At 41.1% G+C, this 57671-nt stretch carries 51 protein-coding genes (2 of these 51 running past the window's edge); 21 read left to right on the forward strand and 30 right to left on the reverse strand.

Features of this window, described 5'->3' with window-relative positions:
* The 3 genes from ileS to murJ form a co-directional block, all read right to left on the reverse strand.
* Positions 1–1424, reverse strand: partial view of an isoleucine--tRNA ligase gene (gene ileS, locus AACW90_RS06210; RefSeq protein WP_390232314.1) — the 5' portion only. 1408 nt of this gene lie to the left of the window's left edge; the window shows 1424 of its 2832 coding nt (coding positions 1–1424); the start codon lies at positions 1422–1424; the stop codon falls past the left edge of the window.
* A 58-nt stretch (positions 1425–1482) separates the two neighbouring features.
* Entirely contained in the window at positions 1483–2418 is a 936-nt protein-coding gene (gene ribF, locus AACW90_RS06215; protein ID WP_390232317.1) for a bifunctional riboflavin kinase/FAD synthetase, read from the reverse strand.
* A 166-nt stretch (positions 2419–2584) separates the two neighbouring features.
* Positions 2585–4144 carry a murein biosynthesis integral membrane protein MurJ gene (murJ, locus tag AACW90_RS06220; RefSeq protein WP_390232320.1) on the reverse strand — a complete coding sequence of 520 codons (1560 nt, stop codon included), beginning with the start codon at positions 4142–4144 and terminating at the stop codon, positions 2585–2587.
* Positions 4145–4401: 257 nt separating this feature from the next.
* Between murJ and rpsT the strand changes: the two genes are divergently transcribed.
* Positions 4402–4662, forward strand: coding sequence for a 30S ribosomal protein S20 (gene rpsT, locus AACW90_RS06225; protein ID WP_195704231.1), 261 nt, complete (start codon positions 4402–4404; stop codon positions 4660–4662).
* 90 nt (positions 4663–4752) lie between these two features.
* Here the strand turns inward: rpsT and AACW90_RS06230 are convergent, their stop codons facing one another.
* Positions 4753–5049 carry an ArsR/SmtB family transcription factor gene (locus AACW90_RS06230; protein WP_195704232.1) on the reverse strand — a complete coding sequence of 99 codons (297 nt, stop codon included), beginning with the start codon at positions 5047–5049 and terminating at the stop codon, positions 4753–4755.
* Positions 5050–5199: 150 nt separating this feature from the next.
* Entirely contained in the window at positions 5200–6090 is an 891-nt protein-coding gene (gene nhaR / locus AACW90_RS06235; protein ID WP_275134722.1) for a transcriptional activator NhaR, read from the reverse strand.
* 374 nt (positions 6091–6464) lie between these two features.
* On the opposite strand from nhaR, the gene AACW90_RS06240 reads away from it, so the two are divergent.
* Positions 6465–7613, forward strand: a complete 1149-nt coding sequence (locus tag AACW90_RS06240) for a Na/Pi symporter (protein WP_390232326.1) — start codon at positions 6465–6467, stop codon at positions 7611–7613.
* A 174-nt stretch (positions 7614–7787) separates the two neighbouring features.
* Here the strand turns inward: AACW90_RS06240 and AACW90_RS06245 are convergent, their stop codons facing one another.
* The 4 genes from AACW90_RS06245 to rppH all read right to left on the reverse strand — a co-directional run bounded on the left by AACW90_RS06245 (position 7788) and on the right by rppH (position 12332).
* Positions 7788–8639, reverse strand: a complete 852-nt coding sequence (locus AACW90_RS06245; protein ID WP_390232329.1) for a thymidylate synthase — start codon at positions 8637–8639, stop codon at positions 7788–7790.
* Complete coding sequence (gene lgt, locus AACW90_RS06250) at positions 8640–9455, reverse strand: prolipoprotein diacylglyceryl transferase (protein ID WP_390232332.1); 816 nt, start codon at positions 9453–9455, stop codon at positions 8640–8642.
* Between the two features lie 106 nt (positions 9456–9561).
* Positions 9562–11811: a phosphoenolpyruvate--protein phosphotransferase gene (gene ptsP, locus AACW90_RS06255; protein ID WP_390232335.1), complete on the reverse strand. Its 2250-nt coding sequence runs from the start codon at positions 11809–11811 to the stop codon at positions 9562–9564.
* Positions 11812–11813: 2 nt separating this feature from the next.
* Entirely contained in the window at positions 11814–12332 is a 519-nt protein-coding gene (rppH, locus tag AACW90_RS06260) for an RNA pyrophosphohydrolase (RefSeq protein WP_195705121.1), read from the reverse strand.
* 609 nt (positions 12333–12941) lie between these two features.
* Between rppH and mutH the strand changes: the two genes are divergently transcribed.
* Positions 12942–13607, forward strand: coding sequence for a DNA mismatch repair endonuclease MutH (gene mutH / locus AACW90_RS06265; protein ID WP_390232338.1), 666 nt, complete (start codon positions 12942–12944; stop codon positions 13605–13607).
* Between the two features lie 23 nt (positions 13608–13630).
* Here mutH and AACW90_RS06270 read toward each other — a convergent pair whose 3' ends face one another.
* The 8 genes from AACW90_RS06270 to hrpB form a co-directional block, all read right to left on the reverse strand.
* Positions 13631–14074 (reverse strand): dCMP deaminase family protein, encoded by a 444-nt coding sequence (locus AACW90_RS06270; protein ID WP_390232341.1) that lies wholly within the window; start codon positions 14072–14074, stop codon positions 13631–13633.
* Between the two features lie 232 nt (positions 14075–14306).
* Positions 14307–14621: a DUF6482 family protein gene (locus AACW90_RS06275; protein WP_390232345.1), complete on the reverse strand. Its 315-nt coding sequence runs from the start codon at positions 14619–14621 to the stop codon at positions 14307–14309.
* 496 nt (positions 14622–15117) lie between these two features.
* A complete protein-coding gene (locus tag AACW90_RS06280) occupies positions 15118–15369 on the reverse strand; it encodes a hypothetical protein (RefSeq protein WP_390232348.1) in 252 nt (83 codons plus the stop codon).
* Positions 15370–16080: 711 nt separating this feature from the next.
* Positions 16081–17409 (reverse strand): sigma-54-dependent transcriptional regulator, encoded by a 1329-nt coding sequence (locus tag AACW90_RS06285; protein ID WP_390232351.1) that lies wholly within the window; start codon positions 17407–17409, stop codon positions 16081–16083.
* Positions 17410–17639: 230 nt separating this feature from the next.
* Positions 17640–20237, reverse strand: a complete 2598-nt coding sequence (gene acnB, locus AACW90_RS06290) for a bifunctional aconitate hydratase 2/2-methylisocitrate dehydratase (protein ID WP_390232354.1) — start codon at positions 20235–20237, stop codon at positions 17640–17642.
* 242 nt (positions 20238–20479) lie between these two features.
* Positions 20480–22783, reverse strand: coding sequence for a patatin-like phospholipase family protein (locus AACW90_RS06295; protein WP_390232879.1), 2304 nt, complete (start codon positions 22781–22783; stop codon positions 20480–20482).
* Between the two features lie 110 nt (positions 22784–22893).
* Positions 22894–25287 (reverse strand): penicillin-binding protein 1B, encoded by a 2394-nt coding sequence (gene mrcB, locus AACW90_RS06300; protein WP_390232357.1) that lies wholly within the window; start codon positions 25285–25287, stop codon positions 22894–22896.
* Positions 25284–27749, reverse strand: a complete 2466-nt coding sequence (hrpB, locus tag AACW90_RS06305; protein WP_390232360.1) for an ATP-dependent helicase HrpB — start codon at positions 27747–27749, stop codon at positions 25284–25286. Before hrpB ends, mrcB begins: the two co-directional genes overlap by 4 nt.
* Before the next feature lie 55 nt (positions 27750–27804).
* Here hrpB and sfsA point away from each other — a divergent pair, with 55 nt between their 5' ends.
* The 7 genes from sfsA (at position 27805) to panC (ending at position 33682) form a co-directional block, all read left to right on the forward strand.
* Positions 27805–28512 carry a DNA/RNA nuclease SfsA gene (sfsA, locus tag AACW90_RS06310; protein WP_390232882.1) on the forward strand — a complete coding sequence of 236 codons (708 nt, stop codon included), beginning with the start codon at positions 27805–27807 and terminating at the stop codon, positions 28510–28512.
* A gap of 136 nt (positions 28513–28648) precedes the next feature.
* Positions 28649–29092, forward strand: coding sequence for an RNA polymerase-binding protein DksA (gene dksA / locus AACW90_RS06315; protein WP_195704247.1), 444 nt, complete (start codon positions 28649–28651; stop codon positions 29090–29092).
* Between the two features lie 62 nt (positions 29093–29154).
* Positions 29155–30045, forward strand: a complete 891-nt coding sequence (gene gluQRS / locus AACW90_RS06320; protein ID WP_390232364.1) for a tRNA glutamyl-Q(34) synthetase GluQRS — start codon at positions 29155–29157, stop codon at positions 30043–30045.
* 136 nt (positions 30046–30181) lie between these two features.
* Complete coding sequence (gene pcnB / locus AACW90_RS06325; RefSeq protein WP_390232884.1) at positions 30182–31492, forward strand: polynucleotide adenylyltransferase PcnB; 1311 nt, start codon at positions 30182–30184, stop codon at positions 31490–31492.
* Positions 31492–31974, forward strand: a complete 483-nt coding sequence (gene folK, locus AACW90_RS06330; RefSeq protein WP_390232367.1) for a 2-amino-4-hydroxy-6-hydroxymethyldihydropteridine diphosphokinase — start codon at positions 31492–31494, stop codon at positions 31972–31974. Before pcnB ends, folK begins: the two co-directional genes overlap by 1 nt.
* 29 nt (positions 31975–32003) lie before the next feature.
* Positions 32004–32798: a 3-methyl-2-oxobutanoate hydroxymethyltransferase gene (panB, locus tag AACW90_RS06335; RefSeq protein WP_390232370.1), complete on the forward strand. Its 795-nt coding sequence runs from the start codon at positions 32004–32006 to the stop codon at positions 32796–32798.
* Between the two features lie 11 nt (positions 32799–32809).
* The gene (gene panC, locus AACW90_RS06340; protein WP_390232373.1) at positions 32810–33682 is read left to right on the forward strand and encodes a pantoate--beta-alanine ligase; all 873 of its coding nucleotides are present in this window, start codon (positions 32810–32812) and stop codon (positions 33680–33682) included.
* Positions 33683–33802: 120 nt separating this feature from the next.
* Here the strand turns inward: panC and AACW90_RS06345 are convergent, their stop codons facing one another.
* Positions 33803–34573: an ABC transporter permease gene (locus tag AACW90_RS06345; protein ID WP_195704252.1), complete on the reverse strand. Its 771-nt coding sequence runs from the start codon at positions 34571–34573 to the stop codon at positions 33803–33805.
* 6 nt (positions 34574–34579) lie between these two features.
* Complete coding sequence (locus tag AACW90_RS06350) at positions 34580–35497, reverse strand: ABC transporter ATP-binding protein (RefSeq protein ID WP_390232376.1); 918 nt, start codon at positions 35495–35497, stop codon at positions 34580–34582.
* 261 nt (positions 35498–35758) lie between these two features.
* Here AACW90_RS06350 and can point away from each other — a divergent pair, with 261 nt between their 5' ends.
* Positions 35759–36415: a carbonate dehydratase gene (gene can / locus AACW90_RS06355; protein WP_195704254.1), complete on the forward strand. Its 657-nt coding sequence runs from the start codon at positions 35759–35761 to the stop codon at positions 36413–36415.
* Positions 36416–36507: 92 nt separating this feature from the next.
* Here can and hpt read toward each other — a convergent pair whose 3' ends face one another.
* Positions 36508–37038, reverse strand: a complete 531-nt coding sequence (gene hpt, locus AACW90_RS06360) for a hypoxanthine phosphoribosyltransferase (protein ID WP_195704255.1) — start codon at positions 37036–37038, stop codon at positions 36508–36510.
* Between the two features lie 343 nt (positions 37039–37381).
* Here hpt and AACW90_RS06365 point away from each other — a divergent pair, with 343 nt between their 5' ends.
* A complete protein-coding gene (locus tag AACW90_RS06365) occupies positions 37382–37993 on the forward strand; it encodes a TetR family transcriptional regulator (protein ID WP_390232381.1) in 612 nt (203 codons plus the stop codon).
* Positions 37994–38098: 105 nt separating this feature from the next.
* Here the strand turns inward: AACW90_RS06365 and lpdA are convergent, their stop codons facing one another.
* The 5 genes from lpdA to ampD all read right to left on the reverse strand — a co-directional run bounded on the left by lpdA (position 38099) and on the right by ampD (position 46005).
* Positions 38099–39523, reverse strand: coding sequence for a dihydrolipoyl dehydrogenase (gene lpdA / locus AACW90_RS06370; RefSeq protein WP_390232384.1), 1425 nt, complete (start codon positions 39521–39523; stop codon positions 38099–38101).
* Positions 39524–39792: 269 nt separating this feature from the next.
* Positions 39793–41670, reverse strand: a complete 1878-nt coding sequence (gene aceF, locus AACW90_RS06375; RefSeq protein ID WP_390232387.1) for a pyruvate dehydrogenase complex dihydrolipoyllysine-residue acetyltransferase — start codon at positions 41668–41670, stop codon at positions 39793–39795.
* Positions 41671–41686: 16 nt separating this feature from the next.
* Positions 41687–44350 carry a pyruvate dehydrogenase (acetyl-transferring), homodimeric type gene (aceE, locus tag AACW90_RS06380; protein WP_390232390.1) on the reverse strand — a complete coding sequence of 888 codons (2664 nt, stop codon included), beginning with the start codon at positions 44348–44350 and terminating at the stop codon, positions 41687–41689.
* A 51-nt stretch (positions 44351–44401) separates the two neighbouring features.
* On the reverse strand, positions 44402–45169 hold the full coding sequence (gene pdhR / locus AACW90_RS06385; protein ID WP_390232393.1) for a pyruvate dehydrogenase complex transcriptional repressor PdhR: 768 nt from the start codon (positions 45167–45169) through the stop codon (positions 44402–44404).
* A gap of 284 nt (positions 45170–45453) precedes the next feature.
* Positions 45454–46005: a 1,6-anhydro-N-acetylmuramyl-L-alanine amidase AmpD gene (ampD, locus tag AACW90_RS06390; RefSeq protein ID WP_390232397.1), complete on the reverse strand. Its 552-nt coding sequence runs from the start codon at positions 46003–46005 to the stop codon at positions 45454–45456.
* Positions 46006–46191: 186 nt separating this feature from the next.
* Here ampD and nadC point away from each other — a divergent pair, with 186 nt between their 5' ends.
* The 8 genes from nadC to yacG all read left to right on the forward strand — a co-directional run bounded on the left by nadC (position 46192) and on the right by yacG (position 52993).
* Positions 46192–47079 carry a carboxylating nicotinate-nucleotide diphosphorylase gene (gene nadC, locus AACW90_RS06395; RefSeq protein WP_390232400.1) on the forward strand — a complete coding sequence of 296 codons (888 nt, stop codon included), beginning with the start codon at positions 46192–46194 and terminating at the stop codon, positions 47077–47079.
* Positions 47080–47410: 331 nt separating this feature from the next.
* Complete coding sequence (locus AACW90_RS06400) at positions 47411–47917, forward strand: pilin (protein ID WP_390232403.1); 507 nt, start codon at positions 47411–47413, stop codon at positions 47915–47917.
* 57 nt (positions 47918–47974) lie between these two features.
* Entirely contained in the window at positions 47975–49222 is a 1248-nt protein-coding gene (locus tag AACW90_RS06405) for a GspE/PulE family protein (protein WP_390232406.1), read from the forward strand.
* Between the two features lie 36 nt (positions 49223–49258).
* Positions 49259–50482 (forward strand): type II secretion system F family protein, encoded by a 1224-nt coding sequence (locus AACW90_RS06410; RefSeq protein ID WP_390232409.1) that lies wholly within the window; start codon positions 49259–49261, stop codon positions 50480–50482.
* Between the two features lie 36 nt (positions 50483–50518).
* Positions 50519–51388: a prepilin peptidase gene (locus AACW90_RS06415; protein WP_390232412.1), complete on the forward strand. Its 870-nt coding sequence runs from the start codon at positions 50519–50521 to the stop codon at positions 51386–51388.
* Between the two features lies 1 nt (position 51389).
* The gene (gene coaE / locus AACW90_RS06420) at positions 51390–51992 is read left to right on the forward strand and encodes a dephospho-CoA kinase (protein ID WP_390232415.1); all 603 of its coding nucleotides are present in this window, start codon (positions 51390–51392) and stop codon (positions 51990–51992) included.
* Between the two features lie 38 nt (positions 51993–52030).
* The gene (gene zapD, locus AACW90_RS06425; protein ID WP_275134750.1) at positions 52031–52771 is read left to right on the forward strand and encodes a cell division protein ZapD; all 741 of its coding nucleotides are present in this window, start codon (positions 52031–52033) and stop codon (positions 52769–52771) included.
* A gap of 24 nt (positions 52772–52795) precedes the next feature.
* Positions 52796–52993, forward strand: a complete 198-nt coding sequence (gene yacG / locus AACW90_RS06430) for a DNA gyrase inhibitor YacG (RefSeq protein WP_390232886.1) — start codon at positions 52796–52798, stop codon at positions 52991–52993.
* A gap of 119 nt (positions 52994–53112) precedes the next feature.
* On the opposite strand, the gene rplS is transcribed toward yacG, so the two are convergent.
* From rplS to ffh, 5 genes are all read right to left on the reverse strand, one after another.
* Positions 53113–53466, reverse strand: a complete 354-nt coding sequence (gene rplS, locus AACW90_RS06435; protein ID WP_195704269.1) for a 50S ribosomal protein L19 — start codon at positions 53464–53466, stop codon at positions 53113–53115.
* A 56-nt stretch (positions 53467–53522) separates the two neighbouring features.
* Positions 53523–54263, reverse strand: coding sequence for a tRNA (guanosine(37)-N1)-methyltransferase TrmD (gene trmD, locus AACW90_RS06440; protein WP_275134751.1), 741 nt, complete (start codon positions 54261–54263; stop codon positions 53523–53525).
* A 27-nt stretch (positions 54264–54290) separates the two neighbouring features.
* Positions 54291–54845, reverse strand: coding sequence for a ribosome maturation factor RimM (gene rimM, locus AACW90_RS06445; RefSeq protein WP_390232888.1), 555 nt, complete (start codon positions 54843–54845; stop codon positions 54291–54293).
* An 18-nt stretch (positions 54846–54863) separates the two neighbouring features.
* Positions 54864–55112 carry a 30S ribosomal protein S16 gene (rpsP, locus tag AACW90_RS06450; protein ID WP_195704272.1) on the reverse strand — a complete coding sequence of 83 codons (249 nt, stop codon included), beginning with the start codon at positions 55110–55112 and terminating at the stop codon, positions 54864–54866.
* 257 nt (positions 55113–55369) lie between these two features.
* On the reverse strand, positions 55370–56764 hold the full coding sequence (gene ffh, locus AACW90_RS06455) for a signal recognition particle protein (protein ID WP_195704273.1): 1395 nt from the start codon (positions 56762–56764) through the stop codon (positions 55370–55372).
* Positions 56765–56948: 184 nt separating this feature from the next.
* Here ffh and AACW90_RS06460 point away from each other — a divergent pair, with 184 nt between their 5' ends.
* Positions 56949–57671, forward strand: the 5' portion of a protein-coding gene (locus AACW90_RS06460; protein WP_390232422.1) for a cytochrome C assembly family protein. The gene runs 75 nt beyond the window's last position; only the first 723 of its 798 coding nucleotides appear in the window; the start codon lies at positions 56949–56951; its stop codon lies off the right edge, out of view.

The following is a 57671-nucleotide window of genomic DNA, read 5'->3' on the forward strand; positions in this document are numbered from 1 at the left end:
CAAGTACGCTGACGAGAAATACACCATTCTGGGCGGCCTTCTATCATCCCTTCAATGCGACTTTGACCCCAATCAGGGATCCACTGAACACCTTTAACCGCTTCTAGTGCTTTTGCACGTAGACCGGCTTGATCCATAGACACAAACCATTGTGGCGTGGCACGGAAAATGATTGGTGTTTTATGACGCCAACAATGTGGGTAGCTGTGCTCATACGCATGATGATGCAATAAGGCACCATGCTCTTTTAGAACCTCTAAAACAGAATCGTTGGCTTTGAATACATGTTGACCTGCAAAAAATTCTGTATCTGGTAAAAATACACCGTTTGAACCAACAGGGTTGGCAGTTTCAAGTCCATATTGTTGGCCAACAACGAAATCTTCTTGGCCATGGCCAGGTGCAGTATGTACAACACCGGTGCCCGCTTCGGTCGTTACGTGATCACCAAGGATAACAGGGACATCAAAATCGTAAAACGGGTGCTTAAAACGAACAAGCTCTAGATCTTCACCAGTCGCAAAACCAAGGTTGTGGTAGTGTTCGATACCAGTACGATCCATGACTTCTTTTGCCAACTCAGATGCAACGATGAGACGTTGTGGCTTATCACCTTCTACCTGAATTAGAACATATTCTAGATCCGCTCTAACAGTTACCGCACGGTTAGCCGGCAATGTCCATGGAGTTGTCGTCCAGATAACAATAGATACGTCACCTTGGCCTTCGTGATCTTTAATTAAAGCAAACTTCTCAACAACTGTTGCTTCATCTTTCGCTGCAAATTTCACATCAATAGATGGGGAGATTTTATCTTTATACTCCACTTCTGCTTCAGCAAGAGCAGAACCACAATCTGTACACCAATGAACAGGTTTGAACCCCTTCAATAGATGGCCTTGATCTGCAATTTTTCCTAGTGCTCTAATGATGTTAGCTTCTGTACCAAAGTCCATTGTGCGATAAGGTTTATCCCACTCGCCCAATATTCCGAGACGTTTAAAGCTCTCTTTTTGCCCTTCAACTTGTACCGCAGCATATTGGCGGCATTTCTCACGAAACTCTGCTGCTGTTACTTTTTGTCCTGGTTTACCTACTTTCTTCTCTACCATTAATTCTATCGGTAGACCGTGGCAATCCCAACCCGGAACGTAAGGTGCATCGTATCCAGCAAGGGTTTTAGATTTAATAATAATGTCTTTAAGAATCTTATTTAATGCATGACCGATATGAATATCACCATTGGCGTAGGGAGGGCCATCGTGCAATATAAAAGATTTTTTGCCTTTCTTAGCTTTACGGATCTCACCGTAAAGATCTTCTTTATACCAACGCTTAAGCATTTCTGGCTCACGATTGGCCAAGTTACCACGCATTGGAAACCCTGTTTCTGGTAAATTCAGGGTATCTTTATAGTCTGTCATTGATTCTTAATTCCGTTATCTTGGGCGAGCGTTAGACATTATTTAACCGACATTTCGGCTAATTCTCTAGCTGATGCAACCACACCCTTGCTGCTTCAGCATCTAATTTAATTTGTTGTTTCAGTGCTTCGAACGAATCGAAGCGTTTTTCATCTCGAAGTTTCTTCAGTAAGGCAACTTCGAGCTGCTTTCCATATAAGTTATCACTAAAATCAAATAGGTGTACTTCTAACTGTTGACGAACACCATTTACAGTAGGTCGTTGACCTATATTCGCGACACCACCAACAGGCTTATTACCGACACCATGTACTTGTACTACATACACACCGGATACAGGTGAAACGCAACGCTTTAACGGTATGTTAGCGGTTGGAAAACCGATGGTCCTGCCTAGCTTTTGTCCATGAGACACACGACCATTAATACTATATGCTCGGCCAAGCAACATTTCCGCCGCCGCTAAATCATTGTCACTAAGTGCCTTTCTAATGGCCGTACTACTGACTCTCTGTTCTTGCACACAAAAACTTTGTGTACTCACTACTTTAAAGCCATATTTTTTGCCCGCGTCTTGAAGCATAGAGAAGTTACCTGCTCTATCTCTACCAAAGCAAAAATCATCACCTACAACCAAAAACTTAACATCTAACCGCTTAACTAATAAGTCACGAATAAAGGACTCAGCTGACCATTCAGCAAAACGCTTGTTAAAGTTAACACATAGCAATCGGTCAACGTTCAACTTATTCAGTTGAACGTATTTGTCGCGTAAACGACTGAGCCTTGCTGGCGCCTTATCTCTAGCAAACAGCTCCATCGGCTGAGGCTCAAAAGTCATGACTGTTGAAACAAGGTCCAAAAGTTTAGCTTGGTGAGCAACCTGACTTAATACTTTCGAGTGTCCTAAATGAACCCCATCAAAATTACCAATAGTCAGAACGCATCCTTTATGATGCGCTTTTATATTGTGAATGCCTCGAATCAGTTCCATTGGATCAATTACAAGCTCAAATTTATTAATATCATTAGTGCGAAACCGACGGATTATATACCAAACATCCTTTGTCCGTAACTGCTTTTATAGCTAAGCAACGTAACACATTTCCTCTAATATCCAAGAATATTCTTAGCTGCATGCCTTTTAAAGAAAAAAACAACTATTTAACGGGTGATAATTGACTCATACGAACACCCAATATCAATGCTGTAAGTAGGTATGTTATTCCCCCAGCTCCGATCAGTGCAGCGAGTACCATCACTCGTTCCATTAATGACCAATCAAGCCATAAAGCCATGTCGGGTAACTGCCAACGGAGGGCACAAACCATCACTACCCCTGCGACAACTAAACGCAATACAAACATCATAGTTTGCTTAGAACATCTGTACACATCGGCTATGTGCAGACCACGATACAGTAACGCCATATTTACAAATGCAGACAGAGCGGTTGCCATCGCCAAACCTACATAGCCATAAAAATAGGCAAAAATAGCATTGAAGACCATATTTGATACCATCGCAATGATGCCATATTTCACAGGAGTTCTTGTATCTTGTCGCGAATAATATCCTGGAGCGAGTACCTTAATGAGCATGAAATTGAGCAAACCAGATGCATAGGCAAACAGAGATAATGAAGCTTGCTGAACATCATATGCGGAAAATTCTCCACGCATAAAAAGCACCATTAACATAGGCTTAGCTAACAACATTAATCCGAGCATTGCCGGAAGGCCTAACAGCACAACCATGCGAACACCCCAGTCCATCGTATTTTTAAAACCTATGCTATGGGCTTCAACATGATTGCGTGAAAGTGCTGGAAGGATAACCGTTGCAATTGCAATACCGAACAATCCTAAAGGAAACTCTAAGAGGCGATCAGAGTAATACAGCCAACTAATAGAACCAGTCCCTAAAAAACTGGCAATAAACGTGTCCAACAGTAGATTAATTTGACTAACAGAAACACCAAATAGAGCAGGAATCATCAAGGTACGAATCTTTACCACACCTGGATCACTCCAACCCCACTGCGGTTTCACTAACATTTTTTCCTTCACTAAGAATGGAATTTGAAACATAAATTGAACCGCTCCCCCCAAAAATACCCCAACGGCGAGACTGATTTCCGGTTGTGCTAGGTTTGGAGAGATAAATAGGGCAGAACCAATAATCATCACATTGAGAAATACAGGAGTGAATGACGATACGGCGAACTTTCCTAAGGTATTTAATATTGCCCCTGAAAGCGCCACAAAAGTAATAAACCAGAGATAGGGGAAGGTGATTTTTAGCATCAAACTGGCAAGTTCAAACTTGTGTGCCGAAGGCCCATCGTTAAGCCAATCAATGTACCAACCGGCACCAAAAAGAGCGGTGACAACGCCAGAGCCTACTACGCCAAACAAAGTCACTATCGTGACTAACACGCCTAATGTACCCGATACCTTTGCGATCAGTTCTCGTGTTTTATCTTTATCATCAAGCGCTTGGTATTCGGTTAGTACGGGAACAAATGCCTGAGAAAATGCACCTTCAGCAAATAGACGCCTTAAAAAATTCGGAATTTTGTTGGCAAAGAAAAATACATCCGCACTTGCCCCCGCGCCCATTAGATTCGCGACAACCACATCACGGACTAAACCCAACACACGTGAAATGAGCGTCATCGCACTGACAATTAAGCCTGACTTTAGGAGTCGCTTGCTCACAAACACCTCTTTTATATAGATAATTAGGGACGTTATACACCAGATCCTCACAACCATCCATATTGGTTGGTTTATTTAATGGCATTGGTATAGAAATACTGTTAGAATCCCGCCATCTTAACCGCGTTAACCTAACTATTCCAAAAATCGTGTGGATTAGCTGGGTTTTTGCACAAATCATTTGACATATTGGCGATAAAGAGGCATATTCCTCCGCCTTAAATTGTCACCAAACTAAGTTTCTGGGAGTTAGACCCTTGGCAAACAGTAAATCTGCTAAGAAGCGCGCTATCCAAGCTGAGAAACGTCGTCAGCATAATGCTAGTCGTCGTTCTATGATGCGCACTTATATGAAAAAAACGATCGCCGCTATTGAAGCTGGCGATAAAGAAGCGGCAACAACTGCATTAGCAGTCGTTTCACCAATTCTAGACCGTATGGCGAATAAAGGCGTTATTCATAAGAATAAAGCTGCACGTCATAAGTCTCGTTTCGCTTCTGCAATCAAAGCACTTTAATTAACCCTAGGGTTTTTAAAGATTTGATTTAAGATAAAAAAAACCGGCGATTGCCGGTTTTTTTATATCTGTAATTTGAGAATTATAAACTCAAGAGCCGCAATACAAAGAATGAAGCAAGCGAATCATCTCTTTTACTTCGCGACTATATAGCGAATAGTATACTGTCTGCGCCTCTTTTCTTGTCGAAACAAGCCCATCCCGTCTTAACCATGCTAAGTGTTGAGACAAAGCGGATTGACTGAGGCTTAATTTTGTACACAGTTCACCTACAGATAACTCCTGATCATGCAATATACAAAGGATTTGTAACCTTCTTTCGTTCGCCATTGCTTTCAATAAAGCAACCGCTTGAGCAGAATTTTTTTCCATATCCTGTAGGTTCATTTCGCAATCTCCATCAAACTTAAACTAGCTAGGAATGTCATTGGTTAACTCATCTATTCTTGTAATGTAACTGTTTTATTTCCAATAATAGCGATACAAACTACCGCTATATGACGCTTTCGGCAAGTATCTACACAAGAAAACACTAATTTAGTCAAACAAATTACTAAAATCCGCATCACAAACATTCTTTACCGCAGGGTGTTGAATCATTCTTTCTGCAAAGATAACGTAATACTCTTCTTTGAGGTCGTGCACGTTTGCTATTAATTGGAGTGGTGACTCTTCAAGTATTTCAGAAAGATAAAGGTTTGGCGCGAGAAAAATGACATCTTTATGAGATTGAGCAAAGGCTTTCATCAATGCTACATCATCAAACTCACCTAAAATATTTGCCCTAATACCTTGTTGATCAAACCATTGAGACACTTTTCGTCCCATTGATGTACGACTTCCAGGTACCAGAATTTTTCTCTCTTCTAAAACAGCCGGAAAATCGATATCATCAATTCTGCCATAACAAAAAAAGCTCAACGAACACTCACCCAGTTTTTTACTGTAGAGGCCGGGGCTTTGAGTCGAATCAACTGGACAGTCTGAAAGAATCATATCCAATTTGTGTTGTGACAATTGTTCGAGTAGTAGCTCATGGGTTGACTCAAAACAGCGCAGATGAATACTGTTATCTTCGGGGATTGTTGTCATGAGTACTTTGCTCACTAGACGCTTGGAAAGGGCATCCGCTACACCAACATCAAACAATACATTTGATCGTTGACTGTAGTTTACAATATCAAGCATCTCATAGCTTAGTCCAAACATTCTGTCAGAATACTTATATATTAGCTGGCCAAGTTCTGTTGGTTGAACATTTCGACCATTTCGTTTTGTGAGCTTTCCACCCACCCTATCTTCTAGTGCTTTTATCTGCCCTGTGACCGTTTGAGGGGTCAAAAACAGAGCATCAGCGGCTTTAGATACAGAACCTTGCTTGCACACCATCCAAAAATAGTAGAGATGATTATAATTCAAATGTGACATGATAATTTCCAAAAATCTTTTGACCTAGTTTACTTGATACACCGTGTTAAACCTAAATTTCGTTATATCCGAATTAAATCATAATAATGATTGGTTTTTCCGAGGTTTTATATGTCGAACATGACAGTAAATTTGGTGAGATGTGCACTTTTTTGTCAATTTGTTGGTTAACCTTATAAGAAAACATCAAGGTTAAAATGTTTTATCTATTAATTTTCATATAGATAGCAATTATTTCATACCATACACCCCCCCACAAAACGACGCCAAACTAAATCATCAATTTTATAAAAGTGTAATATTATTGAAATATTCATTCTCTACTATTCCGATCAGATAAGTAAACTGACTTAAATATGGTCCTGGAGAAAAAAATGAACCAAGCGACAACGAGCGCTACACCGCGACAAAACTCTATTAAGAATTTGATGCGGTGGGCGAACTTGGTATTCATGCTTTATTTACTTCTGCTTGCTGTTTCAATGGTAGGTGGTGGCTTCAAACTTGCTACTGGCGAGCAAGCTAAGACACTCTTTGAATTCGCTTCTCATCCCGTCGCGGGCCTAATGATAGGTTTAGTCGCAACGGCTCTCATCCAATCATCTAGTACTGTCACGTCTATCATTGTGGGCTTGGTAGCAGGTGGGTTACCTGTTGAAACAGCTATTCCAATGATCATGGGTGCCAATATAGGGACCACTGTAACCAATACCTTAGTCAGCCTAGGACATATGCGTTGCAAGGTTGAATTTAAACGCGCCTTTGCCAGTGCCACTGTTCACGATTTCTTTAATTTGCTTGCGGTGCTGATATTCTTACCAATCGAAATGATGTTTGGTATGTTAGAAAAAATATCCCATTGGTTAATTTCTCCTATGCTTGCCACTGGCGATATGAGTATAAAAGGGTTTAACTTTGTTAAACCTATCACTAAACCTGTCATATCAGCGCTCAAAGAGCCTCTCGGTGCATTTAGTGACAGTATTGCTGGTATCATTCTTATTGCCTTAGGTATCACTACCGTTTTCCTAGCGATCACTGTGATGGGCAAGTTAATGAAGAAACTGATGGTTGGTCGTGCAAAAGACATTCTTCAAAGTGCGATAGGTAAAGGTCCAATACACGGTATCGTATCAGGTTCCATTGTTACCGTTTTGGTGCAGTCTTCGTCTACGACAACAAGCTTGATGGTGCCACTCGTAGGTACAGGCGTACTCAAAGTGAGAGATATCTACCCATTCACCTTAGGTGCAAATATAGGTACTTGTATCACGGCTTTGCTCGCTGCAACTGCTGTAACGGGGGAATTTGCCGTATTTGCGTTACAGATTGCACTGGTTCATTTAACCTTTAATATCCTCGCAACTGTATTTATCTTTGGTATTCCATTCTTACGTGAATTACCACTTAAAGGTGCAGATATTATTTCAGATATGGCAATGAAAAATAAATCCGTCGTCGCTATCTATTTAATTGCTGTCTTCATTGTAATGCCGGGTGCCATTCTCGCTTTGACGACTTAATGTGATCCTAAACTGACTTAAATTAGCGGACTCTAAAAACATAGAACGAACAAGAAGCTAAGTAAGTTTATGTCCCGTCAGTTTTCCAGATTGATATAAAGTTCGCAGAAGTAAAAAATCCCCAGCCATCTTAGATGCTGGGGATTTTTAATTCATGTCTTCATAGAGTCGAGACTATACCGAAAACGGGTACTTAATCGCATCATGACTTTCGTAGCCAATCACTTCAAAATCATCTAATGTGACCCAAGTCTCCAAGTCTTCTAGAGATTGAATCTTAGGGTTTATTTTCAGTTGTGGTGCTACAAGAGGATCCCTTTTTAATTGAACGTTTCTCATCAGTTCTAATTGATCTTCATAGATGTGGCCATTAACTATCTTATGATAGGCCAGTCCCGCTTTTTTACCGGTAATCTGAGCAATAATAGCCAGAAATACATGTACCTGAACCATATTGAAATTAAGCCCCAGTGGCACATCACATGAGCGTTGAGTGCTATTCAAATACAGAGTATCACCTAGTAAAGAAAAGTGATGACTGTACATACAAGGCCTTAAACAACCCATGTGAAATTCACCAGGATTATAAAAATTTAAGATTTCACCTCGATCATCATTACCGCTCGTTAAATCATCAACAATTTTTTTTAGTTGATCGACAAAACCACCGTCTGGTTTAGCCCACCTACGCCCTTGAACACCATATACTCTGCCCATATCATCGTCACCTTTACGATATGGGTTCTGCAACCAAGCCTCATTTAAGTTTGCATTCGCATCCCAAGTTTTGGCGCCCAAATGGCGAAAATCTTCCGCATTATCATAGCCTCGAATATAACCAAGTAGCTCTGCAACAGCGGCTTTCCAAAAACTCTTTCGAGTTGTGACAAGGGGAAGTTGGTTATTACCTACATCATAGGTTAAATCCGCATTAATAACCGTAAGGCAACGCTTACCTGTTCGGCTATTTTCAATCCAAACCCCTTCGTCAACAATACGTTGGCATAAATCTAAATACTGCTTCACTTATTTACCTTTAACCGTTTGTTTACGACTATCTGTTTTGTACGCCCAAATCATCATCAAAATACCAATTATAATCATTGGAGAAGAGAGTATTTGTCCCATAGACACAAAATTACCAAATAACCCTAAATGCTCATCGGGTTCTCGGAAATACTCGACAATAAAGCGGAACGAACCATAACCAATTAGGAATAACCCCGATACCGCTCCTGCTGGTCGAGATTTTCGAATGAATACATTCAATATTACAAAGAGTACAATACCCTCTAGAAAGGCTTCATAAAGCTGCGACGGGTGTCTTGGTAAATAACCACCGCTAGGAAAAAGAACCCCCCAAGAAACATCAGTAACACGCCCCCAGAGTTCATCATTCATAAAGTTACCGAGTCGACCCAACCCCAAGCCAAAAGGAACCAGCGGAGCGACAAAGTCTGCAATACTGAAAAATGTACGGCGGTTCCGGTATCCATACCATCCCATTGCGGATATCACACCTATCAATCCACCATGGAATGACATACCACCGGTCCAGACTTTAAATAAATACAGTGGGTCGTCCAAAAACAGGTCAAAATGATAAAACAACACGTAGCCGATTCTGCCTCCTACCACTACACCTAAAAAACCGGCAAATAGTAAGTCCGATACTTGTTCTCTTGTCCATCCGCTATTGGGTTGATCCGCTCTTCTATTTGCCAACCAAATAGCAAACATAAACCCAAATAAATACATCAAGCCATACCAACGAACCGAAACAGGTCCAAGAGACACGAGGATAGGGTCAATCTGTGGAAACTCAATAAAGCCTTGAGCCATAATAATTTACTTCCTTAATTGCATAGCTGGCTATGCGGATAACAACATTTTACCCGCAACATCACGCAAAAATACAGCAAAGACACCCTTAAGACCAAAAGAACGTCTATTGCTTTCCTGCGCGAGTAAAACCTGCGAGATTCTTGTTTTCTAAATATTTCAACATCATAGTATATGTATCTTTGCTATATCGCTTAGTCAAAGCTTTGTCAGAAAATGATTTTAATTCTGCTGCGCTTGTTTGCCTCAATAGATATTTTACTCGGGCCACATTTGAGGTATTCATGCTTAACGAACGATATCCTAAACCAACAAGCAACAATGCACCAACAGGATCGCCAGCCAACTCACCGCATAAGCTCACCGGGATATTGTATTGATTACACGTATCAAGTATTTGCTTCAATGCCATGATAACGGCAGGGTGGATAGATTCATAAATATCAGAAACGCGAGAGTTATTGCGATCTACCGCCAGCAAATATTGGGTAAGATCATTACTCCCTACAGAAACAAAATCAACTTTATCCGCAACCATCGGCAGCAAATAGATCATAGATGGAACTTCAACCATGATACCTATCTCAGGTTTCGCGACTTTTGGCTCAACACGCTTAACTTCAGTAAACGCCTGATCGATAAGTTTTAACGCTTCGTCTAACTCCTGACAGCTAGACACCATGGGTAATAATATACGTAAGTTATCCAAACCAATGCTCGCCCGCAACATTGCCCTTAACTGAATAATAAATATATCTGGGTGATCTAACGTAAAACGTATGCCCCTCCAACCAAGAAATGGATTATCTTCTTCGATAGGAAGGTATGGCAGTGGTTTATCTCCGCCAATATCCAAGGTTCGCATTACCACTTTTTTGTTGATATACGCCTTTAGGACACGTCTATATTGTTGAGCCTGCTCATCCTCTGAGGGGAATCGATGCTGTAATAAAAATTGAATTTCTGTCCTGTAAAGACCGACACCATCAACGCCTTTGTTAATGGCTATATTTGTATCTGCACTCAGACCTGCATTTAACAATACTTCAATCTTTGTTCCATCATTAGTGCAAGCATCTTGACTAAGTTCTCCCTCAACCATTTGAGAAAGTTCAAATTCTTCACCTTGTAATGAACGGTATTCTTGTAATAACTGGTCATTGGGCTCAACCAAGATCTTACCGCTATATCCATCAACAACACCCATGCGACCGTGGATAGCTTCTGGTGATAGATTAGCGCCCATTATGGCAGGAACACCTAGTGCTCGAGACAAAATAGCAGCGTGAGAATTAGCGGCACCTTCCAGTGAAACAACCGCTAATAATTGTTCCTTAGGCACGCCTGCCAATATTGATGCGGTAAGCTCTCTAACAACTAAAATAACGGGCTTTTTCAGATCAATTTGACCAGATTCAGAATTGTGTAGAAAATAAAGCAACCTTTGCCCTAGCTCTTTAATATCCTGAGCTCTTTCGCGCATATACACATCACTCATTTGAGCAAATCGATGTGAATAGGTCTCCACGACTTGTCTCAACGCCCAATCGGCTCTATCACCTTTGTTTATCTGCGTTTTAAGATCCGCACGCAACATTGGGTCATTTAACAGGTGCGTGAATAAGTCAAAAATCGCCAATGCATCTTTATTTAACTCGCCATCGAATCTTTTGCGCATTCGCCGGAAATCGGTAATTGCATTCTCGATCGCCAACATTAACCATTCATGTTCTTGCTCGGTGTTTACAGCAGAGGCGGGTAAAACGTTTGAGAGTTCAGGTTGGGTATTGTCCCACCAGAATGGGCCTACAGCTACACCTGGAGAAGCCGCAATACCAGAGATGCTTATTGTCTTTTGTTCGGCAAGCAACCAATGGCCCTTCGTTTGGGCATGAGCAACGATAACCGCGACCTGTGCGGCAAGTGTCACCAAAAATGACTCTTCGATTTCACTAAACAATCGAGGCGATTTTTGCTGAATGACTAAAACACCTAAGACTTGTTTTCGGTGAATGATTGGCGTACCAAGAAATGAATGGTAAACCTGCTCACCTAATTGAGGAAAAAATTTATAATTTGGATGTTTTGATGCTTCCGCTAGATTTAACGGTTCGGCACTGCGACGCACCAGCCCCACAAGTGCCTCAGAGTAGTCTATATGAATAGAATGGCCTTGCAATTGCAGACCTTGAGTTGCCATTAACTCAAGCCGTTGCTGCTGATCATTGGCCAAATAAACAGTACAACAGTCTGTTTGCATCGCAAAACACGTTTCTTTAACCAAAAGGTTTAAAGCTTGATGAACATCATCAAGCCTTATAACCTTTTCAACTATATCCCTCAGCTGAGTTAGCATTGCTATCCTCTACGGTTTTTACGTTTACCTTTCGACTTTCGCTCCTTAAAAGGCATAGCTAAAGAAGCAAATTCTTTCATCGCACGCCTATAGACATCACGTTTGAATGAAACAACCTGCCTAACAGGGTACCAAAAACTAACCCAACGCCAACCATCAAACTCAGGGGTATTACCGCGTTGCATATTTACTTGCGACTCATCGCAAATCATGCGCAGTAAAAACCATTTCTGTTTTTGCCCGATACAAACAGGTTTAGAATCCCAACGAACAAGGCGCTTTGGTAGGCGATACCTTAACCAATGACGGCTTGTTGCTACTATTTTTACATCCTGTTTAGTAAGACCAACTTCTTCGTATAGCTCTCTGAACATTGCTTGCTCAGGAGTTTCTCCGTCATCAATTCCCCCTTGGGGAAACTGCCAAGAATGTTGCCCGTATCGTTTAGCCCAGAATACCTGACCATGGTTGTTACAAATCACGATTCCCACATTTAAGCGGTAACCATCGCCATCGATCACTGGCCAACCTCTAAAAAATTCTCGTTGGCATGATTTTTTCACATATCCCTAGATGTCGCAAACTTACAGTGTAAGTTTAGGTAATATTTATTAGCCAACACTCACTTTTGAATAAACTCTAGCCAATATGCTAGTTATCAACACTATCTAATGACACCTAACCAATTTATTCACTTTTTCTGTGAATAAGTTTGTGAAGAATTCCAGTGAACTAAATCCACTTGTTCATTCATTACACAAGGATAAAACACGCTTCACAAGAATAATTACAATAAATCATAATTTAACAACAGGTTACATAAAAACCAAAGGATCAAGCGTCGCTAAAAATGGCTAAAGATCTTCATCTTTTTTTGATCGGTTAAAGATCAACCATAGGGGTTCTTATCCACATCATTGATCCTAACTTTCATTATTTGACGATAATATCAACTCCAAAATCCGACCGAAACTACTGTTAATTGATCCAGTTGCAATTAATATTGCGTTTTTTCTATCAAGCCTGTGGATAACTAAGCTTCATCTCAAATAAAAGGCATAGATCCTCATAGATACTCTGTTCTTTCTCTGGAGTTTGTTACAATAACTTTTTTAGCCTAGTGGTCAATAATGAAACCAGAACCAAAAACCGAGGCAGAGCTCTTGCAAAGAGCGTTAGATATTGCAGGACTTTCATTTCTTGAGCTCGCAGAAGATGCGAATATGATCGTTCCTCCAGATTTAAAACGCGACAAAGGTTGGGTTGGTCAATTACTTGAATGGCACCTTGGTGCTACGGCAGGGAGCAAACCACAACAAGATTTCTTGGATCTAGGAATAGAACTTAAGAGCATTCCTATTAGTTACACAGGAAAACCACTAGAAACGACTTTTGTATGTGTCGCACCACTCGTCGGTGTACATGGTTTAACTTGGCAGACAAGCCATGTTCGACAAAAACTATCCAAAGTACTTTGGATCCCGATAGAAGGTGAACGTGAAATACCGTTAGCTGATCGTAAGGTAGGATCGCCGATCTTATGGTCACCGAACAAAGAAGAACAAGGTCAACTTCAACTAGATTGGGAAGAGTTAATGGAAATGATCGTTTTGGGCCAGGTAGAGCAGATAACGGCGAGACATGGAGAGGTTTTGCAGTTAAGACCCAAAGCAGCCAACAGTCGAGTCTTCACACAAGCTTATGGCGCAACAGGAAAGCCAATAAAAACGACGCCAAAAGGCTTTTACTTAAGAACTCAGTTCACTCATAAAATATTGAAGCGGCACTTTTCTTAACGCCGCTATCAAACGCCAGTCGATTACTTAATTTCTGACATCGGTAACCAATCTACCTTTACACCTGCTTGCAAAAACATATCTTGGCTAACATTGATTTTATCTTCCCAACGAGAGAGAAAATCTTCTGTTTGCTCAGGACAATGTACGCTAGCAATACCGGTCTGAATAATCTTCGCCGCACAATTTGGGCACGGAAAATGTGTCACCCAAATTTCACAGCCATCGAGATCCCGCTTAGCAAACAAAATCGCATTTTCTTCCGCATGGAGAGTTTTAAGGTATTTCATATCACGATCATCAGTACTAGCACTGTCTGAAACACCATGCGGATAGCCATTAAAACCAACGGATACGATGCGATTTTTTTCAGTAATTACCGCACCAACTTGTGTGGAAGGATCTTTACTCCATGAACCCACTAACTCAGCCATTTGAAAAAAACGCTGTGCCCATTTTGAAATCATTCTAACGTCCTCAATTATCGATCATTTATTCGACAAAAAATCATGGCCAACTACTGCTTGATCTTACTATCTCAAAGGCTAAAAAAGAACCAGCCAAATCAGAAAGATAAGACTAGCTCATTAGGTATGCAAGCGAAACTTATGTTTCGTGTGTGTTAACGTCCCCACGGAGACCAATTCGTTAAATAAATGTATTCGATAAAACGATGATCGATGTAGTCGATATCAATTTCTAATGTGTCTGCAAGGACATTTCTATATCATGATAAGGAATAGAGTCACCAATAGCACTGCATTCATCATCTGTGTTGTGCAAACGTAAATAGACAGATTCCACCCCTAACCGTGAAAGAACATCCTTAACTTGCTCAAGAGATGAAAAATGCATCGGTTCTCCATCTTTGTGAACGGGTTCCAATTTGTGCTTGTATTCCACCGCAAGTAGATAATTTGACAGATCTTCACAACCAATGACATACAGTTTTGGCGCAATATGTTTCCCAGAATGATCGGCATGTAACCAGTGTTCGAGCTGAATCTTTTGCATAGGATTCTCCTTTATTCATACTAAGCTTAGACCAGACTGCAACATTTTCTAATCATTCTTATTTTTCCAAGATGAAACCTGTTCAATATATTCAATAAAACAGTATCCAAAATAATTGATTTATAACATAGTCATCAACACTGACCACTCAAAAATCGTGTGAATTTGCATCGCTAAAACCACCCGATGACATTGAGCCCACTGAACTCATCCTATTGAATAATATGTATATTAATTATTTTTAATATTCAATACACTGATAACAAAGATGCGATTCATGCTTATCTAGACGACATAACATAAGCACTTGTTCGCTCATGTATTATTAAATCAATAGGTACATTGGTTTAGCAAATAGAGATAATCTTTAGGACTAAAGTAGTACTGGTATTTGAACATAAGCAATAAAAAACGTTTCTGTACATTAGTTATTCTTACGTACATTTGAAAATTGGAACGGGGGAAGCCTACCAAAAGCTAGAGCTCCCCCCAACCTCTACGTGACAATTCGAGAACGGTGTACGCGACGAAGATGACGGATACGACGTTCAACGATGATATGACGAGGTTGACTGTAACCAATAGTACGACCGTCAGTTTCAAGACCGATATCCTTTAATAGGTGTGCATTCTCCCAAGGGATATCATATACAGAACGGCGTAGCTTTCGCTTCCATACTCTTTCTTCTCTTTTCAGATCGGCTTTAACAAGAAGAACAGCAAGGTGTAAATAAATAGAACGACTCATATTTTTTCTCCAGTATGTCTGCTGGGAAAAATAACGTCTTAAAGGGGAATATTTGAAAGGTTCCCTATTTAGCTGCTATCTTTCCGCAGCCTTATAAGGTTTACGGACTAGTTAGTTATCAGATAGATCTATTCGCAAATCAGCCGCATGAGTTGCTGACATGGTTTGCGTTTTTAAGATCACAGAAGCGCAACAAAAATGAATTCGTTTTAACTGTTTCATATCGCGCCTCCTATCTAACTAATTAATCCAATTAAGAAATGTGTGAACTTCAGTTCACGGTGAAATTGTAACCAAATTGTTTGTTTCTTCAACCCTTTATTTAATTAAATTATAAAATATAACTAATATATCTAAATTTTTATGACTTATAGAAATCATCACAACTTATTACACTGTATAATCATGGCTTTACAGAGTAAAATACTGCCCTAAAAAGTTTCAGTGTTATTTACATAAAAGTGATAAATATAAATGACACTTACGTAGGCACTATTCTTTGGTTATGCTTATATCTGAAATAAAAAAAGCGCATCTAAATCTAAGTGCGCTAATGCCAATCATTTAAGACAAAGTTGTCATCGTCATTCCCGTGAAAACGGGAATCTGTGTGGGTTTAGATCCCCACTTTCGTGAGGATGACGCAGTTTGATCTCTTAAGTGAACAGCATTACATCTAAGTACGCGCCATTTTTTTACGAAGAATAAAGACTACATAGCTTCGGTTATAAGATTATGTTTATTGAGTAATCTGTACATAGTCGCTCTCGATACACCGAGCTCCTTAGCAGCAGGAGAGACCTGCCCATCATGCGACTCTAGAACATATATCAAGGCATCTTTTTCCGCATTCTCGCGAATAATTTTCAGGCTACGTTTTCCATTTGATATTTGAGGTAAATCCAGTTGTGGTAATTCGATAATATCGCTGTCAGACATCAACACTGCGCGTTTTATCTGATTCATAAGCTCTCTTACATTTCCAGGCCAATGATATTGAGTCATCGCCTTAACCGCTTCGTCTGAAAAGTCTTTTGCCTGCGCGTTGTACTCTTTGGAATACTCCTGCAAAAACTGCTTAGCTAAAATGCCAATGTCTCCTGCTCTTTCTTTAAGACTGGGAACGTTAATCCTTAAGACATTAATATAATGATACAGCTCGTCATTGAAATCTTTATCGACCAAAGCTTTTTCAATATCAGAGCTATATGCCGCCAATATTCTTACGTTAAGTTGTTTATTACCGTCGACTGTGTCTATCTTTCCTTCTTGCATAAAGCGCAAAAGATTCCGCTGCTGCGAGCGTGGTAACGTTAAGATGTCATTAAGAAAAAGCGTACCTTCATTTGCCTTTTCTAAGAAACACTCCACGCCTTCTTCTATGTCAATACCAAATATTTCTTCTTGCATTCTTGCTTCTGAGAGCGCGCCACAGTTCACCGTAATGAATGATTCTTTAGAACGTGCCGACATATTATGTATCGCTTTAGCTACGCTTTCTTTACCTGAACCGTTCTCACCGTAGATAAGAATACTGACATCCGTGGAACCGATTCGTCTCACTTGCTCTCTCAGGCGTTTAATCGATACCGATTCACCGGAAATCCCCATGTCTTTAGTGCTACCAAAATTAGGCCATACTTTTTTCTCTAATTTGAGCATGCCCAATTGGTGCCCTATCGTACTCATAAGCTGAGCATCTGGAATAGGAGAGGTAAAAAAATCAATACAAAAGTTAACGATGAACTGACAAATGGTGTCAGAACCAATTTGCGACTCTCTAATAAAAGCAATCCAACGAACGTGCTTGTGACTGCTCACTAAGTTGGCGATGCCATTTAAGCTGAATTCATCCTGACTTAAATCGACAATACCAATACAAGGTCCGATTTCATGTAAAAGTGTATCGGCCTTACGTAAGTCGCCACATCTTTGACATTGCCAACCAGCTTGTTCTAATACAGATAACCAAGGTTCGTGCTTACCGCTTACCACTACGAGTGAGCCGGGGACAGAATCCATACGGAATTGAGTTCCCATCAAAAATCCCTTATTGTTTTATGAGAATTACATTCAAACAAAGGGTTCAACATTCGAACCGCTAAGCCAGTCCTTACATTATCAAGACATTCGCTACAATTTACTGTCTCATTATTAAGACATAGCACATGTAAGCATTCCGTCAAGTTATGCATACATTTTTAGAACTAGTATCACATTAAAAAGCCCGCTCATTTGAGCGGGCTTTTTAAGCTAAATCAGCGAGTTTTCTAAGCTGGTTCTTGGAAAATTACCGTATCCGCTTTTTTCGTATACTGACCCATTCTATGGAAGTTCAAGTAACGGTAGGTATCTGATGCTGTAGCATCAAGTTGTTTAGCATATTCCAGGTACTCATCCTTAGTCGGAATTCTACCTAAAATAGCGCCCACAGCGGCGAGTTCAGCGGAAGCTAAGTAGACGTTTGCTCCAGTACCTAAACGATTAGGGAAATTACGAGTAGACGTAGACATGACTGTTGCGTTATCCGCTACACGTGCCTGGTTACCCATACACAGCGAACAACCCGGCGTTTCAATACGCACCCCTGCTCGACCAAAAATACCATAGTATCCTTCTTCCGTAAGTTGGTCCTTATCCATCTTAGTTGGTGGTGCAATCCATAGGCGAGTATCAAGTTGCCCCGTATAATTGTCCAAGAGCTTACCAGCAGCACGGAAGTGACCAATGTTAGTCATACATGAGCCAATAAAGACTTCGTCAATCTCTGTGCCTTGTACGTCTGATAACACACGAGCATCATCCGGATCATTCGGAGCACAAAGAATGGGCTCACTGATGTCCGCAAGGTCAATCTCTATTACATGCGTATATTCTGCATCGCTATCCGCTTCCATCAACTCAGGGTTCGCGACCCACTCTTCCATCGATTTAATACGGCGCTCTATAGTACGACGATCACCATAACCTTCGGAAATCATCCACTTAAGCATAACAATGTTCGAACTGAGGTATTCAGAAATCGATTCTTTGGACAACTTAACCGTACAACCAGCAGCTGAACGCTCAGCAGAAGCATCAGACAATTCAAATGCTTGTTCTACCGAAAGATGCTCAACACCTTCAATTTCTAACACTCGGCCTGAGAATTCATTGATCTTACCTGTTTTCTCAACCGTCAATAGACCCTGCTTAATTCCGTAGTAAGGGATAGCATGAACCAAATCACGTAATGTGATTCCTGGTTGCATTTCACCTTTAAAACGTACCAAGATAGATTCTGGCATATCCAACGGCATAACACCCGTCGCGGCAGCAAACGCAACCAAACCAGAACCCGCAGGAAAAGAAATACCTAGAGGAAAGCGTGTATGAGAATCACCGCCAGTACCGACAGTATCAGGCAGTAACATCCGATTTAACCATGAGTGAATTACACCATCTCCAGGACGCAAAGAGACACCTGCACGATTCATAATAAAATCTGGCAACGTATGATGCGTATTCACATCAATCGGTTTTGGATAGGCGGATGTATGACAGAATGATTGCATCACTAAATCAGCTGAGAAGCCTAAACACGCCAAGTCTTTTAGTTCATCACGAGTCATAGGACCTGTCGTATCTTGCGACCCAACTGTTGTCATCTTAGGTTCACAATACGTCCCAGGACGTACACCATCTACACCGCACGCTTTACCAACCATTTTCTGAGCTAACGAATAGCCTTTACCTGTGTCCACAACCTCTACAGGTCGGCGGAATACGTCTGAAGTATCTAGGCCTAGCGAGACACGAGCACGATCTGTTAGTCCGCGGCCGATGATAAGTGGGATACGGCCACCGGCACGAACCTCATCAATCAGCACGTCCGTTTTCAATTCAAATTCAGCTAAAACTTCGCCACTTTCATGGCTCTTCACCTGACCTTTGAATGGATAAACGTCGATTACATCACCCATATTAAGCTTGGAAACATCGACCTCAATTGGTAGTGCTCCAGCATCTTCCATTGTGTTAAAGAAGATAGGTGCAATTTTACCACCAAGGCAATAACCGCCTGCTTTCTTATTCGGAACGTTAGGAATATCATCGCCCATGAACCAAAGTACAGAGTTGGTTGCCGACTTACGTGAAGACCCGGTACCCACAACATCACCAACATAGACTAATTGATGACCTTTTTCTTTTAGAGCGTCGATCTGCTTAATAGGACCAATTGTCCCTGCTGCATCGGGATTAATTCCTTCACGCGCATTTTTTAGCATCGCTAATGCATGAAGTGGTATATCAGGACGAGACCATGCGTCGGGGGCTGGTGAAAGGTCATCCGTATTCGTTTCACCGGTTACTTTAAATACCGTTAAGGTAACTTTTTCTTGTAGTTTAGGTTTTGATAAAAACCATTCAGCTTCAGCCCAAGAGGTAAGTACCTGTTTAGCGTGCTCATTTCCTGATTTTGCTTTTTCTTCAACATCATAGAATGAATCAAACATTAACAAAGTATGCGAAAGTGCTTTCGCGGCAATGGGAGCCAAACCTTCATCGTCTAGAAATCCGATAAGAGAATCAATGTTGTAACCGCCTTGCATTGTTCCAAGCAGTTCGGTGGCTTTTTCTTTGCTTATTAACGAGGAAGATACTTCACTTTTAGCAAGTGCCGTTAAGAAACCTGCTTTTACATAAGCGGCTTCATCTACACCAGGTGGAATTCTGTTTTCAAAAAGATCAAGAATAATGGATTCTTCACCCTTTGGTGGGTTCTTTACAAGTTCTACTAGCGCAGTAACTTGTTCAGCATTTAGGGGTTGAGCGACAACTCCCTCAGCAGCACGCTCTTCGACGTGTTTACGATAGGCTTCAAGCACGACTTCTTCCTCTCATTACGGTTTGTATATAAAAACAAACATCCTTGGAAATATGGCTTACCACCATTTTTATTGTTGATTTGTCCCAAAACATCAACAGTGGCAATGGCCAAACTGTGCGTAGAGAATAGCAAATTTAACGAAAAATTAAAATCTAATCAATTTGACCAACATAGCAACTTACGACTAAAGTTCTACTAAAAACCATTAACAAACTTTAAACTCTAAAGGGCAATACAACATCAATATGTATGGCCAACAATCAAGTAATACGACTGGTAATGATCTTCTGTCAAACCATATGCAAACACAATTGGTCCTATTGGGGACGCAACACCTGCAAACACAGATCCTGCGGTATACAAGGGCGCATCTGAAAAAGAGATGTCGGTGTCTGACCACACTCCACCATACTCCAAAGATGCACCAAAATAGACAGGCGCCGTAAAGAGACCAAAATCGTTTTCAAACCATTTGTATCGATAAACGATACTACCAAAGAGTAAGTTTTCCCCTACTAAACTATCTCTAGAGACGCCAGACAATCGTAAAAAACCACCAAGTTCTTTGGGCTGGATAGGAGGGTTGTTACCGGTTTTGTCCTCAACTAGGCCATATTCAAGACCCGCAACAAAGGTGTGCTTATCAATACTATATGCACCACGCACTTTGGTCGAAATCTCATGAACCGTATCATTGTTGTATTCGATTTCATCACCTCCGCCAGTATCCGATATGGAACGTCCACGTACACTGTCATCCGAGATGAAATATTCTAAATCAACGAGAAAACCTGAAGTGGGTAGACTGTAATCATCCAATGTATCCAGTCGAAAACGAGCAAAAGGGCCTTGGCGAGTGTAACTAACATCACCAAAAACTGGCAGTGTGGTTAGGTTGGCTTCACCCTCTATATATCGAAAGCCAACATAGGTGGAATGCCAAAATTTAGGCTGATAACCTAACGCCGCTTCAAGCGTCAAATCGGTATAAGTCGTCGATAGTGAATTCTCTGTCATATCTAAAGAACTGCCCGATCCAAACCCTTCGACGGGTGTGTTTTTTTTATCTTTACTATACGTTACGCTAGCTAAACTTATTATATTAGGATTAAACAGAAACGGAGATGTCCATACTAAGGCGATTCTTCTATCTGTTCCCAAGTCCAAATTAAGCTTTAACTCGGCACCCGCGCTATTTAAACCAGTAAAATTAGTCGACACGCCAAGAGAATATTGACTATCTGAAGTGAAATCTTCTTCTAAGAAAAATCGAAAATTCATATAGTTAGGCCCCCACCCTTTCTCTTTTATATCGACAACTAAATTGGTTTCATCGTTGTCTGTTTCAAAATGGTAGGTGACCGTTTCAAATCGGTCTAGAGCATAAAGATTACGAACTTTTTTCTCCATTACTTCTGTTGGTATCTTTTCACCCGTTTGAATGCCGAGCCTATTGAGAACCAAACGATCATCGTAATGTGAATTATTATTAAGTGTAATACGATCAATGATCAGTTCATCACCATAAGTCAGCGTTCGTCTCGCCTCTTCTTTTTCGTCAATATAGTTTTGGTACTGAGATGTTGATATTGAATAACGGGACAGCTTCTCTTTTTCCTTGAAGGCAACCTCATAACCTTGGATATAAGCCTCTGGCATTTTATCAAATTCCATCGTATCCATGTTACCAACAGTAGGACTTAATAATGTATCTTGCTCGGTCAATAATTTTATCTGGTCATCCGTTGTTCGGCGGACAAGGTAGTTTGAAAGTTGGCCTCCAACTGCGACAAAATTTTCTATCTCGTCTTCATTGTAATATTCGCTGCTTATATCAACGGCAATAACTATATCTGCACCCATTGCTTTCGCAAGAGCAACAGGCATGTTGTTCGTCACTCCGCCATCAACGAGTAATCTTCCATCTATTTCGTAGGGAGGTAACGCCCCTGGAACGGACATGCTAGCCATCATTGCATCGGTCAATAAACCTTTATCGATGACCACTTCCTCTAGTTTAACGATATCGGTTGCCACGGCACGATACCGAAGAGGCAGTTGATCAAAAGAGTCAAATTTAGGCAGATTACCGGCGGTTTCTCGCAGTATCTCCATCATTCCTTGGCCTTGGACAACACCTTTTGGGGAACGAAATTCTCCAAAACCAACTCCTAAGTCGGCATTAATCTGATAGTGATCTTCATGGATTTTTTCTATGACTCTTCTTTCACTTCTATCAACTCTATCTCGATAGCCGCTATTCCACTCGGTTGAATAGATAAGTGATTCGATCTCATCAGCACTCATGCCTGTCGCGTAGAGCCCACCAACATACGCCCCCATACTCGTGCCAGTAATAATATCTACTGGTATGTGCATTTCTTCCAGGGCTTTAAGTACACCAATGTGTGCAGCACCTTTCGCTCCACCTCCGGCTAAAACAACGGCAATTATAGGGCGTTTATCTTTATCTGTGGTGCCCTCGTTTAATGCAGGCATACTCTCACCTTTGGCCAATGCCAACGGTGAGAACACTGAACTCATCACAATAACGATAATTGAACAACAAAACAGGCGTACCTTTTCCACATCAAATCCTTTTACATATCGGAAAAATCAAACAGATAATAGAATGACTATAAAGCATCCCATTGTTAATCAAAAAGATTCTTTAACCACTGTGTAGGCGAGCTCTCACACGATTTTTTCAATGTACCACTTGCATCCCACACGGGCAGTTTGAACTCATTCCCACACTCTAATTTTAGACCGCCATTTTTCTTCTTAGCATAGCCCATTGTCGTCACACCTTTTGGCCAAGGTAGCTGCAATCGTTGTGGTATTCTGAAAGATAAATACTCGTTATATACTCGTAACGCACCAGTAGAACCCGTCAGTTTTGTGGGTTTATTATCGTCCCTTCCTACCCATAAAGTCACAACTTCTCGGCCATCGACACCCACAAACCAACTGTCCCTACTGTCATTGCTTGTGCCCGTTTTTCCAGCTAAACCTGCCCAACTAAACTGATTCTGCAGATACCTTCCGGTACCTTCTAATACGGCCTTCTTCATAACATAGGTTGTTAACCATGCGGCTTGTTCATCAACGGTAACCTGTTTCCTTGGCATTGACTGATAATGTATCGCATCATTCAGATCTTTTACTACCCGCAAAGCACTAAGCGGTGCTCGCTGACCAGAGTTTGTTATTGTTTGGTACATCTGAGCGACCTGATAAGGCGTCAATGAAAATGAACCTAAAAACATAGAAGGTACGGGCCGAATCTCTTTTCTATCAACGCCCAACGCTTCCAAAGTATCGGTCACATTAGGAATGCCTAACTTAAGTCCCAATCTCACTGTTGGAATATTAATCGATTTAGCCATGGCTTGATAGAGCGGGACTGAACCTCGGAACTTGTTATCGAAATTTTTCGGTTTCCATACCGTTCCTTTACTGCCTTTCAGTTGTATTGGTTCATCTTTTAACGTGGTCGCAAGAGTATATTCATCTGGGTATGATAACGCGGTTAAATACACCGCTGGTTTTACAAGGGAACCAATTTGTCGACTCGCATTTAACACTCTATTAAAGCCGTCATAACCGGTCCTTTTTCCTCCCACCATTGCTCTAATTTCGCCCGTTTTCCTGTCAACGGCAATAGCAGCCGCCTCAAGTCCTACTCCATTCTTCTTTTCCAAGTCTGGTAGTTTTCTCTCAATCGCTTTCTCTAACATAGTTTGAGATACAGGGTCTAAGGTAGTAAATAGAGTCAACCCTGCGAACGTAGTAAACTCTCCTCCCAGTTTTTCCGCTAGTTCGTTCTTGAGTTGTTGAAAATAAGCGGGTTGTCGACTTGCTATTTTAGGATTATCTTGGATATCTAAATCACGGCTAACGGCTTGATTATATTGACCAGCAGTCACATAATCCTGCTGCATCATCAGTCTCAAGACAAGGTCTCTTCGCTTTTTAGCACGCTCAGGGTTTTTTATTGGATTATAGTAAGATGGGCCTTTTACCATGCCAACAAGGAGAGCAAGTTGGTCATATCTGAGCTCTTGTACCGGAACGCCAAAATAAAGACGAGATGCCAAACCAAAACCGTGTACTGCAAGCCCGCCACTTTGTCCTAGATAAACCTCATTTAGATACGCTTCCAATATCCTATCTTTGTCATAACGGTAATCAAGAATTAGTGCAATATACGCTTCACGAACCTTCCGCCAAATCGTTTTCTCTCTTGTTAAAAAAAGGTTTTTGGCTAACTGTTGGGTTAACGTGCTACCACCTTGAACTGTTCGCCCAGCTTTAACATTCGCCACTAAAGCTCGTAAGATGGAGGTCGGCGATACACCATCGTGTTGATAAAAATCTCTATCCTCTGTCGTTAATAGTGCATCAACTAAAAATTCTGGGAACTGATTGCGTTTCAAATAGAGACGAGTTTCACTCACCTCTTTCTCTAACATTCCAAGCATCTTCGGTTCTATACGTAAAAAACCAAGGTCACCTTTTTGCTCTAATGATTGAATTCGATTGAGCCCCAAATTGTCAAAATGAAGCATCACGTGCCTATCTGGCTGAGGGCCGTCTTCAAAATCAAACGGGCGACGAATCATTTCTACTTTTGTTGATGATGCAGAGTACTCCCCCGCATGCCTGGGGTTTCGAACCTTTTTATAAGCTAACGCATCCAACTCTTGTTTCATCTCTTTAATGCTAAATTCCATCCCAGGAGACAGATGTAAAACACGAGCATAAACAACCGTAGGCAGATCAAAAAGTTGTCCTTCGAAGCGCTCTTTTACTACAGAATCAAAGTAGATGCCGACAAACACAATGATTGCGCCACCAGCAACCGAGACCTTCCACGCTAAGCTCCACAAATTTCTTAACCAACCTCGTTTGGTTGGTTTTCCTTTAGTGGCTCGTTTACTTGACGATTTTTTCGCTACAGGCCGCTTAGTCGGCGCCTTCTTTTTCGGTGCGACTTTTTTCGTCGTTAATGTTTTTATCGGAGCTGTTTCTTTCTTATTTATCATGACTTCAACTGTCGTTTAGTTTTTGTTGTCGCAATATGATTAGCAGGATCGTCAGGCCAAGGGTGTTTAGGGTATCTTCCCTTCATCTCTTTTTGCACCTCTTTGTAACTTCCCATCCAAAAACCAGCCAAATCTGCTGTTATCTGTAGTGGGCGGTGGGCTGGTGACAGCAATTCCAATACTATCCGTTTTCGCCCATCAGCAATAAGTGGTGATGTTTTCTCACCAAACACTTCCTGCATACGAACCGAGACCATGGGTTCTGCTCCTGCTTTATAAATTATTTTCTTATTGCTCCCTGTTGGAACCTGATAGTACATCGGCAATAAACCATCAATCTCTTTATTCAAAGGCCAACCAAGATAAGTCAGTAAGGCCTGAGTGAGATCTATGCGTTCAAGATTCTTTACGCTCACTTTACCTACCATAAATGGCTCTATCCATTTTTCCAAATGCTCGACTAAGCCATGTTCAGTTAGGTCAGGCCACGATTTTTCACTGAACCAATCTGAACCGCAACGCATTCGTTCTAAGAGAGCCAAACTAGCCGGTGTCCAATTCAAACACGAAAGTCCTTTTCGACGAACAAAATTAAGTAGAGCTTGTGTCATTTTTTCTGCATTAGGTTTCGGAAGTACTTCTTTTTTTATGATCAACTTTCCTAGTTTCAGTTGCTTTTCGGCGACAAGCTGCCCTTTATTCTCATCCCAATCTATACATTCAATAGAATCGAAAACGGATGGATTGAATTGATGTAATTCTTCTATGTTTACATTTACGGCTAAAAATACCCTACTCGCATCCTGCCAGCTTCGCATTAGGTCAATGGCAACAACATACTCGTTTGTAGATAAAGGTTCCAAATCATCAATAGAGGCCCCATGTCCATTAGCCAACAAAAACTGTCCATCCTGTCCTTTTCTATGTTGAGCAATTCGATCTGGATACGCCAGAGCTAGGCAGAGCCCAGCTTCCTCTTCTTTTATACAACGTAGTGAAAAACTAGTACCCATTTTTTCAGCTAATTGCCTTGCTCTACGTTCAATGACACTTTGCGATCTATTTTTTTTATGCTTTAGCGCATACAGTGATTGAGCGATATCTACATGCACTTGTGTAGACTCTTCTACAATCGGTATCAAAGCCAATGCCGTAGACAACAAAGCCTCATTTATTTGGCGTATTTTAACTAACATCGCAGCAAGTCTGGGGTCAATTCCGAGTTTTTGAGCAGATTTCCCAAGTGATGTTAGTTGTCGTGCACCGGACACTAGTCCTAGCTTTTCAAGTAACGTAAAGCCTTGTTCTAGGCTTGTTGTCAAAGGCGTATCTAGCCAATGAAGTTCATCTGCCTTTATGGTTCCCCATTGGATTAACTCCAAGCATAGCGACGAAAGATCACTATGCCGTATCTCTGGTTCTGGTGCCAAAGCAAATTGTTTGAATTGATCTTCGCTATATAAACGAATACAGACACCATCTTCAAGGCGGCCGGCTCTCCCCGCTCTTTGTATAGCAGAAGATTGTGCAATTTTAACCTCTTCTAATTTCGTAACCCCAGTCCTTAAATCAAACCTAGCCACTCTCTCGAGCCCTGAGTCAATAACGATACGTATACCTTCAATTGTTAACGATGTTTCGGCAATATTCGTCGCGAGCACAATTTTCCGGTGTCCCTTGGGGCTCGGCGCAATTGCCTGCTCTTGCTGTTGAAACGTTAATCGTCCGTAAAGAGGATAGACCTCCGTTTTATCATCCAGTGTTCCAAGCTCTAACGCCAACTGCTTAATGGCTCCAACACTTGGAAGAAAAACTAAAATGGAACCTTGTTCATTTCGCACTGCCTGCAAAATGACGTTGGTCATACTCGGAATTAAGCGCTCGTTGACACGCAGTGGCGAATAACGATAGTGAATTGGAAAGCCTCTTCCGTCAGATTCAATATACGCAGCTCGAGGAAGGAGGCTTTGTAACGCCTGTTGATCTAGCGTTGCCGACATCACGACAATGGTAAGGTCATCCCTTAACGCCTCTTGCACCTCTAATGCAAAAGCAAGAGAGGTGTCAGCATGGATACTTCTTTCATGAAACTCATCAAATATTAGTAGATCGACACCTGAAAGCTCAGGGTCAGACTGAAGCATGCGAGTCATTACCCCTTCGGTCACTATTTCAAGTTTGGTATTCACCCCCACCTTTGTTTCACCTTTTACACGAAACCCGACTTGTTCTCCTACTTTTTCACCAAGCTGCTTTGCTAAAAAATAAGCGATATTTCTCGCCGCTAGACGTCTAGGTTCCAGCATGATTATTTTACCTTTAATCACCTTATGTTTAATCAGCTGAAGTGGGAAATAGGTTGACTTCCCTGCACCCGGTTGAGCTTTAAGGATGATTTGGTCACTCTTTTCGACATGAGTTAACAGATCTGAGATAACAGTTTCAATTGGTAGTTGTGGCAAGGTGAAACCTTATGATTTACTAGTTAAACAAGATTGTAATGAAAACAGTGAAAAGATGCACTTTGAACCTAAGTTAGAACCTGCCACATTAATCAAACGCTATAAGCGCTTTTTGGCTGACATAGAACTTCCATCAGGAGAAGTTCGTACCATACACTGCGCAAACACTGGGGCGATGACGGGCTGTGCTGACGCAGGCAATACCATTTGGTATTCAACTTCTGACAATCCGAAGCGAAAATATCCAAATAGTTGGGAGCTCAGTCAGAACGCAAATGGTGAAAATATCTGCGTAAATACCGCTAGAGCAAATAATCTTGTGGTTGAAGCAATCAATAGCAATGTCATTTTGGAACTTTTAGACTACGATAAATTGAATACAGAAGTTAAGTATGGCAGTGAAAACAGCCGTGTAGACATTTATCTTGAAGGTCAGGGCAAAGCCCCTTGTTACGTAGAAGTCAAAAGCGTCACGTTACTAGAAAATAGTGGACAAGGGTACTTTCCTGATTCCGTGACAACTCGTGGTCAGAAGCATCTGCGTGAGCTCACAGAAATGGTTAATTGTGGTAACAGGGCGGTACTTTTTTTTGCTGTTTTACATTCAGGCATTGAAAAAGTGTCCGTTGCACACCATATAGATGCAAATTATTCACAATTACTAAAACAAGCAAAAGAAGCTGGTGTTGAAATACTCTGTTATAAAGCAGAGTTATCAAGCCGTGAGATTCGCCTCGTTTCCTCTATCGAGTTTATCGATTAATAAAAAATGATGCAGACCTCACACAGAAGGCAATTATGAAATTTCTTAATTTGCTTCCAGCTTTTCTTTCTGCTATAGATACCCGCCTAAAATTAACTACAAGTCAGTTGATGTTGGTGTAAGTAGGAGACGTGGTATGCCAGAAAAGAAAAAAGCGCTAGGCATCCTAGCCATTGCAGGCGTTGAGCCTTACCAAAAAAAAGCTGGTGAAGAGTACATGTCACCAGAACAGATGGATCATTTTTCCAAGATCTTAGGAGCTTGGCGTGACCAACTTAGAGATGAAGTTGAACGGACTGTGCACCACATGCAGGATGAAGCAGCTAACTTTCCAGATCCAGTTGATAGAGCTTCACAAGAAGAAGAATTCAGTCTTGAATTACGTAACCGAGATCGTGAACGTCGTTTAATCAAAAAAATTGAAAAGACGCTCAATAAGATCGAAGAAGATGATTTTGGATTCTGTGAGTCTTGCGGTGTTGAAATCGGTATTCGTCGATTAGAGGCTCGCCCAACAGCCGATCTTTGTATCGATTGTAAAACCCTTGCGGAAATGAAAGAAAGACAGATGCAAGGTTAATCTAAGAGTAAAAACTGAAGGGAGCCTTGGCTCCCTTTTTCTTTTACTACACCGAGTTAATTATGAGCTATATAGGTCGTTTCGCTCCATCACCTTCAGGCCCGTTACATTTTGGATCACTTGTTGCGGCTCTTGGTAGTTATTTTCAAGCCAAGTCGAACAGCGGAACATGGTTGGTTAGAATGGAAGATCTCGATCCACCAAGAGAAATACCTGGAGCCGCCACCCATATCCTAAAGACACTCGAAGCATACCATCTCTATTGGGATGGCGATGTGATGTATCAGAGTCAACGTCACAACGCATATCAACAAAAGATTGACGAATGGTTAGTCACTGGGCAGGCCTATTATTGCCAATGCAGTAGAAAACAGATTAAGGTTCAAGGTGGTTTTTATCTTGGAACCTGCCGGGACAAAAAAATAACCACCCAGAAAGACTGCGCTATACGAATACGAGTGGATAACCCAATAACGTATTTTATCGATTCTGTTCGAGGTAAGATAAATATCCCTGATGCGTTAGCTTCTGAAGACTTCATAATCAAGCGCCGAGACGGATTATTTGCATATAATTTAGCGGTTGTGCTCGATGACATAGCACAAGGTATAACCGAAGTAGTTAGAGGTTCAGACCTCATCGAACCAACGGGACGTCAAATTGGTCTTTATCGGCTTCTAAACATGACGCCAATTAGTTATTTTCATCTACCATTGGCGATTGATGCATTTGGGCATAAACTGTCCAAACAAAATCATGCGAAAGCCATTAATTTGCAACAACCAAAGCCTACTCTTATTCAGGCAATGCAATTTTTAGGTTTTGTTATTCCTCAAGAGATTCAAGAGGCAACATTGGATGATATTTTGACATGGGGATGCTCAAACTGGTCAATTAACGAACTGTCACCGGAGATCAAGATCACAACACCATTCTCAAATGGTGCTCCGTAGGCTATTATTAGCACCGTTTTGGCATTAGCACATGAAATTCAAATTAGAATTGCTTAATTTGACTATAAATGCCAACTGGAAAACAATGAAATATATAACTATTGGCAGACAAAACCATCCAACTAACAAATAATATATTGGAGAAATCAAGCTGAACATTATCAATCGAAATGAGCACGGAGTTTCCCGTAAAGACATTAGTGACAGTGCATTAAAGGTGCTCTATCGCCTTAACAATGCTGGATTTGATGCATTCTTAGTTGGTGGTGGGGTAAGAGATTTACTTTTAGGTCATAAACCAAAAGACTTTGACATTGCCACAAATGCCACTCCAGAAGAGATTCGCGCATTATTTAAAAACTGCCGCCTGATTGGTCGAAGATTTCGCTTAGCTCATATTATGTTTGGCCGCGAAATTATCGAGGTCGCAACATTTCGTGGGCATCATCAAGAGCCAGCTAAGAATGTCTCCGCGCAATCTGACGAGGGCATGTTACTCCGAGATAATGTATACGGGACCATTGAAGAAGATGCAGAGCGTCGAGATTTTACAATCAATGCCATGTATTACAGTATTGCTGACTTCAGTATTCAAGATTTCGCCGGTGGTAAAGAAGATCTCGATGATGGATTGATCCGTCTTATCGGAGACCCTGAAACTCGATACCGTGAAGATCCTGTTCGAATGCTGAGAGCCGTGCGTTTCGCTGCCAAATTAGATATGGATATTTGCGAGACAACCGCAGATCCTATCCTCGATCTAGCCTATTTGCTCGAAGACATTCCATCTGCTCGCCTTTTTGAAGAATCACTTAAGCTCCTTCAATCTGGACAAGGTTTCGAAACCTATTTATTAATGAGAGATTACGATCTCTTTAAAGCGCTCTTTCCACTTGTTGCTGAAGAATTTACTGACGAAGGTGACTCAGAAACTGAGCACATGATTGAACTTGTTCTAGACTCGACAGACAAGCGAATCAATGAAGGTAAACGAATTAACCCTGCCTTTATGTTTGCCGCCCTACTTTGGTATCCACTTAACCGAGTCGCACGTCAGATGATGGAAGAAAAAGGCCTCGCGTATTACGATGCCATTATGGAAGCAAGCAATGTCGTATTGGATCAACAAGTAAAGAATATTGCGATACCAAGAAGACACACCGCAACTATCAGAGAAATTTGGCAGCTTCAATTAAGGCTACCAAGAAGAAGCGGTAAGAGAGCGACACGCCTTATGGAACTTAACAAGTTCCGTGCAGGGTTTGACTTTTTAGAGATGCGTGGTGAAGTCGAACAGGGTGAGGCAAAAGAACTCGCTAAATGGTGGCAGACCTACCAAAACTCCGGACGAAATACGCGTCAAGCAATGAGTAACGATTTAGGAGACGACAAACCAAGCTTTCGTCGCCGTAAGAACTATCGCAACAAGAAAAGCAAACCAGAGTAATGATAACGGTCTATATTGCGATTGGCAGCAATCTAAATGATCCTGTCAATCAGACAAAAAATGCAATAGAAGCATTGAAAAATTTGCCAAAGACCCAATTTATACTGGCATCATCACTGTATAATAGTGCCCCGATGGGACCACAAAATCAGCCCGACTATATTAATGCTGTTGTAGCGATAAAAACAGAATTGACGCCCATACAACTACTTAACGCAACACAAGCGATTGAGTTAGAGCATGGTCGTGAGCGTAAAGACGAACGCTGGGGATCCCGTACCTTAGATTTAGACATTCTACTTTATGGCAACTCAACGATAAATTCCGAGCGCCTTGTCGTTCCTCATTATGGAATGAAAGTGAGAGAATTTGTTCTCTACCCGCTCGCAGAAATTGCACCAAATTTGAAGCTTCCAGATGGAACCGAGCTATCAAATCTACTACTTCAAGTAGATAGAAATGGCCTAAATGTTTGGCAATAATAGTCCATTCCATCTGAAAAGGATTACACATGAAAAAAATCACTATTAACGATCTGATCACTTGGAAAAGGGAGGGTCGTAAATTTGCTTCATCAACGGCATATGATGCAAGCTTTTCTCAACTTTTTGAACAACAAGAAATACCCGTACTGCTCGTTGGTGACTCTTTGGGGATGGTACTCCAAGGGCAGAATAATACCTTACCTGTCACCATAGAAGATATGGCTTATCATACCCGTAGTGTGCGTGCAGGAAGCCCAAACAGCCTACTGATGACCGACATGCCATTTATGAGTTATGCAACGCATGAACAAGCGGGTCGAAATGCTGCAAAGTTAATGCAAGCCGGCGCTAACATGGTGAAGTTAGAGGGTGGCGACTGGTTAGTTGATACGGTTAAATTTCTAACCGACCGTGCCGTTCCTGTATGCGCTCATTTGGGATTAACACCACAATCTGTCAATATTTTTGGTGGCTATAAAGTTCAGGGTAGAGATCAAAAAAAGGCGGACCAAATGGTTCGTGATGCTATTTCAATGCAAGAAGCAGGCGCTCAAATTGTTCTTTTAGAGTGTGTACCTGCCGAACTAGCAAAAAGAATCACCCAAGCCGTTGACGTACCTGTTATCGGCATTGGTGCGGGAAGCGATACAGACGGCCAAATTTTGGTAATGCACGATATGTTCGGTATTTCCGCTAATTATATGCCTAAGTTCTCTAAAAACTTCTTAGCTGAAACAGGAGACATCCGTAAAGCGGTTTCTCTCTATATCTCAGAAGTACAAGATGGTACTTTCCCTGGTTCTGACCACACCATCGCTTGAGGAATAATATAATGCAAACAATCTCAGATATTTCCTCTCTTCGAGAGCAAATTACTCTTCTGAAACGTGACGGTAGAACTATTGCCTTTGTCCCTACAATGGGCAACCTTCATGAAGGGCACTTAACGCTAGTACGTAAAGCAAAGGAATATGCTGATGTTGTTGTGGTGAGCATTTTTGTTAACCCAATGCAGTTTGAACGAGCAGACGATCTAAATAATTATCCTCGCACTTTAGACAAGGACTTAAGTAAACTGAATGGCGAGAGTGTCGAACTCGTGTTTACACCAACCCCTGAAGTAATGTATCCAGAGGGCTTAGATAAACAAACCTTTGTCGAAGTACCTAAGTTATCACATATGCTTGAAGGTGTTTCTCGTCCCGGTCACTTCCGCGGTGTGGCCACGATAGTAACCAAGTTATTTAATGTCGTTAGGCCCGATTTTGCCTGTTTTGGTGATAAAGATTTCCAACAACTTGCTGTTATTAAACAGATGACCGAAGACCTTTGCTTGGGCACCGAGATTATCGGTGTGCAGACCGTTAGAGAATTAGATGGTTTAGCGATGAGTTCTCGCAACGCACTTCTCACTATGGACGAACGTCAGCGTGCTCCTGTATTAGCAAGAACAATGCGTTGGATAAGCAGCCAAATTCGAGGAGGCAGACACGATTACGATTCAGTCATTGAAGATGCAGAAGACCAACTAAGAGCAGCAGGTCTACACCCAGATGAAATATTCATTCGTGATGCGAAATCGCTTTTGGTTGTTGGTGAAGAGACATCTCAGGCCGTTATATTGATATCTGCTTTCTTAGGTAAAGCAAGATTAATTGATAATCAGGTACTTGAGTTAGTTGCGGAAGAAAAAGAACAAGAGTAATACCAATGATGCGTTCAAATTGTATTTTATTTCGTCGTTTCTATTACCAATATCGATAAATAAAAATAGCTATCAGCAATCACTGATAGCTATTTTTGTATCCAATACGTACCCGACACCCTAAGATCTAAGCCCAATACCTTTTGTTACTAAGTAATGAGCTATAGCGTACAACGCAACGACAAAAGCAATAAGTACGGTAAAAGAGGTCACAATCCCTACGTCAGACACACCCAAGAAACCATATCTAAAGGCATTAACCATATATACAATGGGGTTAATTTTTGAGACCCCTTGCCAAAATTCTGGCAACAAATTGATCGAATAAAATACACCACCTAAATAAGTTAGAGGTGTCAGAATAAACGTTGGGATTATCGATATATCATCAAAGGTTTTGGCAAAGATAGCGTTAATTAAGCCACCCAAAGAAAAGACAACAGACGTCATAAAGACTGTCGCAATAATGATCCCCCAATGCTCGACCTGCAAGTCGACAAAGAATAAAGAGACAACCGTAACAATCGCGCCTACCGCTAGTCCTCTAGTCACCCCCCCCATAACAAAGCCGATAATAATGACGTAATTAGGGACAGGAGCCACCAGCAACTCTTCGATATTCTTTTGGAATTTGGAACTATAAAAAGAAGAGGCAACATTAGAATATGAGTTGGTGATAACCGACATCATGATCAAACCAGGAACGATATATTCCATATAGCTGAAACCATTCATCTCTCCAATTCGAGAACCAATGAGATTGCCAAAAATGATGAAGTAGAGTGTCATTGTAATCGCTGGTGGTACGAGCGTTTGTACCCAGATACGCATAAAGCGATTAATCTCTTTCGATAATAAGCTCTTAAAAGCTGTCCAGTAAATTTGATACATAATTAATTATTTCCCGCTCTGTTCTCGAACAATACTCACAAATAGCTCTTCTAATCGGTTCGCTTTGTTTCGCATCGATAAAACATTGATACCTTGCTCAGTTAATTGACTAAAGACAAAATTCAAACCTTGCGTCTTGTCTATCTCAATTTCTAGAGAGTCATTATGATGAGTCATAGAATTCACACCAGTAAGCTCAGGTTTAGAACTGCCTTCATCCAAATCAAGAATAAACGTTTCAACATCCAGCTTGTTGAGCAACTCCTTCATTGTTGTATTTTCGATTAACTCACCACGATTAATAATGCCGATATTTCGGCACAACATCTCCGCTTCTTCTAAGTAGTGAGTAGTCAGTATAATCGTGATTCCTTCCGCATTTATTTTTTTAAGAAAATGCCACATAGAACGACGTAATTCTATGTCCACACCCGCGGTAGGCTCATCTAAAATAAGCAGTTTTGGTTCATGCATCAGAGCACGGGCGATCATTAAACGTCGTTTCATACCACCAGAAAGGTTACGTGCTCGCTCAGACCGTTTTTCCCAAAGATCAAGTTGGGTAAGGCACTTCTTTGCTCTATCTTTGGCTAATTCTTTTGACACACCATAGTAACCCGCTTGCTGTATAACTATCTGCTCAACGGTTTCAAACTGATTAAAATTAAATTCTTGCGGTACAAGACCGAGGTGTTGTTTTGCTTGCTCTAGGTGAGTGTCCATATTGTTGCCAAAAACCTTTACCTCCCCAGATGTCTTGTTTACTAAAGAAGAGATAATACCAATAGTTGTGGACTTACCCGCTCCATTAGGACCTAAAAGCGCGTAAAAATCGCCTTTTTTGACCCGTAAACTGATACCTTTCAGCGCTTCAAAACCGCCTGAATAGGTCTTTCTCAAATCTTTTATTTCTAGTGCGTACATAGTTATGATCTTATTTAGTGGCCTTACAGCTTCGTATGGAGACGATAAATACAGAGTGACAGTAAAACTAAATGGGGGCTAATCCATATAAAAACAACATTTATTTATTAGAATCATCTAAATAAACGTGCCTTGTGTGAAATCGACTATTGAATGCCAACAACTACTCTTACCAGTAGTTAAAATGTAAAAAAGCATTAACTATTATGGGAACCAATTCAGTAGCATGTGTATAGTATGTAAAATACAGAGGGAACATAAATGCCACATATAAAAGAACTATTTGAAAAAAATGCTGAATGGTCAAATCGGATGACCTCAGAGAGTCCTGAATATTTCACTAAATTAGTAGAAAGACAAAGTCCAGATTATCTATGGATTGGGTGTTCGGATAGTCGTGTGCCTGCAGAATTACTGACAGGATTAGATTCCGGCGAGCTTTTTGTTCACCGTAATGTTGCAAATCAGGTAATTCATACCGATCTAAACTGCCTTTCGGTCGTTCAGTACGCTGTCGATGTATTAAAAGTAAAACATGTTATCGTTTGTGGTCACTACGGTTGCGGTGGCGTCAACGCATCCATAGACAACACACCATTAGGTCTTATTAACAATTGGATACTACACGTTCGAGATATCTACCTTAAACACCGCAATTGGTTAGGCGAATATCCACGAGAGCAGTGGGGAAACAAACTTTGTGAGGTCAATGTAGCCGAGCAAGTGTATAACTTGGGCAATTCAACCATATTGCAAAACGCTTGGGAGAGAGGTCAGCAGATAGATCTTCACGGTGTCATTTATGGTATCGATGATGGAAAGCTAAAAGATCTAGGTATGCGAAGCCACAGCAGAGAATCCTTAGAAATTGCCTACCAAGGTGCAATATCTAAACTGACTAGCCACGGTGAAATATAGCCAATATTTTCCGGTCTATAACTCAATAAAAACGCTATAGGCTGAAAAATACCCGAATAAAAAGGAGCCCATAAATGCGCTCCTTTTTGGATTTATTCTTGAGGTACTACTTTACCAATGTAAGGTAGGTGACGATACTTTTGTGCATAATCGATACCGACACCAACAACAAACTCGTCTGGTATCGCAAACCCTATCCATTTAACCGACACATCCACTTCTCTACGTGAAGGTTTGTCCAATAACGTACAAATCTCAATTGAATTAGGCTCACGTATCGACAATATTTCGCACACTTTACTCAATGTATTGCCAGTATCGATAATATCTTCAACCAGCAGTACATCCTTACCTTTAATATCATCATCTAAATCTTTTAAGATACGTACATCACGAGAACTTTCCATCGTGTTTCCGTAGCTTGAGGCTGTCATAAAATCAACTGAGTGGTTGATCTTAATTGCTCGCGCAAGATCGGCCATAAAAACGAAAGAGCCTCTTAAGAGTCCAACCATTACTAGGTTTTCGGAATCTCCATAATGTTCCGTAATCTGCTTACCAAGTTCTTGGACTCGCTGCCGAACCTCTTCTTCAGAGATCATCACTTCAACTGTATGTTTCATTCTCTTCTCAATTATCTGGTTAAGCTATAAACGCTAAATATACCACTAAAAATCTTGCCGTATTCTAACATTACTCTAGTGGTGGTTGCTAACTTAGTTCTAGTGATGATCTCCGGCTTATCTCTATAAGTTCTAACCCGACTATCACTAATAACATTTACATCACTAATGTAAATGAAATATAAGATTTCATTCCGTTTTGTGGGGGAATCTCAAATTAGTGACATAATTGTTAACTGTATAAATTGACCGCATTTATATGCACTTGTACACTCATTAAGCAATATAAACATCATAATAAGTATAAATTAGATAATCAACGATTTGGCAAGGTAAACCCGTTATGGACATGATAAAGAAACATCCTCGGACTCGTTTGTCCCCGCAAAAACGTAAATTGCAATTAATGGATATTGCATTAGACGTTTTTGCCCGTCGTGGTATAGGCCGTGGTGGCCACGCCGATATAGCTGAAATTGCACAAGTTTCAGTTGCTACGGTTTTCAATTACTTCCCTACAAGAGAAGATCTCGTCGACGAGGTATTACACCATGTTGTTCGTCAGTTTTCTGCTTTTCTCAATGAGAATATAGATACTTCTTTACATGCTAAGGAAAATCTTAAAAACACAGCAGATAATATGTGTGAACTGGTATTACAAAATGAGCACTGGTTAAAAGTGTGGTTTGAGTGGAGTGCATCCGCTCGCGATGAAGTGTGGCCGCTTTATGTTTCTCTTAATAAAAACAGTCGGCTATTAGTAGAAAATATGTTTTCTCAGTCTATTGAACGTGGAGAAATATGCGAAAATCAAAGCCCTGAAAACCTGGCTAAAATGTTCCACGCCATCTGTTATGCTATCTATTTAGAAGCGAATCGAAACAATGATAAACAGCATCTTGAGCAGTTCACCGATAGTTTTTTAAATATGCTTTGTATCTATAAAGAAGACTAAAATAATAACGTTAATTGGCAATAAACAAAAAGCGATGGGCCACCATCGCTTTTTTATGACAATAAAAAACCGCCAATAAAGGCGGTTTTTTTCAAGAAAATATAGTTACTTCTTCTTCGCTTTTCTGTTTGGAAGATCGGTAATTGTACCTTCAAACACTTCCGCAGCAAGCCCTACAGATTCATGTAAGGTTGGGTGTGCGTGAATAGTTAATGCAATATCTTCAGCATCACAACCCATCTCGATTGCTAGACCTATTTCACCTAATAGCTCGCCACCATTAGTACCAACAATAGCGCCACCAATCACGCGATGAGATACTTTATCAAAAATAAGTTTAGTCATACCATCTGAACAATCAGATGCAATTGCACGACCCGAGGCAGTCCAAGGGAAAGAGGCTACTTCGTAATTTATTCCTTCTTCTTTTGCTTCTTTTTCGGTTTTACCAACCCAAGCAACCTCAGGTTCTGTATAAGCAATGGAAGGGATGACCTTAGGATCAAAGTAATGTTTCTTACCAGAAATAACTTCTGCAGCAACATGCCCTTCATGCACACCTTTGTGAGCAAGCATTGGTTGGCCTACAATATCGCCAATAGCATGGATATGAGGTACGTTTGTACGCATCTGCTTATCAACATTAATAAAGCCACGGTCATCTACTTCCAAACCCGCTTTCTCCGCATCAAGAAGCTTACCATTGGGTACTCGACCAATCGCAACGAGTACAGCATCATAACGCTCTGGTTCCACAGGCGCTTTTTTGCCTTCCATCGTCACGTATATACCATCTTCTTTCGCTTCAACTGCTGTTACTTTAGTTTCCAACATCAAATTGAATTTGTTTTTGATTCGTTTGGTGTACACCTTGACGATATCTTTATCCGCAGCAGGAATAAGTTGATCAAACATTTCTACAACGTCGATCTTAGAACCTAAAGAATGATATGCCGTACCCATTTCTAGGCCAATGATACCACCGCCCATAATGAGTAGTTTTCCAGGTACTTCTTTCAGCTCTAGAGCATCCGTAGAATCCCAAATACGTGGATCTTCATGTGGAATAAACGGCAGCTTAATTGGACGAGAGCCAGCGGCAACAATTGCGTTGTCAAAGTTTACCGTTGTTTTACCGTCTGCACCGTCAACCTCAATAGAGTTCGGGCCGGTAAACTTTCCGTAACCATTAACAACCGTAACCTTGCGCATTTTAGCCATACCAGCGATACCGTTGGTTAGCTGTCCAACCACTTTGTCTTTCCACAGACGTATTTTATCTATATCAGTTTGTGGCTCACCAAACACGATACCGTGTTCAGCTAGGGCTTTAGCTTCTTCGATTACTTTCGCGACGTGCAGCAATGCTTTTGATGGAATACACCCAACATTCAGACATACACCACCTAGTGTGCTATAACGCTCGATAAGTACGGTTTCCAAACCTAAGTCTGCACAACGGAATGCAGCGGAGTATCCACCAGGACCGGCACCAAGTACGACGACTTGGGCTTTAATTTCTTTGCTCATTGTGACCTCTTGTAGTCATTATCCCTAACAGGCTAAAAGTCGATAATTGTTAACTTCTTTTTCTTTCAGACCTCAACAGTTTACAAACTTGTTAACGAAGTGAAAAGAAATTCCATTTAGCCTGTGAGCTGTACAACAATTCCATTAACAGCAATGCCGTATCAATGAAATTATTGTCGTTAATTTATAAATACCATACTCGAAACTAACCAGAATGATATGAAATTATAAAACAAGAAAGGTGGCTACATTGCCACCTTTCATTTCTACTATAGTACTAATCGACGGATATCAGACAGACAACCATTTAGATAAGTAATGAATCGAGCACCTTCTGCCCCGTCAACCACTCGGTGATCGTAGGAGAGCGATAAAGGTAATTGTAAGCGCGGTACAAAGTCTTGACCGTTCCAAACAGGCTTCATCTCAGACTTAGATACGCCTAAAATAGCGACTTCAGGCGCATTCACTATTGGAGTGAACGCTGTTCCGCCGATACCACCTAAACTTGAAATGGTGAAACAACCACCTTGCATATCCGCAGCAGTAAGTTTGCCCGTACGCGCCTTCTTCGATACCGCCATTAACTCGTCAGAAAGCTCATAAATGCCTTTCTTATTCACGTCTTTAAATACCGGAACAACTAAACCATTTGGCGTATCAACCGCAATACCTACATTGACGTATTTCTTCAGTATTAAGCTTTCACCATCTTCACTCAATGAAGAGTTAAATGTCGGGAATGCTTCAAGCGCTTTTGCAACCGCCTTCATAATAAACACAAGAGGCGTAATCTTAACACCCGAATCTTTCTTCGCTTCTACTGCGTTTTGCTCTTTACGGAATTTCTCTAGTTCAGTGATATCAGCATTATCCCACTGCGTAACATGCGGAATCATTACCCAGTTACGGTGAAGATTCGCACCAGAAATTTTCTGAATTCGCGATAGCGGTTTAGTTTCGATATCACCAAACTTACTAAAATCAATCTTCGGCCAAGGAAGTAAGCCAAGTGCACTACCATCGCCTTTACCTGCAGCGGCGGCACCAGATTCAAGACGCTTCAACGCTTCTTTAACGTAGCTTTGCACATCTTCTTTGAGGATACGACTCTTACGACCCGTTCCCTTAACTTTCGCTAGATTAACACCGAATTCACGTGCGATACGACGAACCACGGGAGACGCATGCGAATAGTCATTATTGACCTCAAACTCACCTGTTGTTGGCGCTTTTGATGCAGCGGCTTTAGGTGTTTCTGGTTTCGTTGCTGGAACGGATACTGAAGGCGCGGCTGCAGTTACTGCGGCTATTGGCGTGCCTGCAGACATCGTTTCAAATATCATAATCAAAGAACCAGAAGTAACTTTATCGCCTTCTGTGATCTTGATTTCTTTCAAAACACCAGCAAACGGGGCAGGAACTTCCATTGAGGCTTTATCGCCCTCAACAGTAATGAGTGATTGCTCTTCTTCAATAGCATCACCTACTGCCACCATTATCTCAGTGACTTCAACTTCATCACCACCAATATCGGGTACCGTGATCTCTTTAAGCTCAGCGACAGCTTGCACTGATTCAGTCGGCGCTATTGTGGCAACTGGCGCCGCCCCGCCTTCTGTCACTTCAAAGACCATGATAAGTGAACCCGTGGTAACTTTGTCACCTTCAGTTATCTTGATGTCTTTCAACGTACCAGAGAATGGAGCAGGTACTTCCATTGACGCTTTATCGCCTTCAACAGTAATAAGTGATTGCTCTTCATCGATAACATCGCCGACAGCAACCATTATTTCAGTGACTTCAACTTCATCACCACCGATATCCGGTACGATGATCTCTTTTAGAGAGACGACTGCAGGTGCCGTTGAGGCTACTTCAGGTGCTGGAACCGGAGCTGATACTGCTACATTCTCAGCGGCTTCAAAGATCATGATCAATGCGCCCGTCGTTACCTTGTCGCCTTCAGCAACTCTAATCTCTTTTACAATTCCCGCTTGTGACGCAGGAACTTCCATTGAAGCTTTGTCACCTTCAACGCTGATAAGGGATTGTTCTTCTTCAACCTTGTCGCCTACGCTGACAAGAATCTCAGTAACTTCAACCTCATCCGCACCTATATCCGGTACATTAATTTCGATTGCCATTATTCTGTCCTATTACTTATGCATATAGCGGGTTGGTTTTATCAGCATCGATATCGAATCTCTTGATAGCTTCAGCTACCACAGATTTTTCAACATCACCACGTTGCGCCAGTTCATTTAGAGCCGCGACAACGACATAACCAGCGTTCACTTCAAAGTGACGACGCAGGTTTTCGCGACTGTCTGAACGACCAAAGCCATCCGTACCAAGCACTTTATAAGATTCGGCAGGTATAAATGCGCGAACTTGCTCCGCATAGTTCTTCATATAATCCGTTGCTGCAATAGCTGGTTCAGAACCCATTACGTCAACGATATAAGGCACTTTTGCTTCTGCTTCAGGATGAAGCATGTTGTAACGATCCGCTTCTTGCCCATCACGAGTGACTTCATTGAACGAGGTAACAGAATAAACATCAGAGGCAACACCATACTCTTCACTTAGAATTTCTGCTGCTTTGCGAACTTCATTCATGATAGTTCCAGAGCTCAGCAATTGAACTTTGCCTTTACTACCTTCATGAGTTTCGAGCTTATAGATACCTTTACGAATACCTTCTTCAACACCTTCTGGCATCGCTGGCATCGCATAGTTTTCATTCATAAGTGTCAAATAGTAGTACACGTTCTCTTGGTCACCATACATGCGACGAATACCATCTTGTACAATAACAGCCACTTCATAAGCGAAAGTGGGATCATAAGAGATACAATTTGGTACCGTACTTGCCATGATATGGCTATGACCATCTTCATGTTGAAGACCTTCACCATTCAATGTTGTACGACCCGCCGTTGCTCCCAATAGGAAACCACGTGCTTGTTGGTCACCGGCCATCCAAGCCATATCTCCAACACGTTGGAAACCAAACATAGAATAGTAGATATAAAATGGGATCATTGGCAAATCATTGGTGCTGTACGATGTCGCAGCCGCCACCCATGAAGACATAGCACCTAGCTCATTGATACCTTCTTGAAGTACCTGACCTGATGTCGCTTCTTTATAATAAGAAACAATATCTCGATCCTGAGGTGTATAGTTTTGCCCTTGTGGGTTATAGATACCAATTTGTCGGAATAAACCTTCCATACCGAAAGTACGCGCTTCATCAGCAACGATAGGAACAATATTTTTACCAATGCCTTTATTTTTCAATAACACATTAAGCGTACGCACAAATGCCATTGTTGACGAGATGTCACGCTTTTGTTCTTCAAGTAGTGGCTTAAACTCATCCAGTTGAGGTATTTCTAACGGCTGAGTGAAGTTAGGCAAACGAACAGGTGTATAACCATGCAACGCTTTACGACGAGCGTGTAGATATTCGAATTCAGCGCTCCCTTCTTCCAGTTTTAAGTAAGGCAGAGACTTCATTTCTTCATCAGAAACAAGATCTTTTAGGCCTAAACGATCACGAAGTTGTTGAACATGTGTCATGTCCATTTTCTTCACTTGGTGAGCGATGTTCATACCTTCAGCTGCTCCACCCATGCCATAACCTTTAACTGTTTTAGCAAGGATAACCGTTGGGCGGTCTTTGGTTTGTGCTGCATTTTGGTACGCGGCATAAAGCTTCGAAGAATCATGACCGCCACGTTTTAGGGCGAAGATCTCAGCATCTGTCATATCAGACACAAGCGCTGCAGTTTCAGGATAACGTCCAAAGAAATGCTCACGTACATACGCGCCATCTTTGGATTTAAATGTTTGATAATCACCATCAACTACTTCATTCATTAACTGCAGTAGCTTACCTGATGTATCCTTGGCAAGCAGTGCATCCCAGCCGCTGCCCCAAACAACCTTAACTACGTTCCAACCCGCGCCTTTAAATAGGCCTTCTAGCTCTTGGATTATCTTACCGTTGCCCATTACAGGACCATCGAGTCTCTGTAGGTTACAGTTGATAAGGAAGCATAAATTATCAAGTTTTTCACGAGCGGCAAATGAGATCGCGCCGCGTGATTCAGGCTCATCCATTTCACCATCACCTAAGAACGCAAAAACACGTTGCTCAGATGTATCTTTAAGTCCACGTCCATCTAAATACTTGAGGAATCGAGCTTGGTAAATAGAAGAGATAGGGCCAAGTCCCATAGAGACAGTTGGGAACTGCCAGAATTCAGGCATTAATTTAGGGTGCGGATAAGAAGGAATACCCTTGCCACCCACTTCCTGACGAAAATTATCAAGCTGCTCTGCCGTCAATCGGCCTTCTACGAATGCGCGAGAATATATACCTGGAGAAATATGACCTTGATAATAAACTAGATCACCACCATCCTTGGCATTAGGTGCGCGAAAGAAGTGATTAAAACAGGTTTCATAGAACGCAGCTGAAGATTGAAAAGACGCCATATGGCCGCCCAACTCTAAATCTTTCTTAGAGGCGCGTAATACAATCATAATTGCATTCCAGCGAATAATAGAACGAATACGACGCTCTAAAGTAGTATCACCTGGATAAGCGGGTTCTTGATCGGGAGATATCGTATTGATGTAGTTTGTAGTAACACCAGTAGGCATATCTACACCATCAAGACGTGCTTTATCTAAAACTGTCTCTAGTAAGAACTGTGCACGCTCTAAACCTTCTTCACGTACTACTGACTCTAGTGCAGCAAGCCACTCTTGAGTTTCCAGTGCATCAACGTCATTATTAATGACTTCAGACATGGCGGTCTATCCTTTTTATTAGTTGGATCTAGTGAACATGCGATAATTCATTTACGACTTATCGCTCTGCTGGATTCTACGTAAAGAGCGTTTCCTTCTACTCTCTTCACGATTGATATCCAACAATGTTTCCTCGATATAAGCTAAATGAGAATGGGAAAGTTCACGAGCCTGTTCAGGCTGTCCAGAAACGATCGCATCAACAATATTAGCTCTGTGTCTACTTACTTTTCCAGCCACATCATTGCGGCGGTTCAATAGTTTTAAATTCTGTAATACGTTTTGCTCAAGAAGAGGCGCTAAGCTTCGAACAATATGTAGTAGCACAACATTATGGGCGGCGTCAGTGATTGCGATAAGTGATTTCATTACTTCGGCAGCTTCTTGCTCTACATTTTTCTCTTCTTCCGCTTTTTGGATTCGCACTTGGATACTGCGAATTCTTATATAATCTTCTTCTGTCCCACGCAAAGCGGCAAAGTAGGCTGATATTCCTTCTAATGCGTGGCGAGATTCTAACAAGTCTAATTGGGTTTCATTGTGAGTAGATAGAAGTTCAAGTAGCGGATCTGAAAAACCTTTCCATAAGCTTTCGCTTACGAAGGTTCCACCACCTTGACGACGAGTCAAAAGACGTCTCGCTTCTAGTCTTTGAATAGCTTCACGGATAGAAGGACGCGAGACATCAAATTGCGTCGCTAGTTCTCTCTCCGGCGGCAATTGCTGGCCTGGTGAGAATGTTCCTTCTAATATCAACCTTTCTATTTCTTTCTCTATCACATCGGAAAGTTTAGGCTGACGTATCCTTTGATAAGCCATATCGTTATTTTTTACTCAATTATTCTAACTTGTGAACCATGTAAATTGGTATTACCAATTTTAAAGTGGACAAAAGTTAACATAAAAATAACGTTAATGTCTAGGCGAAAATTGATTTAAATCATAAAAAATACCACGTGTAACATAAGGGCAACATTTCATTGCCATCGATATACATTAATTTTTTGATGTAGCTACATTACGTATAATAATTCTCACCGTTGTTAATGAATTGTTTCTTTGAGTTTTATTTAAAACACCCAGCGACACTGACTAAAATACGATTAGCCTCGCTTAATTACACTATGGAAATAACGCCAATTAAAGACCAAGCCTGGATCCGTTTTTCTTAGTGGCGCGATGTATTGGTGACCAGTAATTCGATCGGTGGTAATAAACGGATACCGTTCCATCAATAGCGTTGTAACGCGTCCTAAAGATATATATTGCGGATCTGTATACGAATCAAAATCGGTACCTTCCAATTCGATACCAATAGAATAATCATTGCATCGCTCTACGCCTGAAAAACTGGATTTTCCGGCATGCCAAGCTCTCATATTAAATGGTACAAACTGCACCACTTCTCCATCTCTACGAATTAAACAGTGAGCCGAGACCTTCATTTGATGGATGACGGCAAAAAAAGGATGTTGACTTGGTACAAGTCTGCCTGTAAAAAATTGTTCAATTGCATCGCCACCATATTGCCCTGGGGGTAAGCTTATATTATGAACAACGAGCAAACTCACATTCGCCTCACTAGGCCGTGTATCACAATAAGGAGAGGGAACATGCCTCACACCTTCCAACCAAGCATCCGTTGTAATTCTCATTTTGTATCCCTGAACTGGTTAATCTTTAACACTCTATCGCAACTATCAGAATGACAACAAGGGCTTGGTAGACATTACTAAGCAAGTTTTTAACATCAGAGACACAAATTGCTCGTTTTCCTGCTGAAATAATTCACAAGCCGGAGTATCATTCTCTACTCCCTACCAACTTTCGCCAGATCAGCCATGAAAAACACACACGACAGCGACGCTCGCCTTAATTACTTAAAAAAGCAACTTCCTTTAGAAATAACACGTACAGTTTCAGAAACACTTCGTGAAGACTTAGGCGGTACATTGGATGTTACGGCAGACATCACCGCAATGCTCATTCCATCGGATCGACAAAGCGTCGCAACCATTATTACTCGTGAATCCGGCGTTTTTTGCGGGCAAGCTTGGGCTGATGAAGTGTTTAAACAACTCGGAAGTAAGGTAAGCATAGATTGGCATGTGCAAGATGGTGACGAGGTCGAACCAAATCAAACCTTGTGTACGCTATCTGGTCCCGCAAGAGTATTGTTGACGGGTGAACGCAACGCCATGAACTTTATTCAGACATTATCTGGTTGTGCAACCATAACCGCAAAATATGCTCAACAGCTAACCGGAACAAACTGCAAGCTACTGGACACCCGTAAAACTATTCCAGGTTTACGCAGCGCGCTAAAATATGCGGTTGCCTGCGGTGGCGGTTTTAATCATCGCATCGGAGTATTCGACGCCTATCTAATTAAAGAGAATCACATCATTGCTTGCGGTGGTATTAATAAAGCTATTTCAGCAGCGAAGGCGCTTAACCCTGGCAAACCGGTTGAAATAGAAACAGAATCGCTTGAAGAGCTCATTGAAGCAATTGAAGCGGGTGCTGATATCGTTATGTTAGATAATTTTACTACTGATATGATGAAAGAAGCGGTGAAGATTAATGCTGGCAGAGCAGATTTAGAGAACTCTGGAAACGTAACATTAGCGACCATTAGAGAATTCGCAGAAACCGGTGTTGATTATATCTCTGTGGGGGCTTTAACCAAACACCTTAAAGCGATGGACCTTTCAATGCGTTTTAAATAAATACGCTCAAGCACCGTTAAAAGATAGAAATCAAACTACATGATGCGAAAAAAGAGGCCTAGCCTCTTTTTTTTGACCTTATAAATACTTTTTACCTTATAGACATTTATATCTCATACACAAAGTATTACTCCATAAACCAATGTTCACGTCTAGCCAGATCGCATTAGTTTAAGCATGGTCTAATTCATTTCCTGTCGGGTCATTTTTAACAACACCTGTAACAAAAAATAATTTTTATTAATCGACACGCGTTCTCTGATCGGCAGCATTTCTGTTTACTCCCATTCATTCTACTCTTGCTTTTCATTGTGACCCACAGCAGGAGAATATGATGCTTTTTAATCCTCACGCCAATTTCAATAGCAGCGGTAGTTTCACTCTATCTGACGATCGCAACATAAGCAGTAGTGGCTTCACTTTAATAGAGCTGATGATAGTCGTTGCTGTCATTGGTGTGTTGTCCTCTATCGCCATCCCTCAATATCAAAATTACATCAAGAAGTCTCAATTAGGTGCAGCAATGGCAACCGTAGCCGCACTTAAGATTAATGTAGAAGATTACATAGCAACAAGTGGAGAGTTCCCTACTTTATCTTCAAGCCAAATAGCCTCAGATCTTGGTGCAACCGCTTCATCACTAGGCGATATCGAAACAAAATCAGCAACCAGCGATCCTCTATCAGGTCAACTGATCCTAACAATGGGTAGTGATACTCAATTTAATAAGAAGAAAATCGCGCTTAATCGCGATAACGCGGGAAGTTGGACATGCATTACAGATGTTGCTGAAAAATTAGTTATGCCAAAACAATGCTCAACAGGCACGGTGTTTTGACTTATTGGCTATGGGCTGAGTATTGATATCGGTTAGATGAACGTATAAGGATAAATTATGGATATAATTCGAAATATCAGCAATGACCAACTATCGGAGTTGGTTCCTCTTTCTAATGAAGAACTAAACACAACCAGTGCTGAGATTCAAAGAAATGACCCTATTAGCCGTTATATCAACCAAATCTTGTTAGAAGCAATACAGAAAAGGTCCTCAGATATTCATTTCGAGCCTTATGAACATAAATACCGTATTCGCTTACGATGTGATGGTGTATTAGTCGAGATAGATTCACCCCCACCCCAGTTAGCAAATAGGCTGTCTTCTAGAATAAAGGTAATGGCCAACTTAGATATTGCAGAGAAAAGACTTCCACAAGACGGACGGATGAAACACACTTTAACATCTAAACAGAGCGTTGATATCCGTGTCTCCACATTGCCAACATTATGGGGAGAAAAAATTGTCCTTCGATTACTCAAAACGCAATCAGTCCCATTAGACATAACAGCGCTAGGCTTATCCCAAACACAAATGGACCTCTATGTGTCTGCAATTAGTAAACCTCAAGGGCTGGTGTTAATCACCGGACCTACGGGAAGTGGTAAAACCATTTCACTATATACCGCACTCACCTACCTTAATACATCAGAAAAGAACATATCAACGGCTGAAGACCCGATCGAGATTAACCTATTAGGTATCAATCAAGTACAAATGAACGACAAAATCGACCTGAACTTCACCTCCACCTTAAAGGCTCTTCTAAGGCAAGACCCCGACATCATTATGGTCGGAGAAATTCGTGACATCGAGAGCGCTGAGATTGTAATTAAAGCGGCCCAAACTGGTCACCTTGTACTTTCAACACTGCATACCAACTCAGCTAGCGAAGCGGTTACTCGACTGCTTAACATGGGGGTAGATAAATTTAGCCTAGCCTCATGCTTATCATTAGTCGTGGCGCAGAGGTTAACACGTGCACTATGTCCCGCATGCAAAGAGTTCGACTTGGAGACATCTGCAAATAGGAAGCTAAACCCTCAAGGTTCTCAACAAATATACAAAGCTAATCCGCGCGGATGCTCCAACTGTCTCAACGGTTACTCAGGGTTGATTGGCATATTCGAATTGCTAAACATAGACAAAACCCTTATGAGAACAATTGAACGCCAAAGCAGCGCTTCTAAAATAAACGACATAGCGTTAGAGAATGGTTTTATTCCTCTATCTGAATCAGGGATACATAAATTGATTGAAGGGATAACGAGTATCAAAGAATTGCAACGAACCTTAATCTTTTAGTACACACTTATTGAGCTAGCTATTCAAAGGTAAAAAATGACATCTACTCAACTCCCCCTACACCGTTACCGCTGGACCGGCCGAAATATTGCTGGAAAGCAAATCAATGACACTATGTTCGCAAGAGATAAATATGAAGTCATTTCAATACTGACAAATAGGAATATTTATATAAGAGATATAAAACAGATCAATACTTCATTTTATTCACTAAAAAAACAGCGAATGACAGCGAAAGACATCAATCTATTCACTCGACAATTAGCCACACTACTCAATTCTGGACTTTCCTTAACCTTATCATTATCACTGCTTGCGAATAATCACCCTAAATCAGGTGGCCAGTTTGTTATAACCTTAATTAAAAACGCGATTGAAGAAGGATGTCCACTTTCCGAAGCCCTTAAAAAGGCCAGTCCGCTATTTGATAATACCTATATACATTTGGTTTCTAGCGCCGAGCTTTCCGGGCAGTTAGCACAAACTTTCGAGAGAATTGCTCATTATAGAGAAAAAACGACGCAGCAAAAATCAAAGCTTGTAAAAGCAATGATATATCCTATCTTTGTCTTATTATTAGCCTTTTTTGTCACCTATTTAATGTTAGTAAAGGTTATTCCAGAATTTGAATATATGTTCCGTAGTTTTGGCGCTCAATTACCTTGGTTTACTCAGAAAATCATTTCACTCTCTCACTGGTTAAGTACTAATACAGCCAAACAGTTAACGTGGTTAATCGCACTTACTGCGTTTTATAAGTTTCTCATTGTCTACTCTTATCGTTTTCACCGGCTCATCGACAAAAAAATGCTTAGTATCCCTATTGTTGGCCCTCTGATCGTAAAATCTATCATTGCTCGATTTAGTCGGTCATTGGCGGTAACGGTTCGTTCTGGAGTTCCCATCATCAGCGCCATTCGTAACAGCATAAATCTCACAACGAACCTTCACTTTAGAGCGGCCGTTAATCAACTATTCGATGAAGTATCAACTGGTGTCCCCATCTATGTAGCCATGACAAAAACCCACTGCTTTCCAGATTTAATGATTCAAATGGTCATGGTAGGTGAACAATCTGGAGCACTTGATTGCATGCTAGATAAAGTTGCGGATACATTTGATACAGAACTAGATGAGAGCATAGATAAATTAAATACCTTAATCGAACCCTTACTTATTCTGTTTTTAGGTGTCGTTGTCGGTGGAGTAGTCATCGCTATCTACCTACCTATCTTTAACATGATGGACGTATTAGGATAGAATGCGTATTGCACCTCTTTCTACCTAGGCCTATAAATGGAATTATTCGAGTATTACCCTTGGCTTTACCCTGTTTTCGCGGGAATATTAGGACTCATTGTCGGCAGTTTTTTAAATGTGGTAATACACCGCGTACCAATCATGATGGAGCGCGAATGGAAACAAGATTGTGCGGAAACATTCCCAGAGCTTAATATCCCATTAGATAACAAGAAATTTAATTTAAGCATTCCTCGTTCTAGTTGCCCTAGATGCAAAACACCATTACGTATAATTGATAACATTCCAATAATAAGTTGGTTATTACTCAAAGGAAAATGCCATCATTGCAAAGAACCTATCAGTATTCGTTATCCTTTGGTCGAGTTATTAACGGCAATAATGAGTTGCACAATTGCTTACTATTTTGAGCTAAGTTACTACTCTGTGGCGCTTCTCTTCTTTTCGTTCGCTCTAATCTCAGCAACGTTTATCGATCTCGATACCATGCTTCTTCCCGATAGCATCACCTTACCATTAACTTGGTTTGGTCTCTTCCTTGCTTTGATTGGGTGGAGCCCGGTCTCTTTGCAAGATGCCGTAATTGGAGCCATTGCTGGCTACCTTTGTCTTTGGAGCGTGTATTGGATATTTAAATTAGTCACAGGTAAAGAAGGCATGGGATATGGTGACTTTAAACTCCTTGCAGCACTTGGCGCTTGGCTAGGTTGGCAACACCTACCTATGATTGTGTTATTGTCTTCTTTTGTAGGACTAATATTCGGACTCATTCAATTACGCTTGCAAAAAAAAGGAATCGATAGACAGTTTCCCTTTGGTCCGTATCTTGCTATTGCTGGATGGATAAGTTTACTATGGGGAAATCAAATCATGGTCTGGTACTATTCTTCTATATTAGGTATTTAACATGCCATATATAATTGGATTAACTGGAGGCATTTCTAGCGGTAAAACGACGGTTGCCAATCTATTTCAACACCATTTCAACATCGGTATTGTTGATGCCGACGTCGTTGCAAGAGAAGTTGTTGGACCTGGCACTATTGGTTTAGCCGAAATTACTGAACGCTTTGGAAAAGATATACTAAATCCAAATGGTGAACTCAATAGAACAGCACTAAGATCTCGAGTATTTGCAGACCAGAATGAGAAGACTTGGCTTAATAACTTGCTGCATCCTATGATTCGCGACAAGATGAAACAAGATCTCGATAAGATAACAACACCTTATGCACTATTAGTAGTTCCCTTATTGGTTGAAAATCAACTACAATCAATGACAGATCGAATCTTAGTTGTTGATGTCAGTACTGAAGTGCAAATAATGCGGACAATGGAACGAGATAACGTTTCAAAAGCCCAAGTAGAATCGATACTTTCAGCTCAGGCAAGTCGAGCTGAAAAGCTAAAATTTGCAGACGATATTATTCAAAATGACAATGAAAACATTGATCTTTTACCTCAAGTTTCGAAGCTTCATCAGCACTATATGTCGCTAAGTCGAGCATGATCAAAGAAGTAAACCAAAGGAGACGGTAAGGTCGCGGAATGACAAAACACAAATTTGAACACCCATTAAATGAAAAAACCCGTATCTATCTTAGAGTAGAAGCACTCATGAGACAGATGCACCACTCCGCAAGCTTTGTCGATAATCTACAGTATCATCAATTTTTCCGTTCAATTTTTGATTTACTTGAGATATTTGAACAGATCCAATTAAAAGCTGAATTGGCCAAAGATTTAGAAAAGCAGCGCCTTAATTATAAGCACTGGCTAAACGTTGATGGTGTTGACCAAGAGAAACTACTTTCTGTATTGGAAGAGATAGACACAACTCATAAATATCTTATGGCGGCAGAACGCTTTGGTCGCACATTGAAAGAAGACCGATTTTTAAGCTCTATACGTCAACGATTTAACTTACCAGGTGGAACATGTTGTTTTGACCTACCAGCTTTGCATTATTGGAATCACCTTCCTATCGAGCAAAGACAAAGAAATGCTCAAGGATGGATGGACACGTTGGCGCCCTTGTCGAAATCACTTAATCTATGGTTAAAACTCTGTCGAGAAACCGGCTATTTTAATCCACAAATAGCCCGTAACGGCTTTTATCAAAGTGATGCAGAAGAGGCAAATATCTTACGGTTGAATATACCGTTAGCTGATGGTGTTTTCCCGATGATTTCGGGACACAAAAATCGATTTGCGATAAAATTTATGTCCTTTGATAATGGACAAGCCTATAGCCAAGATGTCGAATTCGATCTTGCTATTTGCAATTAAGGAATACATTTCGTGTCTACACCAATTAAACCTAAACCAACTATCGTTTCTTGCCCTCAATGTAAAAAGGAGGTGGTTTGGAGTACAGAGAACCAATATCGTCCTTTCTGCAGTAAACAATGCCAGATGATAGATTTTGGGGAATGGGCTGATGAGAAAAACACGATCGCAGGCGCTCCCGACATGTCAGATTCAGATGGTTGGTCAGAAGATCCTTATTAATAGACGGCTTACATCGTTATTTAATAGGATAGAAGTACTATATTTGACAATTTTCTTTCTCGTATAAAAAAACGGGTTCCATATGGAACCCGTTTTCTATTTGAGAATGCTGGTTAGCATTACTTCTTAGCAAGCTTCTCTTTAATACGAGCTGACTTACCAGAACGCTCACGTAGGTAGTACAACTTGGCACGACGTACTGCACCACGGCGTTTAACTTCAATGCTATCAACCATAGGAGAGTGAGTTTGGAACGAACGCTCAACACCTTCACCGTTCGAGATCTTACGAACAGTAAATGCTGAATGTAGGCCACGATTACGAATACCGATTACAACGCCTTCAAAGGCCTGTAGACGTTCGCGATCGCCTTCTTTTACCTTAACCTGAACAACAACAGTGTCACCTGGGCTGAACTTTGGAAGGTCTTGTTTCATTTGCTCTTCTTCAAGAGCCTTGATGATGTTACTCATTTTTAAAATTCCTAGAATAAACTGATACTAAATAAAATAGGTTACTTAACTGTATTTTAAGACCGATAGTCTTTTATAAAATCAGTTAGCAATTGTTCCTGTTCGTCAGTCAGAGCTAGGTTTTCCAAGAGCTCTGGTCTTCTTAGCCAAGTACGGCCTAACGATTGTTTCAATCGCCAGCGACGAATATCCTTATGATTTCCAGATTTCAGTACCAATGGTACCTCTATTCCATCTAAATCATCAGGACGTGTATAGTGCGGACAATCTAGCAAACCATTTGCGAAAGAATCTTCTTCCGCTGACGCAAAATCACCAAGTACACCGGGTATAAACCTCGATACTGAATCAATCAACGTCATGGCTGGTAGTTCACCACCTGTCATCACAAAATCCCCAATTGACCATTCTTCATCAACTTCAGATTGTATGATGCGCTCATCTATCCCTTCATAGCGTCCACAAATAAGAATCATATTCTCGTTCGTAGCAAGCTCTTCAACTCCACTTTGGTCGAGCTTTCGACCTTGAGGAGAAAGATAGATAACTTTCGTCTTTCCCGGTGCTGATTTCTTGGCCGTTTGTATGGCTTCGCGCAAAGGCTGCACCATCATCAACATACCAGGACCACCACCGTAAGGTCTATCATCGACTGTTCGATGTTTGTCGTGAGTAAAATCTCTAGGATTCCATATCTCAACTGACAAAAGACCTTTTTTAACCGCTTGACCTGTAACCCCAAATTCAGTAATTGAACGGAACATATCAGGAAATAGGCTAATTATGCCAACCCACATATCTGTTCTCTCGCTCTACTGTGGAGTTTAAAACGCAGGATCCCAGTCAACTTCGATCCGTCGAGCATCGCGATCAATACTTTTAATCACTTGCTCTTCAAGAAACGGAATTAATCGTTCCTTTTGGCCAAAAGCATCTTTCAAATTTGCTTTCACTACCAAAACATCATTTGCACCAGTTTCTAACATATCGGAGACAGTACCGAGGTCATATCCCTTCGTTGTTAATACTTGCATACCAAACAATTCACGCCAGTAAAATTCATCTTCTGACAGTTCTGGTAATGACTCTGGATTAATCACAATTTCAAAGTTAGTTAGAAGATGAGCGTCCTCGCGGATCTCTAATCCTTCAATTTTAGCAACCATACCTTTGTTATGGCGCTTCCAACTTTCAACTTTGTATTCAACCCATTTGCCTTTTTGGTTTATATACCAAGGGCTATAGTCAAAAATGCTTTCAGCATCGTCTGTATAGGAAATAACTTTAAGCCAACCTTTGATACCGTAAGTCGCACCAAATTTGCCAACTACGATTCTTTCAGCTTGCTCGTTCATTACTTCATTTCCTTTAACCGACATTGCTTTGTTACCTACCAATTAAGCCGCTTTTTGAACGTCTTTCACTAGTTTAGTAACACGGTCAGATAGTGAAGCACCTTCGCTAACCCAATGGTTAACGCGGTCTAGGTTAATACGTAAACCTTCTTCTTGACCTTGAGCTGTTGGGTTAAAGAAACCAACGTTCTCAATGTAGCGGCCAGTAGCTGCGTTGCGGCTATCTGCTACTACGATTTGGTAAAATGGACGCTTCTTTGCGCCGTGACGTGCCAAACGAATGGTAACCATATCGTCCTCTTTGCTTTCTCAATAATAAAAATAACCCCAAAAGCCGTAATTTTTAATTTAACAACCTGGGGTCTCGTGCCAATTTAAAGCCCCGGAATTTTACTCTTATTTGGGGTTTTTGCAAGGCTTTTTGTGATCTAGAAACGGTTTCGGAGATGTTTATATTTTGGTAGGGAAATCAAGCAGCTAAAGCAGTAAGAAAATATTAGTCAAAGCTATATGGCGCATAGCTTGCGCCATATGTTTATGTTTGAGTGTTATCGGCCGAATGGTCCACCCATTCCGCCCATGCCACCTGCACCACCCATGCCGCCCATCATTCCTTGCATATTTCGCATCATTCCTTTCATGCCACCCTTCTGCATTTTTTTCATCATCTTCTGCATTTGAGTAAACTGCTTTAGCATACGATTCACATCTTGCACTTGTACGCCAGAACCTGCAGCAATACGCTTTTTACGTGAACCTTTGATTAATTCAGGACGTAAACGTTCTTTCATTGTCATGGAGCTAATCATTGCTTCCATCTGATTGAACATTTTGTCATCAACTTTATCTTTAACATTAGCAGGTAGGTTACTCATGCCAGGAAGTTTATCCATCATTCCCATCATGCCGCCCATGTTCTGCATCTGTCCAAGTTGCTCGCGGAAGTCTTCAAGATCAAAACCTTTCTTCTCTTTGAACTTCTTCGCCATTTTGGCGGCTTTGTCTTTATCGACATTACGTTCTAAATCTTCAATCAAAGATAGAACGTCACCCATACCAAGAATACGTGACGCAACGCGATCTGGATGGAAGGGTTCAAGTGCGTCGGTTTTTTCGCCCACACCTAAGAACTTAATCGGTTTGCCAGTAATATAACGAACGGACAGTGCAGCACCACCACGCGCGTCACCATCTACTTTTGTCAGGATAACACCTGTCAGAGGTAAAGCATCACCAAAGGCTTTTGCTGTGTTAGCGGCATCTTGCCCCGTCATTGCATCGACAACAAACAGCGTTTCTACTGGTTCTATCGCGGCGTGAAGGTCTTTAATCTCTCCCATCATTTGTTCATCGATAGCTAGACGGCCTGCGGTATCAACCAAAAGAACGTCATAGAATTTCTTCTTAGCATGGTCAACAGCAGCATTCGCAATATCAATCGGCTTTTGATCAGCAGAAGAGGGGAAAAAATCCACTCCCACATCAGACGCAAGCGTTTCCAATTGTTTAATCGCCGCAGGGCGGTAAACATCGGCAGAAACAACCAACACTTTTTTCTTGTTAACGTCTTTTAAGTGTTTAGAGAGTTTAGCAACACTGGTTGTTTTACCTGCACCTTGCAAACCTGCCATCAAAATTATGGCTGGCGGTTGCGCGGCTAGGTTGAGCTCTTCGTTAGATTCACCCATTACCCCTTCTAGCTCTGTTTGAACTATTTTTATAAATTCTTGGCCGGGGGTTAATGACTTAGATACCTCTACACCAACGGCACTTTCTTTTACGCGTTTAATAAACTCACGTATAACAGGAAGTGCGACATCAGCTTCTAAAAGGGCCATACGCACTTCACGTAATGTCTCTTTTATATTGTCTTCTGTTAGGCGACCTTTGCCGCTAATATTTTTAAGTGTACTGGATAGTCTATCCGTTAAATTCTCAAACATGTCTGTCTCTTTAGCTGGACTTTTCGAAACACCTTTTAGCAAAGCAAGGGCGATTAATGTCGGCAGTATACCTTAGGTAATTGATCTTCCAAAATCTAAACGATGATTTATTCGATCCTTAGATAGCTCATCGAGTTTAACCGCGTTATAATCCGTTCATTAGATAAGAATTTATTAGGAAAATATGGACAGTTTAATCGCTATTGCCGCTGCCATTTTATATGCAATTGCTATCGCAACAATAGTCCCGGGGCTATCTCAGCAAACCCACATAAAGACAAAGACTGTCTTCGTGAGCGCAGCTTTAGCCATTATTTTCCATGTGTGGCTATTACACGGCCAAATTCACAACAGTTCAAGCGGTCAAAACTTGAGCATGCTCAATGTTGCTTCTCTCGTCAGTTTTATTACTTCATTAGTAATGAGCTTAGCTATGTTTAAAGCCCGTTTGTGGTTCTTGTTACCCGTCGTTTACGGGTTTTCTATTATTAGCATCCTCGCTTCAAACTTCTTACCCGGTGCATTCATCACTCACTTTGAAGGGAAGATGGGATTGTTAATCCATATTACAATCGCACTTTTCGCTTACGCGACCTTAACTATTGCGGCACTATATGCAATTCAACTCGCGTGGCTAGACTATAAATTAAAAAACAAAAAAGCGATGGCAGTGAACCCTAACCTACCGCCTTTATTGAAAGTCGAGAGGCAGCTTTTTAACATTATCCTCATTGGCAATGGACTGCTAACTTTAACTCTATTGTCTGGATTCGTATTTTTAGATGATATGTTTGCGCGTGGTTCTGCCCATAAATCTATTCTTTCTTTTGTGGCTTGGGTAATTTACTCCGTATTACTCTGGGGACACTATCAAAAAGGTTGGCGTGGTAAAAAGGTAACATGGTTT

The sequence above is a fragment of the Vibrio frigidus genome, from assembly GCF_042465995.1.
In the GTDB taxonomy this organism is placed as follows: Bacteria; Pseudomonadota; Gammaproteobacteria; order Enterobacterales; family Vibrionaceae; genus Vibrio.

Coding starts and splice junctions, on each gene's coding strand:
- panC (WP_390232373.1), top strand. CDS start 32,810: ATGCAAACAATCTCAGATATTTCCTCTCTTCGAGAGCAAATTACTCTT.
- AACW90_RS06240 (WP_390232326.1), top strand. CDS start 6,465: ATGAACCAAGCGACAACGAGCGCTACACCGCGACAAAACTCTATTAAG.
- dksA (WP_195704247.1), top strand. CDS start 28,649: ATGCCAGAAAAGAAAAAAGCGCTAGGCATCCTAGCCATTGCAGGCGTT.
- AACW90_RS06280 (WP_390232348.1), bottom strand. CDS start 15,369: ATGAGTCGTTCTATTTATTTACACCTTGCTGTTCTTCTTGTTAAAGCC.
- rpsP (WP_195704272.1), bottom strand. CDS start 55,112: ATGGTTACCATTCGTTTGGCACGTCACGGCGCAAAGAAGCGTCCATTT.
- AACW90_RS06345 (WP_195704252.1), bottom strand. CDS start 34,573: ATGTATCAAATTTACTGGACAGCTTTTAAGAGCTTATTATCGAAAGAG.
- nhaR (WP_275134722.1), bottom strand. CDS start 6,090: ATGTCACATTTGAATTATAATCATCTCTACTATTTTTGGATGGTGTGC.
- lgt (WP_390232332.1), bottom strand. CDS start 9,455: ATGGCTCAAGGCTTTATTGAGTTTCCACAGATTGACCCTATCCTCGTG.
- ampD (WP_390232397.1), bottom strand. CDS start 46,005: ATGAGAATTACAACGGATGCTTGGTTGGAAGGTGTGAGGCATGTTCCC.
- AACW90_RS06405 (WP_390232406.1), top strand. CDS start 47,975: ATGGATATAATTCGAAATATCAGCAATGACCAACTATCGGAGTTGGTT.
- sfsA (WP_390232882.1), top strand. CDS start 27,805: ATGCACTTTGAACCTAAGTTAGAACCTGCCACATTAATCAAACGCTAT.
- AACW90_RS06350 (WP_390232376.1), bottom strand. CDS start 35,497: ATGTACGCACTAGAAATAAAAGATTTGAGAAAGACCTATTCAGGCGGT.
- AACW90_RS06410 (WP_390232409.1), top strand. CDS start 49,259: ATGACATCTACTCAACTCCCCCTACACCGTTACCGCTGGACCGGCCGA.
- AACW90_RS06295 (WP_390232879.1), bottom strand. CDS start 22,783: ATGAGTTCAGTGTTCTCACCGTTGGCATTGGCCAAAGGTGAGAGTATG.
- pdhR (WP_390232393.1), bottom strand. CDS start 45,169: ATGGCTTATCAAAGGATACGTCAGCCTAAACTTTCCGATGTGATAGAG.
- AACW90_RS06270 (WP_390232341.1), bottom strand. CDS start 14,074: ATGATTTCAAAATGGGCACAGCGTTTTTTTCAAATGGCTGAGTTAGTG.
- rplS (WP_195704269.1), bottom strand. CDS start 53,466: ATGAGTAACATCATCAAGGCTCTTGAAGAAGAGCAAATGAAACAAGAC.
- AACW90_RS06365 (WP_390232381.1), top strand. CDS start 37,382: ATGGACATGATAAAGAAACATCCTCGGACTCGTTTGTCCCCGCAAAAA.
- aceE (WP_390232390.1), bottom strand. CDS start 44,350: ATGTCTGAAGTCATTAATAATGACGTTGATGCACTGGAAACTCAAGAG.
- can (WP_195704254.1), top strand. CDS start 35,759: ATGCCACATATAAAAGAACTATTTGAAAAAAATGCTGAATGGTCAAAT.
- AACW90_RS06275 (WP_390232345.1), bottom strand. CDS start 14,621: ATGCAAAAGATTCAGCTCGAACACTGGTTACATGCCGATCATTCTGGG.
- ribF (WP_390232317.1), bottom strand. CDS start 2,418: ATGGAACTGATTCGAGGCATTCACAATATAAAAGCGCATCATAAAGGA.
- zapD (WP_275134750.1), top strand. CDS start 52,031: ATGACAAAACACAAATTTGAACACCCATTAAATGAAAAAACCCGTATC.
- folK (WP_390232367.1), top strand. CDS start 31,492: ATGATAACGGTCTATATTGCGATTGGCAGCAATCTAAATGATCCTGTC.
- AACW90_RS06230 (WP_195704232.1), bottom strand. CDS start 5,049: ATGAACCTACAGGATATGGAAAAAAATTCTGCTCAAGCGGTTGCTTTA.
- nadC (WP_390232400.1), top strand. CDS start 46,192: ATGAAAAACACACACGACAGCGACGCTCGCCTTAATTACTTAAAAAAG.
- hpt (WP_195704255.1), bottom strand. CDS start 37,038: ATGAAACATACAGTTGAAGTGATGATCTCTGAAGAAGAGGTTCGGCAG.
- mrcB (WP_390232357.1), bottom strand. CDS start 25,287: ATGATAAATAAGAAAGAAACAGCTCCGATAAAAACATTAACGACGAAA.
- ffh (WP_195704273.1), bottom strand. CDS start 56,764: ATGTTTGAGAATTTAACGGATAGACTATCCAGTACACTTAAAAATATT.
- coaE (WP_390232415.1), top strand. CDS start 51,390: ATGCCATATATAATTGGATTAACTGGAGGCATTTCTAGCGGTAAAACG.
- mutH (WP_390232338.1), top strand. CDS start 12,942: ATGAAACCAGAACCAAAAACCGAGGCAGAGCTCTTGCAAAGAGCGTTA.
- ptsP (WP_390232335.1), bottom strand. CDS start 11,811: ATGCTAACTCAGCTGAGGGATATAGTTGAAAAGGTTATAAGGCTTGAT.
- gluQRS (WP_390232364.1), top strand. CDS start 29,155: ATGAGCTATATAGGTCGTTTCGCTCCATCACCTTCAGGCCCGTTACAT.
- AACW90_RS06285 (WP_390232351.1), bottom strand. CDS start 17,409: ATGGGAACTCAATTCCGTATGGATTCTGTCCCCGGCTCACTCGTAGTG.
- aceF (WP_390232387.1), bottom strand. CDS start 41,670: ATGGCAATCGAAATTAATGTACCGGATATAGGTGCGGATGAGGTTGAA.
- panB (WP_390232370.1), top strand. CDS start 32,004: ATGAAAAAAATCACTATTAACGATCTGATCACTTGGAAAAGGGAGGGT.
- lpdA (WP_390232384.1), bottom strand. CDS start 39,523: ATGAGCAAAGAAATTAAAGCCCAAGTCGTCGTACTTGGTGCCGGTCCT.
- rimM (WP_390232888.1), bottom strand. CDS start 54,845: ATGTCGGTTAAAGGAAATGAAGTAATGAACGAGCAAGCTGAAAGAATC.
- AACW90_RS06415 (WP_390232412.1), top strand. CDS start 50,519: ATGGAATTATTCGAGTATTACCCTTGGCTTTACCCTGTTTTCGCGGGA.
- AACW90_RS06400 (WP_390232403.1), top strand. CDS start 47,411: ATGATGCTTTTTAATCCTCACGCCAATTTCAATAGCAGCGGTAGTTTC.
- trmD (WP_275134751.1), bottom strand. CDS start 54,263: ATGTGGGTTGGCATAATTAGCCTATTTCCTGATATGTTCCGTTCAATT.